At 58.7% G+C, this 56335-nt stretch carries 53 protein-coding genes (1 of these 53 only partly in view); 26 read left to right on the plus strand and 27 right to left on the minus strand.

Going from position 1 to position 56335, the window contains the following annotated elements:
• Positions 1-96: 96 nt before the first annotated feature.
• From ABID16_RS16235 to ABID16_RS16245, 3 genes are all read left to right on the plus strand, one after another.
• Positions 97-1488 (plus strand): sigma-54-dependent transcriptional regulator, encoded by a 1392-nt coding sequence (locus tag ABID16_RS16235; RefSeq protein WP_354557399.1) that lies wholly within the window; start codon positions 97-99, stop codon positions 1486-1488.
• On the plus strand, positions 1481-3499 hold the full coding sequence (locus ABID16_RS16240; RefSeq protein ID WP_354557400.1) for a sensor histidine kinase: 2019 nt from the start codon (positions 1481-1483) through the stop codon (positions 3497-3499). The genes ABID16_RS16235 and ABID16_RS16240 overlap by 8 nt, the downstream gene beginning before the upstream one ends.
• Before the next feature lie 239 nt (positions 3500-3738).
• A complete protein-coding gene (locus ABID16_RS16245; protein WP_354557401.1) occupies positions 3739-5394 on the plus strand; it encodes an OFA family MFS transporter in 1656 nt (551 codons plus the stop codon).
• A 73-nt stretch (positions 5395-5467) separates the two neighbouring features.
• Here ABID16_RS16245 and phnN read toward each other — a convergent pair whose 3' ends face one another.
• The 11 genes from phnN to ABID16_RS16300 all read right to left on the minus strand — a co-directional run bounded on the left by phnN (position 5468) and on the right by ABID16_RS16300 (position 15380).
• The gene (gene phnN / locus ABID16_RS16250; protein ID WP_354557402.1) at positions 5468-6031 is read right to left on the minus strand and encodes a phosphonate metabolism protein/1,5-bisphosphokinase (PRPP-forming) PhnN; all 564 of its coding nucleotides are present in this window, start codon (positions 6029-6031) and stop codon (positions 5468-5470) included.
• A gap of 1 nt (position 6032) precedes the next feature.
• Positions 6033-7172 (minus strand): alpha-D-ribose 1-methylphosphonate 5-triphosphate diphosphatase, encoded by a 1140-nt coding sequence (locus tag ABID16_RS16255; protein ID WP_354557403.1) that lies wholly within the window; start codon positions 7170-7172, stop codon positions 6033-6035.
• A gap of 14 nt (positions 7173-7186) precedes the next feature.
• On the minus strand, positions 7187-7855 hold the full coding sequence (locus ABID16_RS16260) for a DUF1045 domain-containing protein (RefSeq protein WP_354557404.1): 669 nt from the start codon (positions 7853-7855) through the stop codon (positions 7187-7189).
• A 121-nt stretch (positions 7856-7976) separates the two neighbouring features.
• Positions 7977-9314, minus strand: coding sequence for a phosphonate ABC transporter, permease protein PhnE (gene phnE / locus ABID16_RS16265; protein ID WP_354557405.1), 1338 nt, complete (start codon positions 9312-9314; stop codon positions 7977-7979).
• Between the two features lie 12 nt (positions 9315-9326).
• Positions 9327-10289: a phosphonate ABC transporter, permease protein PhnE gene (gene phnE / locus ABID16_RS16270; RefSeq protein ID WP_354557406.1), complete on the minus strand. Its 963-nt coding sequence runs from the start codon at positions 10287-10289 to the stop codon at positions 9327-9329.
• A gap of 98 nt (positions 10290-10387) precedes the next feature.
• Positions 10388-11293 (minus strand): phosphonate ABC transporter substrate-binding protein, encoded by a 906-nt coding sequence (phnD, locus tag ABID16_RS16275; RefSeq protein WP_354557407.1) that lies wholly within the window; start codon positions 11291-11293, stop codon positions 10388-10390.
• Between the two features lie 86 nt (positions 11294-11379).
• Positions 11380-12207 (minus strand): phosphonate ABC transporter ATP-binding protein, encoded by an 828-nt coding sequence (gene phnC, locus ABID16_RS16280; protein ID WP_354557408.1) that lies wholly within the window; start codon positions 12205-12207, stop codon positions 11380-11382.
• Positions 12208-12334: 127 nt separating this feature from the next.
• Complete coding sequence (locus ABID16_RS16285) at positions 12335-12946, minus strand: DapH/DapD/GlmU-related protein (protein WP_354557409.1); 612 nt, start codon at positions 12944-12946, stop codon at positions 12335-12337.
• A gap of 3 nt (positions 12947-12949) precedes the next feature.
• The gene (gene phnL, locus ABID16_RS16290) at positions 12950-13654 is read right to left on the minus strand and encodes a phosphonate C-P lyase system protein PhnL (RefSeq protein WP_354557410.1); all 705 of its coding nucleotides are present in this window, start codon (positions 13652-13654) and stop codon (positions 12950-12952) included.
• A gap of 71 nt (positions 13655-13725) precedes the next feature.
• Positions 13726-14502, minus strand: a complete 777-nt coding sequence (phnK, locus tag ABID16_RS16295) for a phosphonate C-P lyase system protein PhnK (protein WP_354557411.1) — start codon at positions 14500-14502, stop codon at positions 13726-13728.
• On the minus strand, positions 14499-15380 hold the full coding sequence (locus ABID16_RS16300) for an alpha-D-ribose 1-methylphosphonate 5-phosphate C-P-lyase PhnJ (RefSeq protein WP_354557412.1): 882 nt from the start codon (positions 15378-15380) through the stop codon (positions 14499-14501). The genes phnK and ABID16_RS16300 overlap by 4 nt, the downstream gene beginning before the upstream one ends.
• Before the next feature lie 50 nt (positions 15381-15430).
• On the opposite strand from ABID16_RS16300, the gene ABID16_RS16305 reads away from it, so the two are divergent.
• The gene (locus tag ABID16_RS16305) at positions 15431-15610 is read left to right on the plus strand and encodes a hypothetical protein (RefSeq protein ID WP_354557413.1); all 180 of its coding nucleotides are present in this window, start codon (positions 15431-15433) and stop codon (positions 15608-15610) included.
• A gap of 11 nt (positions 15611-15621) precedes the next feature.
• Here the strand turns inward: ABID16_RS16305 and ABID16_RS16310 are convergent, their stop codons facing one another.
• From ABID16_RS16310 to phnG, 3 genes are read right to left on the minus strand one after another with little or no spacing between them, the layout of a single operon-like run.
• Positions 15622-16728: a carbon-phosphorus lyase complex subunit gene (locus ABID16_RS16310; protein WP_354557414.1), complete on the minus strand. Its 1107-nt coding sequence runs from the start codon at positions 16726-16728 to the stop codon at positions 15622-15624.
• Position 16729: 1 nt separating this feature from the next.
• Positions 16730-17338 (minus strand): phosphonate C-P lyase system protein PhnH, encoded by a 609-nt coding sequence (phnH, locus tag ABID16_RS16315; protein ID WP_354557415.1) that lies wholly within the window; start codon positions 17336-17338, stop codon positions 16730-16732.
• Positions 17338-17820, minus strand: a complete 483-nt coding sequence (phnG, locus tag ABID16_RS16320) for a phosphonate C-P lyase system protein PhnG (RefSeq protein WP_354557416.1) — start codon at positions 17818-17820, stop codon at positions 17338-17340. Before phnG ends, phnH begins: the two co-directional genes overlap by 1 nt.
• Positions 17821-17905: 85 nt before the next feature.
• On the opposite strand from phnG, the gene phnF reads away from it, so the two are divergent.
• From phnF to ABID16_RS16340, 4 genes are all read left to right on the plus strand, one after another.
• On the plus strand, positions 17906-18661 hold the full coding sequence (gene phnF, locus ABID16_RS16325; RefSeq protein WP_354557417.1) for a phosphonate metabolism transcriptional regulator PhnF: 756 nt from the start codon (positions 17906-17908) through the stop codon (positions 18659-18661).
• 218 nt (positions 18662-18879) lie between these two features.
• On the plus strand, positions 18880-19515 hold the full coding sequence (locus ABID16_RS16330) for a nucleoside/nucleotide kinase family protein (RefSeq protein WP_354557418.1): 636 nt from the start codon (positions 18880-18882) through the stop codon (positions 19513-19515).
• Between the two features lie 279 nt (positions 19516-19794).
• A complete protein-coding gene (locus ABID16_RS16335; protein WP_354557419.1) occupies positions 19795-20961 on the plus strand; it encodes a nucleotide sugar dehydrogenase in 1167 nt (388 codons plus the stop codon).
• Between the two features lie 140 nt (positions 20962-21101).
• Positions 21102-21665: a hypothetical protein gene (locus ABID16_RS16340; protein WP_354557420.1), complete on the plus strand. Its 564-nt coding sequence runs from the start codon at positions 21102-21104 to the stop codon at positions 21663-21665.
• Here ABID16_RS16340 and ABID16_RS16345 read toward each other — a convergent pair.
• Positions 21653-22486: a DUF6030 family protein gene (locus ABID16_RS16345; RefSeq protein WP_354557421.1), complete on the minus strand. Its 834-nt coding sequence runs from the start codon at positions 22484-22486 to the stop codon at positions 21653-21655. The genes ABID16_RS16340 and ABID16_RS16345 overlap by 13 nt on opposite strands.
• 290 nt (positions 22487-22776) lie before the next feature.
• Here ABID16_RS16345 and ABID16_RS16350 point away from each other — a divergent pair, with 290 nt between their 5' ends.
• From ABID16_RS16350 to ABID16_RS16410, 13 genes are all read left to right on the plus strand, one after another.
• On the plus strand, positions 22777-23487 hold the full coding sequence (locus ABID16_RS16350) for a transglutaminase-like cysteine peptidase (RefSeq protein ID WP_354557422.1): 711 nt from the start codon (positions 22777-22779) through the stop codon (positions 23485-23487).
• A gap of 632 nt (positions 23488-24119) precedes the next feature.
• Positions 24120-25259 (plus strand): GDP-mannose 4,6-dehydratase, encoded by a 1140-nt coding sequence (gene gmd / locus ABID16_RS16355; RefSeq protein ID WP_354557423.1) that lies wholly within the window; start codon positions 24120-24122, stop codon positions 25257-25259.
• A 1-nt stretch (position 25260) separates the two neighbouring features.
• Positions 25261-26223, plus strand: a complete 963-nt coding sequence (fcl, locus tag ABID16_RS16360) for a GDP-L-fucose synthase (protein ID WP_354557424.1) — start codon at positions 25261-25263, stop codon at positions 26221-26223.
• Positions 26220-27536 carry a WcaI family glycosyltransferase gene (locus tag ABID16_RS16365; RefSeq protein ID WP_354557425.1) on the plus strand — a complete coding sequence of 439 codons (1317 nt, stop codon included), beginning with the start codon at positions 26220-26222 and terminating at the stop codon, positions 27534-27536. The genes fcl and ABID16_RS16365 overlap by 4 nt, the downstream gene beginning before the upstream one ends.
• Positions 27520-28809 carry an MATE family efflux transporter gene (locus tag ABID16_RS16370; protein ID WP_354557426.1) on the plus strand — a complete coding sequence of 430 codons (1290 nt, stop codon included), beginning with the start codon at positions 27520-27522 and terminating at the stop codon, positions 28807-28809. The genes ABID16_RS16365 and ABID16_RS16370 overlap by 17 nt, the downstream gene beginning before the upstream one ends.
• A gap of 46 nt (positions 28810-28855) precedes the next feature.
• Entirely contained in the window at positions 28856-29974 is a 1119-nt protein-coding gene (locus tag ABID16_RS16375) for a glycosyltransferase (RefSeq protein WP_354557427.1), read from the plus strand.
• Between the two features lie 280 nt (positions 29975-30254).
• Complete coding sequence (locus ABID16_RS16380) at positions 30255-31445, plus strand: hypothetical protein (RefSeq protein ID WP_354557428.1); 1191 nt, start codon at positions 30255-30257, stop codon at positions 31443-31445.
• 164 nt (positions 31446-31609) lie between these two features.
• Positions 31610-32689, plus strand: a complete 1080-nt coding sequence (locus ABID16_RS16385; RefSeq protein WP_354557429.1) for a glycosyltransferase family 4 protein — start codon at positions 31610-31612, stop codon at positions 32687-32689.
• Complete coding sequence (locus ABID16_RS16390; protein ID WP_354557430.1) at positions 32686-33843, plus strand: glycosyltransferase; 1158 nt, start codon at positions 32686-32688, stop codon at positions 33841-33843. Before ABID16_RS16385 ends, ABID16_RS16390 begins: the two co-directional genes overlap by 4 nt.
• The gene (locus tag ABID16_RS16395; protein ID WP_354557431.1) at positions 33840-34400 is read left to right on the plus strand and encodes an LbetaH domain-containing protein; all 561 of its coding nucleotides are present in this window, start codon (positions 33840-33842) and stop codon (positions 34398-34400) included. The genes ABID16_RS16390 and ABID16_RS16395 overlap by 4 nt, the downstream gene beginning before the upstream one ends.
• A gap of 234 nt (positions 34401-34634) precedes the next feature.
• A complete protein-coding gene (locus tag ABID16_RS16400; protein ID WP_354557433.1) occupies positions 34635-35354 on the plus strand; it encodes a hypothetical protein in 720 nt (239 codons plus the stop codon).
• Positions 35351-36082 carry an iron-containing redox enzyme family protein gene (locus ABID16_RS16405; RefSeq protein ID WP_354557434.1) on the plus strand — a complete coding sequence of 244 codons (732 nt, stop codon included), beginning with the start codon at positions 35351-35353 and terminating at the stop codon, positions 36080-36082. The genes ABID16_RS16400 and ABID16_RS16405 overlap by 4 nt, the downstream gene beginning before the upstream one ends.
• A gap of 262 nt (positions 36083-36344) precedes the next feature.
• Positions 36345-37430, plus strand: a complete 1086-nt coding sequence (locus tag ABID16_RS16410; RefSeq protein ID WP_354557435.1) for a helix-turn-helix transcriptional regulator — start codon at positions 36345-36347, stop codon at positions 37428-37430.
• A gap of 245 nt (positions 37431-37675) precedes the next feature.
• Here the strand turns inward: ABID16_RS16410 and ABID16_RS16415 are convergent, their stop codons facing one another.
• The 5 genes from ABID16_RS16415 to ABID16_RS16435 form a co-directional block, all read right to left on the minus strand.
• Positions 37676-39259 (minus strand): hypothetical protein, encoded by a 1584-nt coding sequence (locus ABID16_RS16415; RefSeq protein ID WP_354557436.1) that lies wholly within the window; start codon positions 39257-39259, stop codon positions 37676-37678.
• A gap of 328 nt (positions 39260-39587) precedes the next feature.
• Positions 39588-40145 (minus strand): hypothetical protein, encoded by a 558-nt coding sequence (locus tag ABID16_RS16420; protein ID WP_354557437.1) that lies wholly within the window; start codon positions 40143-40145, stop codon positions 39588-39590.
• Between the two features lie 114 nt (positions 40146-40259).
• Positions 40260-42527 (minus strand): polysaccharide biosynthesis tyrosine autokinase, encoded by a 2268-nt coding sequence (locus ABID16_RS16425; protein ID WP_435532438.1) that lies wholly within the window; start codon positions 42525-42527, stop codon positions 40260-40262.
• Positions 42528-42611: 84 nt separating this feature from the next.
• A complete protein-coding gene (locus ABID16_RS16430) occupies positions 42612-43379 on the minus strand; it encodes a hypothetical protein (RefSeq protein WP_354557439.1) in 768 nt (255 codons plus the stop codon).
• 80 nt (positions 43380-43459) lie between these two features.
• Complete coding sequence (locus ABID16_RS16435; RefSeq protein ID WP_354557440.1) at positions 43460-44662, minus strand: polysaccharide biosynthesis/export family protein; 1203 nt, start codon at positions 44660-44662, stop codon at positions 43460-43462.
• A gap of 563 nt (positions 44663-45225) precedes the next feature.
• Here ABID16_RS16435 and ABID16_RS16440 point away from each other — a divergent pair.
• A complete protein-coding gene (locus ABID16_RS16440) occupies positions 45226-46515 on the plus strand; it encodes an O-antigen ligase family protein (protein WP_354557441.1) in 1290 nt (429 codons plus the stop codon).
• Between the two features lie 60 nt (positions 46516-46575).
• Here ABID16_RS16440 and ABID16_RS16445 read toward each other — a convergent pair whose 3' ends face one another.
• Positions 46576-46836, minus strand: coding sequence for a hypothetical protein (locus ABID16_RS16445; protein WP_354557442.1), 261 nt, complete (start codon positions 46834-46836; stop codon positions 46576-46578).
• A gap of 338 nt (positions 46837-47174) precedes the next feature.
• Here ABID16_RS16445 and ABID16_RS16450 point away from each other — a divergent pair, with 338 nt between their 5' ends.
• Positions 47175-47801, plus strand: a complete 627-nt coding sequence (locus ABID16_RS16450; protein WP_354557443.1) for a transglutaminase-like cysteine peptidase — start codon at positions 47175-47177, stop codon at positions 47799-47801.
• A 96-nt stretch (positions 47802-47897) separates the two neighbouring features.
• Here ABID16_RS16450 and ABID16_RS16455 read toward each other — a convergent pair whose 3' ends face one another.
• Positions 47898-48686 carry a metallophosphoesterase family protein gene (locus ABID16_RS16455; RefSeq protein ID WP_354557444.1) on the minus strand — a complete coding sequence of 263 codons (789 nt, stop codon included), beginning with the start codon at positions 48684-48686 and terminating at the stop codon, positions 47898-47900.
• 39 nt (positions 48687-48725) lie between these two features.
• The gene (locus ABID16_RS16460) at positions 48726-49652 is read right to left on the minus strand and encodes an endonuclease/exonuclease/phosphatase family protein (protein WP_354557445.1); all 927 of its coding nucleotides are present in this window, start codon (positions 49650-49652) and stop codon (positions 48726-48728) included.
• Between the two features lie 209 nt (positions 49653-49861).
• On the opposite strand from ABID16_RS16460, the gene ABID16_RS16465 reads away from it, so the two are divergent.
• Positions 49862-50620, plus strand: coding sequence for an SDR family oxidoreductase (locus ABID16_RS16465; protein ID WP_354557446.1), 759 nt, complete (start codon positions 49862-49864; stop codon positions 50618-50620).
• 58 nt (positions 50621-50678) lie between these two features.
• Here ABID16_RS16465 and ABID16_RS16470 read toward each other — a convergent pair whose 3' ends face one another.
• The 4 genes from ABID16_RS16470 to ABID16_RS16485 form a co-directional block, all read right to left on the minus strand.
• The gene (locus tag ABID16_RS16470) at positions 50679-51788 is read right to left on the minus strand and encodes an RHE_PE00001 family protein (RefSeq protein ID WP_354557447.1); all 1110 of its coding nucleotides are present in this window, start codon (positions 51786-51788) and stop codon (positions 50679-50681) included.
• Positions 51789-51834: 46 nt separating this feature from the next.
• Complete coding sequence (gene cysQ / locus ABID16_RS16475) at positions 51835-52638, minus strand: 3'(2'),5'-bisphosphate nucleotidase CysQ (protein WP_354557448.1); 804 nt, start codon at positions 52636-52638, stop codon at positions 51835-51837.
• Between the two features lie 105 nt (positions 52639-52743).
• Positions 52744-53712 (minus strand): NADPH:quinone oxidoreductase family protein, encoded by a 969-nt coding sequence (locus ABID16_RS16480; protein ID WP_354557449.1) that lies wholly within the window; start codon positions 53710-53712, stop codon positions 52744-52746.
• Positions 53712-54950, minus strand: coding sequence for an acyl-CoA dehydrogenase family protein (locus ABID16_RS16485; RefSeq protein WP_435532439.1), 1239 nt, complete (start codon positions 54948-54950; stop codon positions 53712-53714). Before ABID16_RS16485 ends, ABID16_RS16480 begins: the two co-directional genes overlap by 1 nt.
• 185 nt (positions 54951-55135) lie before the next feature.
• On the opposite strand from ABID16_RS16485, the gene ABID16_RS16490 reads away from it, so the two are divergent.
• The gene (locus ABID16_RS16490; RefSeq protein WP_435532434.1) at positions 55136-56209 is read left to right on the plus strand and encodes a phosphotransferase family protein; all 1074 of its coding nucleotides are present in this window, start codon (positions 55136-55138) and stop codon (positions 56207-56209) included.
• Positions 56206-56335: the 5' portion of an SDR family NAD(P)-dependent oxidoreductase gene (locus ABID16_RS16495; RefSeq protein WP_354557451.1), read on the plus strand. 668 nt of this gene lie beyond the right edge of the window; the window shows 130 of its 798 coding nt (coding positions 1-130); it begins with the start codon at positions 56206-56208; its stop codon lies beyond the right edge, outside the window. Before ABID16_RS16490 ends, ABID16_RS16495 begins: the two co-directional genes overlap by 4 nt.

The following is a 56335-nucleotide window of genomic DNA, read 5'->3' on the forward strand; positions in this document are numbered from 1 at the left end:
CCAGGCGGTCTGCCCGAGACGGTCGTCTTGTTTTATCCCGCGCGGCTTTCTAAGGTGTTGCCCGTTGCGAGATGAGCCCATCGGGAGGGGACGCGTTTGGGAAGTGAAGTCCAGCGGCAGGCGCGTGACACGTCGGCCGATCCGGAATTCGGCCCGTGGCTGGCACAGGCCAGCATCCTTGTCGTTGATGACGAACCGGGGATGCGGAATTTCCTGTTGCGCACGCTCGGCCCGCGCTGCAAGCGCCTTGAGGTCGCCGCCGATACGGAAGAGGCGACCGCCCGGCTGGATGAGCACCACTACGATGTCATCATTCTCGACAACATGCTGCCGAGGAAAACCGGCGTCGACTGGCTGGCCGAACAGCGCGCGATCGGCTTCTTCTCCGACGCGATCCTGATGACCGCCTATGCCGATCTCGAAACCGCGATCCAGGCGCTTCGCGCCGGCGCCGTCGATTTCATTCTGAAGCCCTTCCGCTCGAACCAGATCCTCAATGCCGTCGCCCGCTGTCTCGACCGCATCCGGTTGCAGCGGGAAAACTATGTCCTGCGCTATGAACTGACGGCGGCCTCAGACCATATGCTGCTCAGGGACCGGCTGATCGGACAGTCGCGCGCCATTGACCGTGTGCGCGAGACGATTGCGCGGGTTGCGCCGCTTCCGACCTCGGTCTTGCTGACAGGGCAATCCGGTACCGGCAAGGAGGTCGCGGCGCGCTCTCTCCATGCGCTGTCGGACCGTGCCTCGAAACCGTTCGTACCCGTCAATTGCGGCGCGATCCCGCCCGACATGATCGAGAGCGAACTGTTCGGCCATCTGAAGGGGGCGTTTACCGGGGCTGAGCGGGCGCGCGAGGGTCTTTTCGTGCACGCCCAGGGTGGCACGCTATTTCTCGATGAGATCAGCGAGATGCCACTGGCGACGCAAAGCAAGCTGCTGCGCGTGCTGGAAGATCGAAAGCTGCGCCCGGTGGGAGCCGAGCGCGAGGTCCCCGTGGATCTCCGTTTCATCTTCGCCACGAATGCCGAGCTGGAAAAAGAGGTGCAGGCAGGGCGCTTCCGCGCCGATCTGTTCTTCCGCATCAATGTCATGCAGATCCATCTGCCACCACTCAAGGCGCGAGAGAGCGATGCCGTGGAGCTGGCGGGTCTTTTCATGAAGAAGCTGTCGGCGCAGCTCGGCATGCCCGAGGTTGTCATCGACGAGGATGCGCGGCGGGCGCTCACCAGCTATTCCTGGCCGGGCAATGTGCGCGAACTGCGCAATCTCATCGAGCGGACTTTGATCCTTGGTCATTTCCCCGATGGTTTCGGGCCCGGCGAGGCCACGCCGGCGTCGCCCGAGCCCGGCTCGCTGGCCGATGTCGAGCGGCGGCATATCCTTTCGGTGCTCGCCGCCTGCAAGGGCCAGAGGGACGAGGCGGCAGAAAAGCTCGGCATCTCGCGCAAGACTATCGACCGCAAGCTGGCGGCCTGGGATGGCTGACCCCTCCGGCAAGGCTGTTTCGCCTCGTCCAGCGCGTTCGGTGCGCTACCGACTGCTGGCGATCGCACTTCTGCCGACGCTTGTCATCCTGCCGCTGCTGCTCGGTTTTGCGGTATATCGCTGGAATGCGAAGTTCGATGCGGCGCTGACATCGAAGGTGCATGGCGACCTGACGATCGCGCATCAATATCTCGCGCATATCCTTGAAAACTCGGGCGAACATGTCACGGCGCTCGGGGCTTCGGCACGGTTCTCGGCGGTTGTCGGCGACAAGGTAGCGCTGAAGGCGCTGCTGGCGCGGTCTCAGCCGCAACTGGAGCTCGATTTCCTCTATGTTGTCGATCGGCAGGGCCGGGTCGTCGCCTCGACCCACGACCGCATCGCAAGCACGGTGCGGATCGACTGGCCGGTAATTGCTTCGGCGCTAGAGGGCAAGCCGCGCACCGCCATCGATGTCTTCGACAGCGCCGATCTGCAGGCGCTCTCGCCTGATCTCGCAACGCGCGCCCGGCTGCCGCTGGTTTCGACAGCCAATGCGTTGCCGAGCGACCGCACCGAAGAGACGCGCGGCATGGTGATCCAGAGCGCCAGTCCCGTCGATCTCGGGCCCGCCGGAAAAGGAGTGCTGGTCGGTGGCATTCTGCTCAACCAGAACCTCGTTTTCATCGATACGATCAACGATCTGGTCTACCGCGCGGCGAGCCTGCCGGAGGGCAGCAAGGGCACCGCCACGCTCTTCCTCGACGATGTCCGCATCAGCACCAATGTCCGCCTGTTCGAAGGACGCCGGGCGCTTGGCACGCGGGTATCAGCCGCCGTCCGGTCCAATGTTCTCGACAAGGGCGAGACCTGGCTCGACAGCGCCTTTGTCGTCAACGACTGGTACATTTCCGCCTATGAGCCGATTTCCGACGGTTATGGGAAGCGGGTGGGCATGCTTTATGTCGGTTTCCTGCAGGCGCCCTTCACGGCTGCGAAATATCAGACCGCCTTCTTCATCATCGCGGCCTTTGTCGTGATCGCCGCCCTCAGCGTTCCGATCTTCCTGCGCTGGGCACGCGGCATATTCGAACCGCTCGAGAGGGTGGACGCGACCATCGCACGGGTCGAGAGCGGCGATCTCGGCGCCCGCACCGGCAATGTCGATGTCCGCGACGAGATCGGACGCGTTGCCGTCCATCTCGACGATCTGCTCGATCAGCTCGAGCAGAGGGACCAGGCGCTTCGACGCTGGAACGACGAGCTCAATCTGCGCGTCGATGAGCGGACCCAGGAGCTGCAGCTTGCCAACCGCCAGCTGGAGGCCACGACAAAGCAACTCATCATGTCGGAAAAGCTCGCGGCGATCGGCGAGATTACCGCGGGCGTCGCCCATGAGATCAACAATCCGATTGCCGTGATGCAGGGCAATCTCGAAGTGATCCGCGCCGTTGTTGGCGATAAGGCGGAGCTTGCGAAAGTGGAGTTCCGCTTGCTGGACGAACAGATCCAGCGCATCAACCGGATCGTCACCAAGCTGCTGCAATTTGCCAAGCCCGAGGAATTTGCCGGCTTTGTGGAGCGCCACGCGCCCGGTCAGGCGGTTGCCGACTGCATGCCGCTGGTCCAGCATCTTCTGGCGCGGGCGGCAATAGACGTCAAATTTGAAGATGAGGCGGCACGCATGGTCCTGATGAACCGGACCGAGTTGCAGCAGGTTGCCGTCAACCTGATCGTCAATGCCATCCACGCCATGCCGGATGGTGGCACGCTCGCCATCAGGACCTCCGATCAGGACCGGGATGGGCGGCCGGGCGTGGCGATCGACATCAGCGACACCGGGGTCGGTATCGATCCGGATGTTCTGAGCCGCGTGTTCGACCCCTTCTTTACCACCAAGCGACAGGAGGGGACGGGCCTGGGACTGTCGATCAGCCAGACGCTGGTCACGCGGCAGGGTGGCAGCATCTCGGCTGAAAGCGCGCCGGGCAAGGGTGCCAGCTTCACGGTCTGGCTTCCAGAGGCGGACTGAACGGACAATTTGTCCTTTATCAAGGGACAACTTGTCCCTCCGCCTGAAGTCGGAAACGTCAAGCTATTGAATCAATTATGCATTAATATTGGCATGGCCCTTGCAGACTGTTTGTCGGGACGTGTCGGCAGGCAACCATCAGGAGGACATGGTTGCCTTCACGCCGAAAGGCGGCCGGCCCACCCGCAGGCAACAGTCTTCGCATTCTTGAAACGGGAATGCGTCGTGGAGGAGAAATCATGACAGTTACCACCGATACCGGGGCCGGGGTCTATTCCGCCGGAATTCTCGACCGGGAGCGCATCGTTGCGCAGCCCGGTTTCAACCGCTGGCTTGTTCCGCCGGCAGCTCTTGCGATCCATCTTTGCATTGGCATGGCCTACGGCTTCAGCGTGTTCTGGCTGCCGCTGTCGAACGCGCTCGGCGCCAATACGCCAGAGGCCTGCAAGACGATGTCGCTGGCAAGCGCGCTCTTTACGACGAGCTGCAACTGGCGCGTTGCCGATCTCGGCTGGATCTATACGCTGTTTTTCGTCCTGCTCGGCTCATCTGCCGCCATCTGGGGTGGATGGCTGGAGCGTGCCGGCCCCCGCAAGGCCGGCGTCGTGTCCGCCATCTGCTGGTGCGGTGGCATCGCGATTGCCGCTGTCGGCGTCATGACCCATCAGCTCTGGCTGATGTGGATTGGCGCAGGCGTCATCGGTGGCGTCGGTCTTGGTCTCGGCTACATCTCGCCGGTCTCCACACTGATCAAGTGGTTTCCCGACCGCCGTGGCATGGCAACCGGCATGGCCATCATGGGTTTCGGTGGTGGCGCGATGATTGGCGCTCCGCTGGCCGACATGCTGATGAAGACGTTCAAGACACCCGACTCCGTTGGCGTATGGCAGACCTTTTTTGTCCTGGCGGCCATCTATTTCGTCTTCATGATCGGCGGGGCCTTCGGTTACCGCATTCCGCCGCTCGGCTGGCGGCCCGAAGGCTGGACGCCACCGGCGACCAGCACCAGGCCCACGATGATCACCGCGCATCACGTCCATCTGCGCGATGCACACAAGACGGCGCAGTTCTGGCTGATCTGGGCCGTACTCTGCCTCAACGTCTCTGCCGGCATCGGCGTGATCGGCATGGCCTCGCCCATGCTGCAGGAAATCTTCGGCGGCCGTCTGATCGGTCATCCGGAGATCAGCTTCACGGCGCTGAGCCCCGAGCAGAAGACGACCATTGCGGCGATTGCGGCGGGCTTCGCCGGCCTGCTGTCGCTGTTCAACATCGGCGGGCGCTTCTTCTGGGCGTCGCTCTCCGACAAGATCGGCCGCAAGAACACCTATTACACGTTCTTCATTCTCGGCATTGCGCTCTATACGCTCGCCCCGACTGCGGCGCATATGGGCAGCCAGTTGCTCTTTGTCGGCATCTTCTGCATCATCTTGTCCATGTATGGCGGCGGCTTTGCCACCGTCCCGGCTTATCTGGCCGACATTTTCGGTACGCAGTTCGTCGGCGCGATCCATGGCCGGCTGCTGACGGCATGGGCGACGGCGGGCATCATCGGTCCTGTCGTGGTGAACTATATCCGCGAATTCCAGATCTCCGCCGGCATTCCGCGTGACCAGGTTTATGATTTCACCATGTATATCCTGGCAGGCATGCTGGCGCTGGGGTTGGTCGCCAATGCGCTGGTGCGGCCGCTGTCGGACAAATGGTACATGTCGCAGGAAGAGGTTGCCGCAATGCAGGCGAAGACGGCTGCCGCCAATGCGGGCCCAACCGGCTCCTTCGGTATCGGCAAGGGCGGCTTTGACGGCAAGGCGCTGATCGCCTGGGCCGTGGTGGGTATCCCGATCCTGTGGGGCGTGTGGATCACGCTTCAGAAGACCGCGGCCTTGTTCTGATCGCAGCTTCCGCTGTACTCACCGTGAGGCTCCGGCATGGCCGGGGCCTCATTCCTGCCCAGCCTGGTCCAGCTCACGCTGCAGCGAGGCTTGAGCGGACATAGCCGGCGAAGAGATCGCCGGCCGCGGCGAGTTCCTTGTCGTTGACGATGACGAAGTCCGCTATGGTCTCGTCGCCCAGTTCTCCGCTGCGCTCGAGCCGCTGAAGAATGCTGTCTGCGGCTTCGCGCCCGCGTGCGGCAAGACGTTCGGCAAGAACGGTCTGCGGCGCTGTGACCAGAACAACCTTCAGAGCATCGCCATAGACCTCGCGGAAGGCGGGAAGGGCCGCGCGTGAGCCGTTCGCAATCAGAATTCGGCCCGCCTGGAGATCGTCCAGCGTTTCGGCCGGTATGCCATAGAAAAGGCCGTGCGCCTGCCAGTGCAGGGCAAGCCTGCCGGCGGCCGCAAGCTCGCTGAAGGCGGCATGATCGACCGGCTGGTGATCCTCGCCGCCAGCCTCCTTGGGCCGCGTGATGTAGCGCTTGACGATACGATACGTCTTATCGCCGGCAAGCTGCCGGCGGGCATGGTCGATGACGCTGTCCTTGCCGGCGCCGCTCGGGCCGACGACGACGAAGATCGTTCCCCGGCTCATGTCACGCCACCCGACGACCCTGACGCCACACACCGCGCACGACCGGAACGCCGTCGTTGCGGCGGACGCGCACGAGATCGGCGCGCAGGCCCGGCGCGATACGGCCGCGATCGTCAAGACCGACGGTGCGGGCCGGCGTCGAGGTCACCATCGCAAGCGCCTGCGGCAGCGAGATATCCTCATGCGTATCGGCGAGGATGAACGGCGCGTGGATGAGGCTGAGCGGCACGTAGTCGGAAGAGAGAACGTCCAGAACGCCATGTTCGGCGAGGTCGCGGGCGGCGATATTGCCGGAGTGCGACTTGCCGCGCACGATGTTCGGCGCGCCCATGAGCACGCTCATGCCGGCCTCATGCGAGGCTCTGGCGGCTTCCATGCTGGTCGGGAACTCGGCCAGACGCACGCCGAAGCCCTTGGCTTCCTCGACATGATCGAGTGTCGCGTCGTCATGCGAGGCGATGGAAATGCCACGCGCGTGGCAGACCTCCGAGATCGCGATTCGGTGTTTATTCGCATAGATTTCAGAGGCTTCAAGGCGACGCTGCACAAATTCCGCGAACTGCTCGTCGGAGAGGCCGCGCTTGGTTTTGTAATAGAGCGTATACTGGTCCATCGTCTGGAACTGGCGCTGGCCCGGCGCATGGTCCATCAGCGAGGCAAGACGCACGGCGGCGACATCGCTGAAGGCGTTGAAGTGGTCGAGCACGTTATGCGCCGAGACTTCGCAGCGCAGATGGATGAAGTGGTCGGCACGCAACCGATCCTCGTCCGCGGCCTGTTGCAGGGCGTCCGCCATCATGCGCATTTCGCCATCGTCGAACCCGCCATCCTCATCCGCGCCCATGCGCAGACAATCGAAGACGGTGGTGATGCCGGAGGAGGAGATCTGCGCGTCATGCGCCTGGATCGCCGACATCATGTTCCAGCGCACGCCAGGGCGCGGCGAATAATGCGATTCCAGATGGTCGGTGTGGAGTTCGACGAGGCCGGGGATCAGGTAGTCGCCGTCGAAATCCTCGCCGGGCGCGGAAGACGCGTCCGAGATATCGGCGATCAGCCCGTCGCGGACGAGAACCGCGCCATGCCGCACCTCGTCCTCGAGGACGATCCGGGCGTTTCCGATCACAAATTCCGCAGTCATTTTCTTGCCTTTCGTTATGCCGTCTTCAGCGGCCTGATCCGTTCGACATGGAAGGGCGCGCCGCGCTCGGGCTCGACGAAGAGCGCCAGATGCGAGGCGGCAAGCGGCTTTCCGGAAAAACTGCCGAAATGCATCTCGAGCCTGCTTCTGACATCGCTTCGGTCCGCTTCGGTAACAGGCCCGGTCAATGTCATGTGAAATCTGAATTCCTCGAACACGTAGGGGTAACCCCATTCGAGGAGATATTGGCGCTGCCGCTCGGGCAGAGCCTCGGGCTTGCGCCGCGCGATATCCGCTTCATTCAAGGGTGCGCGGAAGGGTTCGAAGGTGCGGACACAGGCTTCCGCGAGCGCATTGATGCCGGCGTGGGCGTTGCTGCCCGGGACGAGCGCGAAGAAGGGACCGAGCTGGCCGATGACGATTTCGGGGATCTCGAAGGCCGGTGTCTCGGCGCAGAATTCGTCGAAGGCATCGAAGAGGCTTGCAGCGTCGATGCCCCTGTGCAGATGGAACGGGGCCTTCAATGTGCCGTGAAAGCCATAGCGCGCGGGGTCCGCAACCAGTTCCTCGCGGCCTGTGGCGGCGGGCACGTCCTCGTCGAAGGCATCGCGGCCCAGCCACCCGGCGGCAGCGCGGGTTAGCGGATGGGTGGCTTCGGTCGAAAAATAGATCGCGTAACGCAAGGGCTTTTCCTTGGTTCAAATGGGAAACGTCAGGACTGGCAACGGGGAATCGGGTGGCACGCACTCAAGGTTTGCAGATAGGCTCCGATTATGACAGCCCTTTGGTCGAAAACCGGCATCGTCAGATCATCTTTTCTCCGACGATCGCGCTGCGCAGCCTGTTGGAGATCATGTCGAAGACATAGACGACGATGAGGAGCAACACGACCATGTAGGCGACGTTCTGCCAGTTGTCGTTGGTGCGCATCGCTTCCCAGATCTTCAGGCCGATCCCGCCGGCGCCGATGGCCCCGATGATGGTCGCGCCACGGATATTGGATTCCCACTGATAGAGCGTCTGGCCGGCAAAGACCGGCATGACCTGTGGCAGTACGCCATAGCGCTGCACCGCGATCGGCGACGCACCGACCGAGCGGATGCCCTCGCGTGGCTTGTTGTCGATGTTTTCCAGCGCTTCCGCATAGAGCTTGCCGAGCGAGCCGACTTCCATAAGGAAGATCGCGCCGCTGCCAGACAGCGGGCCGGGACCGAAGGCGCGGGTGAGGAAAAGGCCCCAGATCAGCATGTCGACCGAGCGCATGAAATCGAAGAAGCGTTTGAGAACCGCGTTCAGCAGCCGGTTCCGCGTGATGTTGCGCGCCGCCAGGAAGGCGAGCGGGAAGCCGACGACGGCGCCGAGCAGGGTGCCGAGGAAGGCCATGACGATGGTCTGGAAGAGTTTCGTCCACACATCGCCATGCTGCCAAGTCGAGTTGTTCCAGAAGTCGTCGAAGGCAAGCGAGAGGTTCGACTGGCTCGGATCGATCCGGTCGCCGGAGACGAGCAGGGACACAACCTCGCCGGTCGATTTGCCGAAGAAATGCGAGGTGGGATCGAAGATGAAATTCGGCCAGCCGAAGAAGCGCTTCACCACTTTCACGCGGTTGGCGTCGATGCTGAGCCAGCCGGAAAGACCGAGATCGACCTGCACATTGTCAGCCGCGGCGCTGACCCAGCCTGGCGGCGTGCCCACCACGGCGGGGGCTGTGCCGGACGTCTTGATGGTGAGGCTTGTGCCATGCGCATTCACCACCGTCGCGTCGCGGCCGATATGGACGCCGCCCGCCATGTCGACGGTGTAGGAGCCATCGGCCTCGGTCTTGATCCAGTCGGGCTGCTTGGGGTCGTCACCCAGAACCGAGAAGCGCGGATAGCGGATATCGATCGTGCCGTTGTCCTTGACGCGGAACTGCGGCTGCACATCGTAGCTCACCCATTGCAGCAGGTAGATGCTGAAGCGTTCCCAATGAGCCTCGTTCACCATCTTCGGCAGGTTGAAGAACCAGACGGCATAGAGAACGTAAAGCAGCGTGCCGACGATCACGAGCGGCGCGCCGAAGCGCTGCCAGCGCGTACGGTGCAGAAGCTCGGGGTAGCGCGTCTCGATATCGCGGCGGTCGAAGGTGTTGATCATCGTCATCGTGGTCATCCCTCAATGCGCCAGCAGGAATTGATGTTCGCCGACGAGCTTCTTGCGCAGCCAGGCAGAGAGCTGGTCGACCGCAATGATCGTCAGGAAGAGGAGCAAGAGGAGCGCCAGCGTCTTGGCGCCGAAGCCGCGGGCAATCGCCAGACGCAGCTCCTCGCCGATGCCGCCGCCGCCGACCGCGCCGATGATGGTCGAGGCCCGGACGTTGATTTCGAGGCGCAGCAGGCCATAGGAAATCAGGTTGGGAAGCACCTGCGGAAGAGCCGCAAAGCGGATGCGCTCCAGCCGCGTGCCGCCGACCGAGCGGACGCCTTCATCCGGCTTCATGTCGATGTTTTCGATGATTTCATAGAACAGCTTGCCGAGCGCGCCGATCGTGTGCAGCAGGATGGCGGCGATGGCCGGCACCGGACCTGCGGAGAGGACGGCGGCGAAGAGGCCGGCAAAGACGAGTTCCGGAAAGGCGCGCAGGAATTCGCAGACCCGCCGGGCACCAAACCGCATCGCCGGCGACGGCGTGATGTTGCGGGCCGACATGAAGGCCAGCGGGACGGCAATGAGAAAGCCGAAAATGGTCGAGAGGATCGCGATATTGAGCGTGGTGATCATCAGCTCGAAATATTCTGGGATGTAGAAAGCGCCCCAGATGTAGACGCGGCCGGAGGCGAAATCATAGGCCTCGCTGCCATTGGCAAGCGGGCTCGGGCGGCCGAACAGCGCGCGCCAGACATCGTTCCAGTCATTGGGGATCAGCCATTGCAGGAAGTCGAAGAGATGCGGCAGCCGCTCGAAGAAATGGCCGGCATTGGCTTCGTCGGCATATTGAACCGAGGCGACAAAACCGATGGCGATGAGAACGAGACCGATGATCGTATAAAGCCTGCGGCTCGATGTCGTCCTGTCCCAGGCATCGACAATCTCGCGCGTTGTCTCTTTGAGAACCGGTTCTGTGTTTGCGACGCTCATCGTTGCTCCGTCAGCCGTTCCAGGGGACAGCCAGATAGTTCTTAAAACAAGAGAATGGGCGGCCCGGATGAGCCGCCCACCTTCAGAATGTCAGACGATCAGCCGCCGATGGCCTGCTTGCGCACTTCGATGATGGCCTTGTAGTTGTCGGCGGTCACAGGAACATAGCCCTTGAAGTCGCCGCCTTCGATGGCGCTGAAGCACTTGGCGTCCTTGGCCGGCAGTTCGGTGAAGAACTTGGCGAGCTTTGCCTGCCATTCCTGGCCGAGTTCGCTGCGAACGACGAGCGGGCCGTTCGGGATGAGCGGCGAGCGCCAGACTTCAACGAGCTTGGACGGATCAACCTTGCCCTTGGCAACCAGCTTGTGGAACGTGCCGGAGGTGTAGCCGTCAGCGAAATCGCCGAGGCCCGAGCTATCGTCGACAGCAACGTCGACCTTGCCGTCATAGGCGGCGAGCAGGTTGTTCTCGTGGCCGCCGTTGAACTGCGTGGCCGAGAAGAACTTGTCGTTCGGGGTGCCGGTGTCCTTCGGAATCTGCGTCAGCGGAACCAGGTAGCCGGAGGTGGAGTCCGGATCTGCATAGCCGAGCTTCTTGCCCTTGGCGTCCTTGATGTTCTTGATGCCCGAGGACTTCAGCGCGAGGCCGATCGAGTAGTAACCCGTCGAGCCGTCCGTCTGCTGCGTTGTCAGGATCGGGGTCACAGCCTTGGCGTTCTTCAGGTAAACGTTGGCGAAACCGGCAGCGCCGAGCTCGGCGAAGTCGAGCGTGCCGCCAAGCAGGCCCTGGATGACGCCGTCATAGTCGGCGGCCGGGAAGAGCGAGACCTTCTCGAAGCCGAAGTCCTTCTTCAGATGGTCCTGAAGGCAGGCGAAGTTGCGCAGACGGTCGGCCTGGTTTTCGCCGCCGAGGATGCCGACGCGGAATTCCTTGAGATCGGCTGCACCGGCATTGACGGCGAGCACGAGAACCGCCGAAGCGGCAAGCAGGGCTTTCTTGAACATGGTTTTCTCCAGTGAAACCGGCGAGATGCCGGAAAGTCTTCAAACTGCGACGGGTGCCTTTGACGCGGGCGGGCGAACGGTTGCCGTCAATTGACGGCAGGCATCAGCGCACCGGCCGCAGCGGGCTTGTAGGCCGGAACGGGATTGATGGATGTCGAAGTCATCGTTTCGTCGATGGCGCCATCGGCGCCGTAGATGCGGTTGACCGCTTCCGTGGTGAGGTCGGCAGGCGTGCCGTCAAACACGACGCGGCCGCCAGCCATGCCGATGATGCGCTGGCAATAGGCGCGGGCGGTATCGAGCGTGTGCAGGTTGGTGATGACCGTGATGCCTTCGCGCTCATTGATGTCGCGCAGCGCGTCCATCACGATCTTGGCGTTCATCGGGTCGAGCGAGGCGATCGGCTCGTCGGCGAGCAGAACCTTCGGCTGCTGCATGAGCGCACGGGCAATCGCCACGCGCTGCTGCTGGCCGCCGGACAGCGTGCCGGCCGGCTGCAGCGCCGTCTGCTCGATGCCGAGGCGCTCAAGCGCTGCGATCGCCATGATCCGCTCTTCGCGGGTGAAGAGCCCAAGCACGCTCATGGTGGTGGAACGGTAGTTCAGGCGACCGAGCATGACATTGGTCAGGACGTCGAGGCGGGGAACAAGATTGAACTGCTGGAAGATCATTGCGCAATCGCGATGCCAGCGGCGCAGCGCGCTGCCTCTGAGAGCCGAGACTTCCAGTCCATCGAACACGATGGAACCGGACGTCGGGTCCGTGAGGCGGTTCAGCATGCGCATCAGCGTTGACTTGCCGGCGCCTGAACGGCCGATCACGCCGACCATCTGGCCGGACGGAACGGCAAAGCTGACAGAATCGACGGCCGCCTTGCGGCCGAACACGCGGCTCACTTCTCTGAGCTCGAACATGAACCAAGTCCCTGTTTCATTATTTGTTAGGAAAAACGCTACTGCCCGAGCTTGAAGCCCCGATGTCAGTTTTGTTGCAGTTTTCTGAATTTGATTTTGCAGTTTTGTGACGGCGTGTGTGACGCCGTCATTCGTACTTGGCAAGGAAGGCTTCTGCGTCCAGCGCACGGAAATCCTCCAGCGCTTCACGCAGTGCGTCATGTTCCCAGTTCCACCAGGCAAGCGCTTCGAAACGCGCGACAATTTCCTTCGGGAAACGTTCGCGGATGGGAGCCGCCGGCACCCCGCCGACGATGGTGTAGGGGGCGACATCCTTGGAGACGACGGCGCCTGCGCCGATGACGGCGCCATTGCCGATTGTGACGCCGGGAAGAAGGATCGCGCCGTGGCCGATCCATGTGTCGTGGCCGATTGTGACACGGTTCTCGCGGCGCCAGGAGAAGAAGTCCTTCTCGTCTTCCGCATCCGGCCAGTAGTCGCCGGCCCGATAGGTGAAGTGATGGAGCGTCGCCCGCCACATCGGGTGCTTGGTGGCATTGACGCGCACATCGGCGGCGATATTGGCGAATTTGCCGATCGTGGCGCACCAGACCATGCTGCCGCGCTCGATATAGGAATAGTCTCCCAGCTCCGTCTCGCTGACGCGGCAGAATTCGGCAATCTCGGTATAACGGCCGAGGGTGCAGTCCTTCACCTTGGCGGTCGGATCGATCAGGGGTTCGATGGAAAGCTTGGTCATCGCTCAGGCCGCCTTTCGTGCGGAGAAGCCGGAAACGTCGATGATGCGATCGGCAACGCGCCCGCGCACATCCTCGTCATGGAAGATGCCGAGAAGAGCCACGCCCGCCTGCTTCTTTTCCTCGATCATCCCGATGACGACCTCGCGGTTTTTCGCGTCGAGCGAAGCGGTCGGTTCGTCGAGGAGCAGGATCGGGTGATCGGTGATGAAACCGCGCGCGATGTTGACGCGCTGCTGTTCGCCGCCGGAGAATGTGGCGGGTGGCAGCGACCAGAGTTCGCGGGGCAGGTTGAGCGCGGAAAGCAGTTCCTCGGCACGCGCGCGGGCGGCTTCAAGGGTTGCGCCGCGCGCGGTCAGCGGTTCGGCAACGATATCGAGCGCGGAGACGCGGGGGACGACGCGCAGGAACTGGCTGACATAGCCGATCGTGTTGCGGCGGACCTGGATGACGGTGCGCGGATCGGCGGTCGCGAGATCGATGACGCGGTCCTCATGCTTGACGAGGATCTGGCCGGTATCGACCGAATAGTTGCCGAACAGCATCTTCAGGATAGAGCTCTTGCCCGCACCCGAGGGGCCGCCGAGCACAGCGCATTCGCCGGCCTTCACCGAAAAGTTGACGTCCTGGATGACGGGAAGCAGCGTTCCGCCACGCAAGTGCATGGTGAAGGATTTCGCGACTTCGGAAACGACAAGCGGCGTTGCCATGATTTGACCTTTCTCTTTGTCTGACGCAATTCCGGACACGAAACCGGCGTCCACTTTCGTTGGAATTGCTCTCAAACCTGAAGGATCGAGGAGACGAGAAGCTGGGTGTAGGGTTCGCGCGGATCGTCGAGGACGCGATCCGTGAGCCCCTGTTCGATGACGAGACCGTCCTTCATCACCATCATGCGATGCGAGAGAAGCCGGGCGACAGCGAGGTCATGCGTGACGACGATGACGGCAAGGCCGAGATCCTGCACGAGCCCGCGAATGAGATCGAGCAGGCGCGCCTGAACCGAAACGTCGAGACCGCCGGTCGGCTCGTCCATGAAGACAAGGCGCGGGGAGGTGACGAGATTGCGGGCGATCTGCAGGCGCTGGCGCATGCCGCCGGAAAAGGCGCGCGGCTGGTCGTCCATGCGGTCGAGACCGATTTCGACGCGGCCGAGCCAGTCGCCGGCGGTCTCGCGGATGCGGCCATAATGCCGCTCGCCGACGGCCATCAGGCGCTCGCCGACATTGGCACCGGCAGACACCGTCATGCTCAACCCGTCGGCCGGGTTCTGGTGGACGAAGCCCCAGTCGGTGCGCATCAGGAAACGGCGTTCGGCCTCCGGCATGGTCGCCAGATTGCGATATTGACCGTCCCGCATATGATATTCGACGCAGCCGACATCGGCGGTCAGACGGGTCGACAGGCAATTGAGCAGCGTCGTCTTACCCGAGCCAGATTCGCCGACAATCGCCAGCACTTCACCCGGCCAGAGATCGAAGGAGACGTCGCGGCAGCCGATGCGGCCGCCATAGAATTTCGACAGTTCGTGAACTTTCAGAAGCGGTTGCTGGCTCATTCCGCAGCCTCCTTGTTGGCCACACCCAGTTCGCCGACATGGCCGGCCTCGCGGCGTTCCTCGCAGAAATCGGTGTCGGAGCAGACATACATGCGCCCGCCCTTGTCATCGAGGATGACTTCATCGAGATAGACGCCATGCGCGCCACAGAGCGCACAGGGCTTTGCGAATTTCTGGATCTCGAAGGGATGATCCTCGAAGTCGAGGCTGACGACCTTCGTATGCGGCGGGATGGCGTAGATGCGCTTCTCGCGGCCCGCGCCGAAGAGCTGCAGCGCCTCCGACATATGCATTTTCGGATTGTCGAATTTCGGGATCGGCGAGGGGTCCATGACATAGCGGCCCTCGACCTTGACCGGATAGGCATAGGTCGTGGCGATATGACCGTTGCGGGCGATATCCTCGTAGAGCTTGACATGCATGAGGCCGTATTCTTCCAGCGCATGCATCTTGCGCGTCTCGGTCTCGCGCGGCTCGAGGAAGCGCAAGGGTTCCGGGATCGGCACCTGATAGACGAGAACCTGACCCTCGGTGAGCTGTTCTTCGGGAATGCGGTGGCGGGTCTGGATGACGGTCGCCTCGCGCGTCTTGGTGGTGACGGCGACATTGGCAACCTTCTGGAAGAAGGCGCGGATGGAGACCGCATTCGTGGTGTCGTCGGCGCCCTGGTCGATGACCTTCAGCGTATCGTCCGGCCCGATGACGGCGGCCGTCACCTGCACGCCGCCCGTGCCCCAGCCGTATGGCATTGGCATTTCGCGCGAGGCGAAGGGGACCTGATAGCCCGGAATGGCAATCGCCTTGAGGATCGCCCGGCGGATCATCCGCTTGGTCTGCTCATCGAGATAGGCAAAATTGTAGGTTGCGAGTTCGCTCATTGGGCCATACCTCTTTCAAGCGTGGGACGGGCGGACATGAGGGGCGTGTCATGGAATGGGTGTTCATCGCCATTTTTGGGGGCGTCGTTCTGGCGTTGGGGCTTCTGCGCAAATCCACCGGAAGTTCCGGCGATGGCGGCGGCGTCTTCGACAGTCATGACGGTCATTGCGATGGGGGGCATGGCGACGGAGGCGGCGACGGCGGGGGCGGCGACGGCGGGGGAGATTGAGGCAGCGATGGTCATTCCGCAGCCTCCTTCATCTCTTCGACGATCTCCTGCGCCGCGTCATATTCCCGGCGCATGCGGCGGACGAGGTCGAGTTCGGCCTGGAAGTCCACGTAATGCGGAAGTTTCAGGTGTTCGACAAAGCCGGTCGCCTGGACGTTATCGGAATGCGAGATGACGAATTCCTCGTCCTGCGCGGGGGCAACGATATCCTCGCCGAATTCGGACGCGCGCAGCGCCCGGTCCACCAGCGACATGGCCATCGCCTTGCGTTCCGACTGGCCAAAGACGAGGCCGTAGCCGCGCGTGAATTGCGGCGGCTGCTTGGCCGAGCCCTTGAACTGGTTGACCATCTGGCACTCGGTGACCTGAACGCGGCCGAGCGACACGGCAAAACCAAGCTCCGGAATGTCGATCTCGACCTCGACCTGACCGATGCGGATTTCGCCGGCGAAGGGATGGGTGCGTGCATAGCCGCGCTGGGTGGAGTAGGCGAGCGCCAGAAGGAAGCCCTCGTCGCCGCGGGCAAGGGCTTGCAGGCGCTCGTCGCGACCCAGCGGGAATTCCAGTGGCTCGCGGGTGATGTCGCCCGGCGCATCGTCATGTTCGCTCGGCTCCTCGATCTCGATCAGGCTTTCGCCGGCGAGAATGTCGGAAACGCGCATGACCGGCTCCGTGCCCGGCTCGCGCTGAATGCCGTCAGTTACTTCATGGTCCTCAAGGAGCGATGGGTCGAGCAGGCGATGCGTGTAATCGAAGGTTGGTCCGAGCAGTTGTCCGCCCGGCAGATCCTTGTAGGTCGCTGAGATGCGGCGCTCGACCAGCATCGCGCCGGTATCGACGGCGCGGGAATAGCCGAAGCGCGGCAGGGTGGTGCGATAGGCGCGCAGGATGAAGATCGCCTCGATCATGTCGCCACGGGCCTGCCGCATGGCCAGCGCTGCCAGCGTGCGGTCATAAAGCGAGGCTTCGGCCATGATGCGGTCGACGCCGAGCGCAAGCTGGGCGACGATCTGGTCGATGGAAAGCGCTGGAAGCGAGCGGTCGCCCCGGCGGCGGTCGGCCAGCAGCCGATGCGCATTGGCAATGGCGGCTTCGCCGCCCTTCACGGCAACATACATGTCAGCCTCCCAAAGCTTGAAGATCGGTGGAGCGCGGCAGGGCCATGAGGTCCGAACCGGCGGTGAAAACGATGTCTAGGCCCAGCGGAAAGAAGGCGCGGTTGGTGGCCCAGCGGCGCAGGAAATCGGCGGGCAGGCCCTGTGCCGTAATGACCGTGCTGTCCTTGATACCGGGTCCGCGTGCGACGAATTCCGGGCCGCCGCTCAGGGCGGGCAGCTCGATCACGAGCGTGGCGGAGCGGTCGGGATAGTCCTGGCTGCCCGGAGCGAAGCCATGGAAATCCGGGATCGGCTCGCCGGCGGCGAGGAAGGCGAAACGCGCATGGGCGGATGAGGCGACGATCTCCGCGCCAGTGTGGAAACCGACCCAACCCTTGACCGTTTCATGGGCAAGTGCCGGCGAAAGCCAGACGGTCGTGTCGTGATCGGCCAGCGTCAGCGCGACCGCGCCTTGCGCGACGCCTACCGGATGCGGTGGGTTTGCATCGCCTCCGATCGTGTGGATCGTGCCGGGACGGGACATGGCGTCCATCAGAGCGCGGAAGGTGGCCTGAGCACCCAGAACGGGATTGGCGAAACCGCCTTCAAGAGCTTCGGTATGCAAGGACATCAGTCGTCTCCCCGGACCATGGTGAAGAAATCAACCCGCGTGGCAGCGGTTTCGGCGGCAAGCCGTGCATCTTCTGTCTCGATGCGCGCGGCGACGTTGGCGCAAAGCGCTTCAACTGCTGCGCAATGCGCGGGCGTTTCGCCAAGCGCGTCGAGAATAGCCGAAAGCCGCGTGGCACCTTTGTCGCCGCCAAGACGCTGGCCATGGCCGACGCCACCGCCGGCAAGGCGCACCGTGGCGCGGGTGACCGTGGCTTCGCCCAGATTGAACAGCGGGCCCGTGCCGCCCATCCGGCCACGGATCATGACGAGGCCCGTTTCGGGGCCGCGCAGGTTCGTGGCCTCCGGCACGCCGCCGATGACATCGAGCGCGCCTTCCATTTCCTCGACGGTGGCGCGGGCGAGGCGCTCGATCCTCAGCTTGCGCGCCGCGTCTGTTGCACTCGGGGCCGTTCCAGGATTTGTCCTTGCTGCGGTCTGCATTTGAACCTCAAATGTATATTTATCTAGACAATTAAACCTATTCCATGTAGGTACCATTGTCGAGTGACATTTGGGTGACATGTTCATGACTGGGACGAAGCAGGCGGGGATCGACAGGACGAGCGGCGTGGCGCTCTGGCGGCAGATTGCAGACGACATTCGCGTCGCGATTGGAGCCGGCGAGTTTCGGGAGGCCGGAAAGCTGCCCGGCGAAATGGCGCTGGCGGAACGCTTCGGCGTCAATCGTCATACTGTACGGGCAGCCATTTCCGCGCTGCAGAACGAAGGGATCGTCAAGGCCAAGGCGGGCAGGGGAACGGAAATCCTCTCCGACTTGCGCCTGAAAATGCCGATTTCGCGCCGGACGCGTTTTTCCACAGGGCTTGGCGGGCAGGCGCGACGACCGGAAACTGCTTACATTGCAGCTGGCGAGGCGGCCGCCAGCGATGAGGTTGCCGCAGCGCTTGCGATCGCTCCCGGATCGCTTTGCGTGACGCTTGAATCGCTCGGGCTGGCGGATGGCATTCCGGTTTCTCTCGCGTTTCACTATTTTCCGGCCGCTCGCTTCGCAGGAATTGCCGAGCACTTCCGCCGCGAGCGATCGGTGACGCGATCTTTCGCCGCGATGGGGCTGGCCGACTATGTCCGTGTTTCCACCGACATCTCGGCCAGACATGCCGATGAGTATGAACGTGACTGGCTGAGGCTGACGCCGGGCGGGATCGTGCTTGAGGCGCTTGCCGTCAATGCCGATCTTGAGGGCGTTCCGGTACAGTATTCGAGGACACGTTTCTCTGCGGGCCGCGTGAGCCTTCATGTCGGGACCGACGGCGAGCTTTGACGCTAAGCAGACTTGCATTGGCAGGCCAACGCTTCGTTTGCTTAGATTTTTGTTTTGACGCAGGTTCTGATCGGAAAACCGTGGGACACTTTTCCGGAACCTGCTTAGGGTCGGCGAGGGCCGGTAGAACCCGAAACCTGTTGCTTGTGCGAGGCGATCCTTGCCTGCCGCCTGAAATTGGTTGAGTTTGCAAGCCTCTTCAAACCGGCAGGAACATCATGACGAGCAAGGCTGCAACGCTTGAAACGCTTATCGCTGCAATCGCGACCAAGGGGGAGGCGGGCAACAGGGTGATCTCGGCCATTGCCGGTCCACCGGGTGCCGGGAAATCAACACTGGCGGAACAGATTGTGGACGCGCTGAACAGCGCCGAGCCTGGTTCTTCGGCCATCCTGCCGATGGATGGATATCATTACGACGACATGCTGCTCGTTCCGCGGGGCCTGCGTCCGCGAAAGGGAGCGCCGGAAACCTTCGATGCCGCAGGCTTTGCTCACATGCTGATGCGTCTTCGGCAGAATGCCGAGCCGGAGATTGCGGTGCCGGTGTTTGACCGTTCGATCGAAATTGCGCGCGCCGGCGCCCGCATGATCTCCCAGTCCGTCCGATACATCATTGCCGAGGGCAACTATCTTCTTCTCGATGAAGGGCGTTGGCGCGAACTTCACCGGCATTACGATGTGACCGTGATGATCCGCGAGCCGGACGCAGTTCTGCGCGCGCGGCTGGAAGACCGCTGGAAGAACCTGACTGCGGAAGAGCGGGCCTGGAAGCTCGATGGAAATGACTTGCCCAACGGGCGACGTGTGATGGAGGGCAGTATCGCAGCCGATTTCGTTTATGGTGCGGATTGAACGAAAAGCGTCGAAGACCGGTGCCATCCGGCGCGCTGTGACATGCTCTTCACAATCGTGAGGCATATGTCTCGAAGATAGCAGGCGAAGCGATTTCGAGCGGTTGCAGCCCCGAAGCGTTTCTGGCGCAGGTTCGTAGTCTCGCTCTTCTTCGTTGTTCCCCGAACCGGCGGGCGGTGAATGCGCGCGGTCGGTGCAGCTTGGGCTATCTACACATCGGGGTCTGCCGCATGACGGCGTGTGGCAGGCCGGTCCAAGAGCCGCAAACGGTGGTCAGACATGAAAATTGCTGTCGCGGGGACGGGTTACGTTGGGCTCTCCAACGCCGTGTTGATGTCCCAGCAGCACGATCTGGTGGCATTGGATATCGTTCCGGACCGCGTCGATGCCATCAACGGGCGCAAGAGCCCTTTTGCCGATCCTGAACTTGAGACTTTTCTGACGATGAAACCTCTCAGGCTCAAGGCAACCCTGTCCAGGGAAGAAGCGTATGTCGGGGCCGATTTTGTCGTCATAGCCACGCCGACAAACTACGATCCGGTGACCAATCATTTTGATACGAGCTCTATCGAGAGCGTCATCCGGGACGTCGTCGCGATCAATCCCCATGCAGTCATGGTGATCAAGTCCACGGTGCCTGTCGGCTATACCAGCCGTATCAGAAACGAAATGGGGTGCGAGAACCTGATCTTCTCGCCGGAGTTCCTGCGCGAGGGCAGGGCGCTTCACGACAACCTTCATCCGTCCCGGATCGTTGTGGGCGAACGTTCGGAACGTGCCCGCACCTTTGCCCATATCCTTCGCGATTGTGCGCAGAAGACCGATGTGCCGGTTCTTCTCACAGACTCGACGGAGGCAGAGGCCATCAAGCTCTTTGCCAACACGTATCTTGCAATGCGGGTTGCCTATTTCAACGAACTCGACACGTTTGCAGCAACCCATGGGCTGAACACCCGGCAGATCATCGACGGGGTCGGGCTCGATCCGAGAATCGGAACGCATTACAACAATCCCTCCTTCGGCTATGGCGGATATTGCCTTCCCAAGGATACGCGGCAGCTTCTGGCCAACTATCAGGACGTTCCCCAGAATCTGATCAACGCCATCGTGACGTCCAACACAACGCGCAAGGACTTCGTGGCGGAGGATATTCTTCGGCGCAAACCGTCAACAGTCGGGGTGTTTCGGCTGATCATGAAGGCGGGATCGGACAACTTCCGCTCCTCCAGCATCCAGGGGATCATGAAGCGCATCAAGGCGCGGGGCGTCCCGGTGATCATCTACGAACCGGCTCTCAGGGAAGAGAGCTTCTTCGGATCCAGGGTGTACACGGATCTGGAGGCCTTCAAGGCTGAGGCCGATGTCATTCTGACCAATCGAATGTCGCCCAGCCTGACCGACATATCCGAGAAGATATACACGCGCGATCTCTTCGGCAGCGATTGATGGTTGACGGTCCGAGCGATCGGGCCAGAAAACAAACTGGCCAGACGGGGCGTAATGTGCGTGCAGACTTTATGTCCGGCTGCTTTTAGCTACATTTTGATCGCGCTACATAGGATTCGAACGTCAAAGGCCTTACGGAAATGATGCGACTGATCGTGTCGGCTGCGCTGTGGCTATTTGTTCTGACGAGTAGCGCCCTGGCACAAGATGCGGTCTGGACGAGCAAGCCGGTTCGTGTCGAGCCGTCGAGGCAGAATTTCGAGCGTCTGCCCACTCTCATGCTCGGCGTGGAGGGCGGAGTGAGCATTTCATTCCCGCTGCGCATCGACATGCAGGACAGCACAAGTTTTGCAGCCAATGGCGTGAATTATCAGATCAAGGACCTCATACCCGTCGCCTCAAGCCGGCTTTGCCAAACCCAGGCGGGTGTCCGCTGGTCCTGTGGCAAGCAGGCGTCGATCTTCGTTGGCAATCTGTTTCGCGGGAAAACGCTGGCGTGCAAGGTCGAGCGCAAGGCTGACCACATTGCGCTTTCCGGCTGCCGCGATCTCCGAATGGAGATATCGAAGGAGATCGTCGCACAAGGGTTTGCCTTTCCTGACGGTGGCAATGGCGATCTGCAAACGACGGCAATGAGCGCGAGAGAGCGGCGGGCGGGCGTCTGGAATGACGCTGACTGCCTCAACGCCCTTCATTCCTGCTGATTTGGCTGCGCATCGGTTTGAGCCTGCAGGGGCGTTCGTTCCGGAAGGGGCTGATTGAGCTTGTAGTGCGGGTTTGCCGTCTGGCAACGATATTTCCCGCATCGTGCCTCGATCATCAGATTGAATGCGCCGGGGGACGATTGCTCCTCAAAGAACTTCATGCCGATGGCCCGGATTTCGGTGCTGAATGGGGTGTATCGGCGAATCTGGTTCATCGGATCGACGGACTCGTTACCCAGGAGATGGCTTAGGACCAGCTCTGCCGCTCTCTCGAAATCCGGCTTGAAATCCTGTTCCATCCGTTCCGGCGCGTTGACAAGCTTAAGCCTCACCGAGATCGTGCCGCCAGCCAGATTGCGCCGGGTTTGCAGGAAAAGCGAGTTGTGCACCTGCGTGTCTTTTGCCACCGACACATTCAGCACGCCCGCACAATCGTATGTATCGGCAAGAAGGGCATTGGAAGACCACTCCAGATGAAGGCCGGGAAATGCCCTTCCCAGAAGCGTGCAGAAATCGGTCGCGCTAAAGGCATCTGCCTGCGTGAAGGCGTTGTCACGGAAAACCACGCCAGCGCTGGCCAAACTGCTTGTGAGCACCAGCGGCTTTTCTCTCTTGCTTTTGTTGATGCTTCTGGGCGGCGGCAGAGGTGTCGCCGGAGCGGGCCTCCTCAACGAACTCAGCATATGCAGAAACCTGTCGATCGGTTTCCTCTGATATGCAGCAAGGATCGCGCTGGCGAAGGCACATAAAGCAAAAACCGTGAGCGCCAGGACGATAGTCTTGCCGGTTTGAGGAGAATGCCGCTTTTCGTCTATGCCCATGCAGCGTGTTCAAATCCAGCAATCGTCGTGAAAGCCAATGGCCACGATCGAGAACTTCGAGACTACCGACCGTCCATCGCGTTTATGCCGGTGGCCTGCGTGCGGGCGAGGTCATCGCCGTCAGACTTCTTGTACAATAAAGCGAGTGTATTTGCGCTGGCAACAATTTCAAGGAGAAATTTGGAAGCCACGGAGCCGCGGTTTGGGGTTTGTTGTCGCTTGTCTTGTCTGGATCCGATTCCAATTATCCCTATCAAACTCCAGCCGGTCAGCCTTTTCTGTGGCCTGGAGTGGAAATCGATGTGTCGAAAAAGTTGCAATCGTTAAAATGCGATGCACTTCCAAAATCCGATAGCAAGACCATCACGCTAATCTCAAAGCGTTACCAACGAGGTCGTGTTGAGATGTCTCGGATTACGAGAGCGATAAATTTTGCCGGTCTTGCATTTGCCGTAGCTATCGTCGGAACGCCCGCTCTGGCGGGACCAGGCGGGCTCGTGCGCCCCCTGAAAAATGCGACCAATGCGTCGTTCATGCCGCAGGGAAAGCAGACAATCGCACCCTTTGCGCATGTCCGTTTCTGTCTGGCCTCGCCCGAAGAGTGTTCCGACGGATCCGGGCCTTCCATCGTCGACATGACACCGGCAAAGCTTCGGATGCTGCGAAGCGTGAACAGCCGGGTGAACAATTCAATCGAACCCTATATGCCCGATGGTCCCGAGACGTGGGTCATCAACCCCGAGCGCGGCAATTGTCATGATTATGCGGTGACAAAGCGGCACGAACTCATCCGTCAGGGTTGGCCCGCCGCAAGCCTCCGCCTTGCCGTCGCCTACACACCTTCCGGCATCGGCCATCTGGTGGTTGTCGTCCGCACGTCAGAGGGCGATCTCGTCCTGGACAACCTCACGGAAAAAATCGTCGCATGGAATAAATCCGGCTTGCGTTTCATCGCTGTCGAAGCAGGCGACAAGCCGCGCGTGTGGTTCGCGATGCGCTAGATCCACGCCTCCCCAGGGGAGCGCGACCGCTTTGGGGGAAAGCAGCAGCGTCAACCAGCTACCGGGTACTGCTGTCAGGGAATGATCGCGCTACTTGCGAATTCGGCTGCTTTGCGCATGCGATGCTTGATGTGGAGATTTGGAACCACTCCGACACGCTGACCAACCTGATAGCCGGTTTCAACGGCCCGGTAGGAACCTCCCCACGCGAGGAGGCTGACCAGCGTGCAGATAATGATAACCTGGATCCTCATTGGCTTGTGTTATCACAATTATTTATCTTGACCGAGTGGTGACGCATGTTGGCCACCCATTTTTAGGCGGCGAAGAAGGTCAAATCGGTTCAGCCAAAACGCCGTCAACGGTCTTGTTAGTTTTCGCTGCAAGCCTGAGCGTCGTCTGGACGAGGACCCTTCCACATCTATTTTCCAGTTGTAGTCTGGTTCGACTAAATGTTTTGCGTGCGCAGGGCTCGCTTGCGCACGATTCTGATTGCGTCTCAAAATTGCGGAAGACGGCGGATATTCTTGCACTGCAGCAGAGTCTGCTGTACACCCACAGGTGGAATTGAGCATTACCTTGCGGAAGCGTTTCAGAGCGACCGCGACCTATTTTTTCGATGGTTCATAATAATGCACGATATTTCCAGAAAGCGTAAGACGGCGCTTATTACCGGCGTCACTGGACAGGATGGTTCGTATCTTGCCGAGTTCCTTCTGGCCAAGGGCTATCAGGTCCACGGCATCAAGCGTCGAGCCTCACTTTTCAACACATCGCGCGTGGATCACATCTACGAAGATCAGCATGTTGAGAACGCGCGGTTCAAGTTGCACTACGGTGATCTCAGCGATACCTCGAACCTGACGCGGCTGATCCGGGACATCGAGCCGGACGAGGTGTACAACCTCGGTGCGCAGTCCCATGTCGCTGTCAGTTTCGAGGCTCCTGAATATACTGCGGATGTTGATGGAATTGGAACGCTGAGGCTACTTGAAGCGATCCGCTTCCTCGGGCTGGAGCAGAAGACACGCTTCTATCAGGCATCGACGTCGGAGCTCTATGGTCTGGTAAAGGAAGCTCCTCAACGGGAAACGACCCCGTTTCACCCCCGTTCGCCTTATGCTGTCGCCAAGCTGTATGCTTACTGGATTACCGTCAATTACCGGGAAGCGTACGGGATATATGCTTGTAACGGCATACTCTTCAATCATGAGTCACCGCGGCGCGGCGAGACCTTTGTGACCCGCAAGATCACGCGTGGCCTGACCAACATTGCGCTTGGCCTTGAGCCCTGCCTCTACATGGGGAATATCGACTCCTTGCGCGATTGGGGCCATGCGAAAGATTACGTTCGCATGCAGTGGATGATGCTTCAGCAGGACGAGCCCGAGGATTTTGTCATTGCTACCGGCGTGCAGTATTCGGTCCGTCAGTTCATCTTGTGGGCGGCTGAACAGCTGGGCATAACGATCGAGTTCTCGGGCAAGGGCGTCGATGAAATCGGCCGGGTGGCGGCGATCAAAGGCAAGCTCGCGCCCGCTCTCAAGATCGGCGACGTGGTGGTCCGGATCGATCCGCGCTATTTCCGTCCGGCCGAGGTGGACACGCTGCTTGGTGATCCGACCAGGGCGAAGGAACGGCTCGGGTGGGTCCCCGAGATTGCGGTTCAGGATATGTGTGCGGAGATGGTTGCGGAGGACTATAAGGCCGCGCGTCGGGTTGTGCTGCTGCGCCAGCACGGGCTTGAAATGCCGGTGAGCGTGGAAGGCTGACATGCATTTTGAGCTCGGCGGCAAGCGAGTATGGGTGGCTGGTCACAGTGGAATGGTGGGCTCGGCGGTCGTCCGCCGTCTGGCCAGGGAGAACTGCGATATCTTGACCGCGGGACGGGATACTGTCGATCTGAAACGGCAGACCGAGGTGGAGACCTTCATCAGAGACGCTCGTCCCGATGTGGTTGTCATGGCCGCTGCGAAGGTTGGCGGGATTCTTGCCAACGATACCTATCCGGCAGACTTCCTCTACGACAACCTGATGATCGAGGCGAATATCGTGGAAGCCTCTCATCAGGTCGGCGTGGAGAAATTTCTGTTCCTGGGGTCGTCGTGCATCTATCCCAAGTTTGCTGACCAGCCAATCCGGGAGGATTCGCTTCTGACAGGGGCGCTCGAGCCCACGAACGAATGGTATGCGATCGCCAAGATCGCCGGCATCAAATTGGCGCAGGCCTACCGCAAGCAGTTCGGCCACGACTATATCTCAGCGATGCCCACCAACCTTTACGGGCCGGGCGACAATTTCGACCTGAATTCCAGCCACGTCATGCCTGCAATCATCCGCAAGGCGCACGAGGCGAAAATCAGAGGAGATAGCGAAATCGTGATGTGGGGGACAGGTCAGCCCCGTCGCGAGTTCCTGCATGCCGACGATTGCGCCGACGCCCTTGTATTCCTTCTCAAGAATTATTCCGACCTGGAGCATGTCAATGTCGGGTCCGGCGAAGATATCACCATCCTGGAACTCACCGAGCTTGTCTGCGATGTCGTCGGCTTTGAGGGGCGCATTGTCCACGATCTGACGAAGCCCGATGGCACGCCTCGCAAACTCATGAGTGCAGACAAATTGCGGAGCATGGGGTGGCGCCCCCAGATCGGCCTCCGCGAGGGCATCACGGCGACCTACAGCGCGTTTCTTGCGGGCGAATACAGCGAGCGGCAGGGAAGGCGAGCGGTATGACTGCAATCGGGCAGGGTGTATCGGCTGACGAGCAGGCGTCCGTCACGGGATTCGGACTGTCCAGGCGCGTAATTGTCTATTGCATGAACTACGCGCCGGAAGTCGCCGGCGTGGGGCGCTACACGGGTGAAATTGCCGAGCATTTCGCTTCCATCGGGATGGACGTCCTGGTCGTGACGACACCGCCGCATTACCCCGGATGGACCGTGCAAAGCGGCTTTGAAAATGCCTATTCGTTGGGTTCGGAGCAGATGATCAAGGTTATACGTTGCCCGCTGCTCCTCCACCGCAAGATGGGCGGCATCTGGCGTTTGATCGCCCCGCTGTCATTCGCGATGTCTTCTGCGCCGGTGATCTTCTGGCAGATATTGCGCCGGAGACCTGATGTCGTCTTCTGCGTGGAGCCCACTCTCCTTGCGGCCCCTGCTGCGCAGTTCGCTGCCCGGTTGGCAGGTGCATCGACTGTGCTTCATGTGCAGGATCTCGAGGTCGATGCGGCCTTTGCTGTCGGTCACCTCGGATCACGGACCTGGCTGAAGAAAATCGGCCATGCCTTTGAACGCATGACACTTCGGCGCTTTGATAAGGTGATTACCATATCGAGCCGCATGGCCGAGAAGCTGCGTCAGAAGGGTATCCAAGACGAGCGGCTGGAGGTTGTGCGCAATTGGGTCGATCTTTCTCATATCTACCCTCTGGCCGAAAGGAGCCCTTATCGGGATCAGCTCGGCTTCAAGGATGACGATTTTGTCACCCTCTATTCAGGGAATATCGGCGCCAAACAGGGGCTGGGCGTGCTTCTGGATGCCGCTGAAAGACTGAAAGACGAACCGCGCGTGCATTTCGTGATCGCGGGAGAAGGGCCTTTGAAGGCTGAGCTGCAAGCGCGATACGCTCACCTGAAGAATGTCCGCTTCCTGCCATTCCAGCCCTATGCGCGGCTCAACGAGTTTCTGAACATGGCCGACCTGCATGCACTGCCGCAGGATAAGGGTGCGGCCGATCTGGTTCTACCATCCAAGCTCGGCGGAATGCTGGCCTCCGGCAGACCGTTGATTGTCACCGCGGACGAGGGGACAGAGCTCACGGAGTTCCTCCGCGGTACCGCGACGATCACCCCGCCCGGAGACGTGGAAGCTCTAGCCGCCGGGATTGAGGCCGTCCTGGCAGGAAGAACGCACGAACGCGACCCGGTGATCCTTCGGGAGCTATGTTTGGCGCTGGCACGCGATAGCGGCCTTGCAAGTTTGGCGAGGCTCACGATCGGACAAGCTCAACCAATGCGAAGGGTGTTGAATGAGCATAGCGCGTAGGATAGCGACTGGCAGCGTAGCCAATTTGGCTGGTGTCGGTATCAGCGCGTTGCTACAGCTCCTGACTGTGCCTGTCCTGGCGTCGGCGTGGGGACCGGAACGTTTCGGCCTTTGGATGATGCTGACAACCATACCGACCTATTTCGCGCTGACCGATCTTGGGTTTGCGCAGGCTGCCACAACCGACATGACAATCAAGGCGGCCCGCCAGGAACATGAATCGGTGCTTGCCACGTTTCAAAGCGTCGGGTTGCTTTTCGTTGCCTCTTCGGCAACCGTCTTTGCTCTGTCGACGCTGTTGCTAATGCCCGGCATTCTCAGTGACGCACAGAGCGAATACTGGATGATTCAGAATGCGGGAATCATTGTCCTCCTCACCGGATATTCGGCGTTGGCGCTCGTTTCGCAGGTAACGCTCGCCGGCTTCCGAGCGACTGGGAACTATGCCGTTGGAACCTTGGTCTATGACAGCCTCGTCCTTGTCGAGGGATTGGCGGCACTTCTCATCGCATTCCTGGGCGGGGATTTCCGGGCGGTGGCGATTACATTCATTGTGATGCGACTGTTCGGCCTGGCGATCCACTACAGCTACCTGCGGGTGAGGGTGCCCTGGCTATATCTGGGCTTCGGCCACGCCAATTTTGAAGAGCTCAAACGACTGCTAGCGCCTGCTCTGGCGGCGATGATGATCCCGGTTGCGCTTGCCATCAACCTGCAGGGTGTCGTGCTGCTCGTCGGAATTGTTCTTTCCCCGGCAAGTGTTGCTCTCCTTGCGCCAGTCAGAACCGCGAGCCGCGTGATCATACAGGTGATCGGCGTTGTTAACCGAGCAACAATGCCCGAATTGGGAAGAGCCTTCGGCGCCAACGCGGAAGTGGCAATCTCGAAGCTCCTGAAACTGAATCTCTTGATGGTTTTGGTGATGCTGGTTCCGGGCGGAATCGCTTTTGCCGTCTTTGGTGCTCAATTCGTCACATGGTGGAGTGGTGGTCACATTGTACCGCCGAAGTCGTTCGTGGAGATCATGGCCCTTTCCATGGTAATCCACGGTTGCTGGTATTTCGGATCCAATGTTCTCCTAGCCACCAACTCGCACACGGCCTTGGCGAAATACATTCTCGGTTCATCGATTGTGTCCCTTATTCTTCTCGTTGTTTTCGCTCAGAGATTTGGCCTGGTCGGATCAGCAATTGCCTTGGCTCTATCGGAATTGATTAATGTGATAGCCGTCTTTCAAGTAATACTCAGAAGGCGGAATATAAAAATCGCCTGAAAATGCATAGTTTGAACATTAAGACCTACTATCCTGGGAGACCCATTTGAGCACGATCATACTCCTGTGGGAAAATTTCGGTCCCATGCATGACGACCGGGTGCGCGCGCTTGTGCGAGCCTGTGGAGGCAAAGCGCGTATCGTCGGACTCGAGCTCTTCGGCAAGAGTGATACTTACGCCTGGGACAACGAGGCAGGTGATGATTTTGAGAAGATCACACTGTTTCCAGGTCAAAGCCATTCTTTGAGCCGAACACTGAAAATTGCTGCCGTTATTGTTAGGCACTGCCGTGCGCTGAATGCAGATCAGGTGTTTCTCTGTCACTATGAACTGCCAGCAATTCTCCTTGCGGCATGTATGCTGCGCCTTCTTGGCATGAAGGTTTACGCAATGGGAGATGCGAAGTTCGACGCTTACAAGCGCCATCTTTGGCGCGAAGTTGGCAAGAGCTTCTTTTTTCTACCCTATGTGGGCGCACTATCCAACGAGGTGCGCTCAAAAGATTATCTCCGCTTTCTCGGTATCAAAGCTGGGAGAATTGCAGCACCTTATAACACCATTTCCATCGATCGGCTGAGGAGGCTATCTGGTACAGTGCCTGCACCGAATGGTGCTGCGTTTGCGGATCGGCATTTCACCATAGTTGCTCGCTTTGTGCGCGAGAAAAACCTTGAAATGGCGCTCGAGGCTTACGCAATATACTGCCGAGCTGCAGATGCTCCCCGTCAACTTCACCTGTGCGGCTCCGGAGAGCTCGAACCTCTGCTCAGACAAAAAGTGGAGGAGCTTGGATTGAGAGATCTTGTGGAGTTTCGAGGCTTTCTGCAGAGCGACGGTATTGCGCAGGCGCTCGGAACGACCCTCGCCCTGATATTGCCAAGCGTTCAGGAGACATTCGGCTTTGTTGTCATTGAGGCGCAGGCTATGGGTTTACCGGTACTGGTCTCGGAAAATTGTGGGTCACGCGATACCCTCGTCAGAACCGGCGTGAACGGGTTTGTTATCGAGCCGGATAACCCCAATGGTCTCGCATTTTTCATGAGTCTCCTCGGCCGCGACGAAGCACTTTGGCAACGCATGTGTGTGTCGGCCTCAAGCTTCGCTGAAAAAGGCGATGTGGATCGTTTTGCCGAGGCGGTCATGACGCTTGTGGCGGACTTTTAGATATCTGTGGGCGTGTCAACTATTTTTTGCCGTCGCGCTTCGAATGTTCGGCCCTTTTGGGATGTTTCAAATGGTCGTGCTATCGAGTAAATTCATAAAATATGTAAATGTGTCGCCACAATTATATGTATATAAATAGGAAACTTGGTCAAGAAATCTATATATTCTGGATTTAATTATGAATCTCGAGGCGTATGTATTTATAGTCTGTCTCTTCATGATCTCCTGTATTTGGATCAAGATCCTGTCCCCTAACGGGGTACAGAGGACGGGGGTCCAAATGATGATTTTCACTTTGTTGTCAACATTAGTGTTCTTTTTCTATTCGAAAGGAATATTGGAGGACGGAGGAAATCCGTGCCCAAAGGGATCTGAGTACCTTATGCCGTTTGGCGTCATAAATCTTTTTATGCTTGTTTTTGTCGTATTTCTCATTTCGGACGCATTTTCGTACAAGGGGGAAAATCAAAAAATATACTTTGATAATTTCTTTAAAAATATAAATAAAAATCTTGGAGGCATGCAATACGCGTCGGCGTTTGTTTTTATTGTTTATTGTTTTTTACATTATCTGACAAGAGATCCCGACCCATTGTGGAGCAGCAATTCTTATCTTCTCATGTTGTCACTTGATTCCGGATATTCTGACACGATTTCTCGGTTTCTCGCATCGATAATCGTCCCGGTATACTTCCTTTGCTGCATCATGGTTGCGGTGTCCTATTCGTCAGGGCGGCTGTTTCCCCTGTTTGGAAACGGGGTTTCTGCTCTTTGGCTTGCAATCTTGCAGATTTCTGCGGCCTCTCGAGCAGCCGGCGTGGGTTTGCTGCTTTTTGCTATCTACCGGGCTGCGTCGGTAGGCGCCTTGCGGCCTAGCGTTTTGGTCGCGGCTACCTTGGGCATGTATGTCATCGTGGCTGCCTTGGCCGGTCGTGGGTCGGGAATGTTCGGTTTAGAAAATTTCTTCATTCAACTTGCTTCACCTCTTAAAGGTCAATTAGGTGTGTCAAATATTGTAGCGAACTTGTTTCAAGGCGCGTTGTCGACCGGAGATGGTCTCGTCGTTGGGGGTGGTTTTTCGGAACAATATAAGTTGCTCTCGTTTTCCCCTCTGCCGTCTTTCATCGATGGCTTCGACAGAATCCGGGAGGCGTCGGAAATCCGGCTTGGGCCGGTATGCCCCATGAGCGCAGTTGCCGAGTTGGCGAATTTTGGTCCGGCTTATTGGCTTGCTTATTCAGTGGGTTACATATCTATGGTCGCCTTCATTAACTCCCGTTTTGTCGTCATGAGAACTTCGCCCGTGATGGTGATGGCGGCCAATGGCTTGTTCACGATATTCTCGATAGTCGGCTTTACATATCCGCTCCGAAATGTATCGCGAATGTTTGTGTATATTTCCATACTTTTGTTGTTTTTCGCTTTAGTGGGTAGAAGTAATCATGATGAGAAAGAGCAAGTTCGAAGTTAACCCATTGGCAATGAGCGTATTTCCCTTGAGACCAAGGGGCCGCAGTTTTGCGTGCATATTGACTTGGTGAGCCACTGCACGATGTGCTTATATAAGTCGCATTTAATCCGGAGCGTGATCAGAAGTTGAGTGCAATTCTACTCGTTTGGGAAAACTTTGGTCCGATGCACGATGACAGGGTGCGAGCTGTTGTTCGTAGCTACAGGGAAAGAGTGCGTGTTGTAGGCGTTGAGCTTTTCGGGAAGAGCTCCACCTATGACTGGGTGGTCACCGAAGATGCCGGTTTTGAAAAGATAACTCTGTTTCCGGAGCAGGATTTTACCAGCAATTCGATTTTGAAGACGGCTTCCGCGATCCTTAAGCTTTGTCGGCAAGTTGGTGCCCAGCATATATTTTTCTGTAACTATGAAAAACCGGAGATCTTTCTCGCCGCCTTGTTGCTTCGCCTGTCGGGCAAGAAGACTTACATGATGGCAAATTCGAAGTACGATGACAAAACGCGCAGCCTTTTCAAGGAAGTTGCAAAAAGCTTGTTTCTCACGCCCTACTTGGGCGGAATTTCGAATGAAGCGCGTTCAGCCGACTATATGCGGTTTCTTGGCATCGACCCTCGGAAGATTGCAAGTCCCTACAATACGCTGTCGCTTTCGGAGATCAGGCGTCTCTCGGCCGTGGAACCGGCTCCTGCGGGACCATTGTTTACAGACCGACACTTTACCATCGTTGCCCGCTTCGTGCCCGAGAAGAACTTGCCGATGGCGATCGAAGCTTACGCACGCTACTGTCAAACGACATCGACGCCTCGAAAGCTTCAGATCTGTGGATCGGGAAACCTGGAGCCTATGCTCAGAGCCTGCGTGAGCGAGCTGGGCCTGGATGACAAGGTCGTCTTCCGTGGCTTTCTTCAGCGCGACGGCGTTGCGCAGGCACTTGGCCAATCGCTTGCTCTTATCCTCCCCAGCATCGATGAGACATTTGGCAACGTCGTCATCGAGGCGCAGGCAATGGGTCTTCCGGTTCTGCTTTCAGAGACTTGCGGTGCTCGTGACACCTTGGTCAGAAGCGGGGTGAACGGCTTCGTCTTTGAACCCGACAATCCCGAGGGGCTCGCGTTTTTCATGGGTCTGCTCGACCGCGACGAAGCACTCTGGCGGCGCATGTGCGGTTCCGCCTCGGCCTATGCTGAAAAAGGCGATGTGGATCGCTTTGCCGAGGCAATCATGACGCTGGTGCCGGTTTCATGAAGGTATCGCGCCAGGTTCTCTTTTGCCTGCCGTCGATCTCGCGCGCTGGTGGCGGCGTTGCCGAGTCCGCAAGGCTGCAGGCATTGGCGCTTGCTTCGGGGCCGGATATCGATGTCTCGGTCATGGCCTTCAATGATGAGCACTTCAATCTGGATATCGGCGGCTGGCAGAATATCCGGGTGCGTTCATTCAGAACCTACGGACCAAAAAGCTATTCCTTTTCCCCGTGCCTCCTTCTCGCGCTTCTGCGGGAGCGGCCGGATGTCGTCCATGTGCATGGAGTGTGGCAGTTTCACTGCCTTGCCGTCTATATTTGGTCTCTTTTGACGGGCGGCATTTACGTGGTCACGCCTCACGGCATGCTTGAGACCTGGATCAGGGCGCGTTCGCCTCGGCTCAAGGCTCTGGTTTCCTCACTCTACCAGAACAGGTTTCTGCGCCGCGCGGCCGCATTCCAGGTGCTCACGGACCGCGAAGTCAACGATGTGGCGGACTTCGCTCACGGGCAGCCGGTGGAGATCATTCCGAACTACGTCGCGCCGTTCAGCCGTGACAATACGCCACCCATATGGTGGCGGCGGGAATACGAGGGTAAGGACGTCTATCTGTTCCTCGGACGCATCCACGAGAAAAAGGGGTGCCTTGAGCTTTGCCAGGCGTGGGGCGATATTTGCGGTCGCAGGAGCGTATTTCGGGATCGGTCATTGCTCGTCTATTGCGGCTGGAATGACGGGCTCACAGGGTTTGAGGATGCAGTCAGCGCCTTGAACGCGCAGTTCGGCAACGCTGTGTTTGCCGGTCCCCAATATGGCGCGGAGAAGCAGCGGAGCCTTTCGCGGGCCACGTTCTTTGTCCTGCCCTCCAAGAGCGAAGGACTTCCCATGTCCATCCTGGAGGCATGGTCGGCGCGTATCCCGGTCGTGATGACCGAGGAATGCAATTTGCCGATAGGCTTCGACCGAAAGGCTGCGATCCGGACCGGCTCAGACAGGCAATCGATAGGCTCATCTTTGGAAGATGCCTGCGCCTTGACGGAAGGAGACCGAAAGACGCTGGCGGAAAATGGATATCTGCTTTTGCAGGAACGGTTTTCGCAGGGCGGCGTTCGCGAAGCGCTCGTCCGGCTTTATGATCAGGCGAGGCAGACGTCATGACGCTTCTTGATGCAAGGCAGTCCAACCCGCGCGAAGGTGGCCCGAGCTTTTCGTTGCGTCACCGGCTGCTCCGCCTCGCCTGGGGCGTCGTTTGGGGCATCTTGGGCCGTCTTTCGCCGGTTCCGTTTCATGGATGGCGCAGATGTCTCCTGCGTCTCTTCGGGGCGCGTCTGGGTGGCACGGCCCGCATTTATCCCACTGCAGAGATATGGTACCCGCCCAATCTCACGATGGGCGAGCACGCCGTGCTTGGGCCGGGCGTCATCTGCTATTGCATGGATCGCATTACGATAGGGGATTACGCTATCGTCTCCCAGCGCTCCCACCTCTGTGGGGGCACACATGACCCCGATGATCCGCATTTTCAGCTTTTGCCGAAGCCTATCGCGATCGGGGCGAAGGCATGGATTGCCGCGGAAGCATTTGTGGGGCCGGGCGTTTCCGTCGGGGAGGGGGCGATTTTGGGTGCCCGCGGGGTCGTGGTCAAAGATGTGCCCGGTTGGGAGATATGGGCGGGGAACCCCGCCCGCAAGTTTAGAGACCGGAAGCGTTTCTAGAGCACGTCCGAGCCAAAAATGCATCAGCGGTTTTGCGTCCGGACTGCGAAAAAACAAAGAGATAGAGTATTTCAGGTGATCTGGTTTTCATCGGAAATCCTCTAGGCTTTATGCGCACTCTATCTTTGTCCTGACGCTCTCCTGACGCGAAAATTGTTCCGATATATGCTCGGGCTCCATTAATTTTATCTGCCTTCATCCAAATGGATGAAGACAATGAGGCGACCGCGAAGGATGTTTCTGTCCGATGGATTGCGGATTGCCTCACCGATGTTCTCACTGGAAAATTACGGACAAATCACGAAATCTCGCAGCGAGCTGGCCGATCGGCAACAGGCTGAAAGGCGATATCTGAGCGACGATCTCGGCACGCTTCGCGCGATCGGCCGCCTGCGCTACGAACTTTTCATCGAACGCGACGGCAAGAAATATGAACATGCCGACCACAGAAACCGGCTGTTCCTGGAGCCGGTCGATTTCGTGAGCCTGAATTTCTCGGTTGGTACGAAAGACAGTCGATCGCTCTCGGTCAGGATGACGCATGCGCACGATGCGCGGGCCGACACCCATCTGAAACTAATTCCTCAGCATTCTGGCCTCAGTGACGAGGAGCTTGCTCATACTGTAGTTCTATCAAGGTTAGCGGTTCGCGACGATATTCAGTCTAAAATGCAAATCCCCAATGTAATAAGGACAGTCTATGAAGCGGGTCTGTCTCTTGGTGCCAAGAATGCTCTCCTGGCTGCCAGGCAACAAATGCTGGCGTTGTTCGACCGCTTTGGATTTATCCGCACACGCGAATGCTTCGAGGACGCGGTTGCAGGCTCGATGCACATAATGCGGCTGGACATGACCGATCGCGAGAATCTGATCGCCTGCCGTTCGCCACTTCTCAAAACCCACGATCAATTCTTTCAACATCAAGAGTTCGTCCCGCAGGAGGAAATCGCATGACACTTTCCGAGCGCAAACACGCAACGGAATATACAGAAGAAGCATATCTGGTCTTCGAGGAACTGGATACGCGTGTCACCCGCATATTCGAGGATGTGAAGGCATGGCGGGGCTGGCGGCTGATTTCCGCGGGCAATACGCCCAAGCAGGAGATCATGGCGCTCGTCCGTGAAATATTCCGGTCCGTCGTCTGGTATCAGGCGCATACGACAGAGGCAGGTTTCCACATGTTCGGCCGGCTTCCGAAGAAGGACGTCCGCCTCATTCAGCAACTGAGTTCGCATAAGGCCGAAGAGGCCGAGCACGGGGTCTGGGCACAAGAAGACCACGCCAAGTCCGGCGGCAGCGCGACGGATAGAAGCATTCCCCCGTCGCCCGCGACCTTCGCCGTCGCTGCCGTCTGGTGGCGGATGGCGCAGGTTGAAGAGCCGCTTGGCTATCTCGGTGCCGAATATCTGTTTGAGCAATTGACGGCTCTGGTAACGCAGGCGGCACTCCCCATCATTGAGGGGCGCGACCTCCCAAGGGAAAGCCTGCGATTTGTCATCGAACATGCAACGGAAGACGCAAAGCACGCCGTGTTTCTGAAGCACCTCATTCTGGATGTCGTCACCCGTTATCCCGGTAGCGGAGACGCGATGCTGCGCTGCTTCGATTATTTCCACGCCGTCTATCCCTTGCCGGTTTGGGACGAGGCCTACGAACGCGCCGTAGGAGGCCTCGGCTGAGCGCAGCTCGGGCAACTGTCCGCGAACTGTCATCTGACGACAGTGGCGAAGCCCCGGCTCGCAAAGCGCGCGACCTCCGGACTTCAAGAGACAGGTCCAGAGATCGCGCTGCACAGGGTTCATGTGTTTGTTGAAAATTGCAGCCGAAAGATGCAATATCGAACAAATACAGCATTGGGTCCGCGGCGACATTCCGACCGCAAATGGTGGGCTGGAAAAGCATTATTAGAATCGAATTCATAAGCAGAAGCGTCAAAGCGCGATGGATAGCATCATTGATCGCATCTATGAATCAGCGTTCATACCCGAAATATGGCCGCGTGTTTTGTCCGATATCGCCAGGTTCGGTGATGCGGAGGCCGGGATACTTTTTGCCTTGCACGGCATGGAGAGCGGGTGCTGGACTTCTTCCACGAATGCCAGGGAACCCATGGAAAAATACCTCTCCGGAGGCTTCGCCCAGTACAATGTGAGGCCGGCAAGGGGTCTGGCAAAGCGATATACGGGCTTTATGGCAGACACGGAAGTCATGACACTGGAGGAGATCAATTCGAATCCGATTTATGAGGAAATTCTCCGCCCCGCCGGCTTTGGCTGGTCTGCCGGGTCCGTCGCCAGCGTTCCGACCGGAGATTTGCTAGTTTTCAGCTTTGAGCGGCGTCAGGACCGGGGCCCGTTCGATCGCCCGGCCCTTTCAAAGCTCGACACGCTCCGGCCGCATCTCGCAAGATCAGCCTTGTTCGCCGGCCGCCTGCACTTGCAGCGCATAGCAGCCTTAACACAGGCCATGAGTTCACTCGGACTTCCGGCAGCCGCGCTGGATTCAAGAGGCAAAGTCTTGCTGGCCAATGACGAGTTTCATGACCTGAAAGAGCAGGTTTCCATTCATATCGACGACCGGCTGCTCATCGCCAGCAAAACTGCCAACCAGCTGCTTCGCGAGTCGCTGGAGGCGCTCGCCTCCGGCACAGGCGATGGCGGCTCGATCCCGATACCCGCGGGAGCCGATGGTGGCGTGCCCATGGTGGCCCATATCGTTCCCATCAGGCGCGGCGCGCATGATGTGTTTGCGCGGGCGGTCGCCCTGCTGATCGTGACGCGCGTGGAGCGGCCGGGTCCACCGCAAGCCGATCTCCTGGGGACCCTGTTCGATTTGACTCCCGCTGAAGATCGTGTCGCCCGACATCTGGCTGACGGCCTGACGATAGACGAATGTGCACGAACGTTGGGAGTGACGATTGCGACGGTGAAAACTCAAATCCGCAGCATCTTCAACAAGACCGGAACCGCAAGACAGTCGGAGCTTCTGCAATTGATCGCAAGTACAGCTTTTATCAGAAGGCCATGATCACAGATAGCTTTTTGCATTCAAATCGATGCAGCAGGTATCTCAGCTCCACTCTGGATTGTTTCCGGTGAAACGGGATCACCGGAAACAATAGGCCCATTTGCCTGGAGCATTTCCGATGAAAACCGGATCACCTGAAATGCTCTATCTCTTTGTTTTTTCGCAGTCCGCACCCGAAACCGCCGCCGCACCTTTGGAGCGGACACGCGGTTTGCGCCCGCGTCGGAGCAGCGTATTTGTGCGGCTTACCACCCCTTGGCGTCCAGGAATGCTTTCAGCCCCTGTGCGGCCTCTGACATGCCGGTCGCGTTGAGGTGGGCTCCGTCAGATTGAAAGCGGGAGCTGTCGATAACACCTGCGGAGTTCAAGATGTATGGGCGCCAGTCATAGGTGTTGCCTGGCCAGCGTCGAGCCATCTCGTCGCGGATCTGTGTCTTGAGCGTGTTGTCCCCGATGGCCGGGGGAATAACGAAAAAGCGGCCATGGCCGAGAGCCGAGATGCAATCCTGCAACTGGTCGCAATAGCCTGAAACCGTCGTCAGCCCATTCGGCGAGCCATCCCAAAAAACGGTGATTGCGGGCAGGAGTTCACGGTTATTCGGGTCAAGGATACGGCTCCGGATGGCTGTCATGTCGGAGCCGCCAACTCCGGTCGCGGTCACGATCCGGTCGGAAAGGGCGCAATAGGCGATCGGCATCCCGACTCCGCTCGCCCCGCCGATATAGCTGTCGCCCTCGAAGCGCACCGCAGTCATGCCCAGACACCAGACGGCGGTGCTGGTGATCGCGCCGGTCCATGCCTCTCCGATACCGGAGGAGGCCAGGTGAAGTCGTGCAACACCCGGTGCCCCTTGGCTGAACCAACTATGAGTATAGGCATTCCCGTTGAGCTTGGCGGAAACCGTCGTGAGACCGACGCGAAACTCCGCGGTGAACTCTGCGTCGGGTGCGACGGTCCCGAGGTTCAGGTCCGCCTGTTGTATCGACGCCGACGTCACAATGAGATGTAAGGATGTATCCGGCCGGTATTCCAAACGTACCCGGCTTTGCACTGAATTCCCGCTTGCCGAAGTCAGCGTCAGGTCGTCGCTCAATTCCATGACAACCTGTGTCGTATCAAGGGAAGCGGGAGTTTTGGCGGTCACCCGCTGGCGATATCCGCCGACATTCCAGCCCTTGAACGGAACGGCTTCCTTGACGGTAATTTCGTCGACGATCACCGAATTTGCATTTGCAATAGTGTCTGCGCGAAACATGACTATGGCACAGTCAGGCGCCGCAGACGCAGTGCCTGTCCATGTCCCGACAGGTGTATAGGGCGGGATGACCGACTTTCGGAAAGCTGCGGTCGTTGCGCCAAAAAATGCCAACCTGCTGCTGAACGCGCCCGCGACAAGCTTGTATCCGCCCTGATATGCTCTCTTCGGGTCCATCGGAATGGACTGGTAGGCAGCAACTGCCGAAAGCGCTCCGGTATTGTTCGTCAGGACCAGGCGACCGCTGTCCCAAGAGAGAGACACATTGACCGCGTTCGAGGTCCAACCCGCAACATCGCTGTCGAAATTGCCGTTTCCAACAAGCTCGGGACCTCGAACATATGCTCCGATGGTCCGGACAAGACCGGAGCGTTGGCCACCCGCGGCCTCAAGCAGAGCGGCTTCAGTCCCGTATTGCTTGCCATTCAACCATCCGCGATTGTTCGCCGCGTCCAGCACAAAACTCGCCGGCACGTTGGTGGGATCGCGTGCAACCCAGGTTGGAGCATGCAAATGATCGGATGGATAACCAGCGGAAGCGGCGAGATCAAAGGCAAATGTCAGGCCCAGCATCAGGAATGTCCTTCTGTCAAATTCGGAAGAGACCGAGTTTAACATCGCGGGCATCTGAGTTAGTCGGGGGAGGTATCCTTCCCCTGATGACGCATACAAGGAGCATCAGACGCGTTCAGAAAAAGGTCTTTAATTTCGAGTGGTTATGCGTTTGGGCACGCCGCTTGTGGCGTGCAGCTCGGGCAATATTTGAAAGAAAACCGAATGCGGACTTCCCCGCTTCCGTGTCTGCCGCAGCACTTCGCTGCAAGCCTTGCCTTTTGATCTGCGGTGACAAAGAACAGGCCGCCGCCTGTATCGGCACCTCTGAACGCCTTCCTGAAATCTATTACTTCTCTCGTCCCGGCGCATCCGAGCGGCCCGGTTCCATGAGCAGATCTCGGTAGGTAGTTTTCAGTCTAGGTGAAACGCTCTGAAGAATCTGAGCGCGTATCCTCACTGCGTTTGCGTTTCCGGGCGAGTAGAATCTCGACAGGGCGAGATATTGCATGGTGACGTCGGCATCATTGTTCATGGTGTTCATCACCATGGCGGCCGCCAACCAGGCTGTTCCGTCGCTGGGGCTACACCTCAAGAAGTTCAGCAGGAAGGCGTGGGCTTCGGCGAGTTTCAGCTGCGTTTCGGGCAGGGGCGCATATCCGTAGATAAGATCCAGCTGATTCAGATGCAGTTCCTTGCGAACACCAAGGATCTCCGTCAGGCAAGCCGTTGCCCATCGCGTGGCATCCCCGCCCGCAATCGACTTGTACATATCTTGCGTAAGGTCGGCCTCCCGAAGAGCCGATCGCGCGGACTGTTCATAACCGACGACCGCGACGTTCCCAAATGTGATGAGGAGCGAAAACCCCGCTGCCAAGCCCCAAATCAGCGCTCCAACTAGCCGCATCGCTTACACCAACTAACCTCATCGCTTGCACAGCGTCTTGCGAAAGAAATTCCATTGACAGTGGAAACCGGTTTCGCGTCCGGAGTTACGTCAAAACAACGAGATAGACCGCAGTTAGCCCTCTTGGTAGTACGACTTGTATCGATAGGAATAATATTCCGACGAACCGTAGGATTCATAAAGCCTGGACTTGGCGGAATCCACTTTGTTCAAGATCGCGCCGGCACATTTGTCGAATACGGGTCCATTCTTCGCCAGTTCGTTGCGAACTGACTTTCTTGAAGTTACCCCCCATTCGATCACCAGGAGGAAACAATCCAGCTTGCTCGCGATCGCCCGGGCGTCGACCACCGGTCCAAGAGGCGGAAGATCGACGATGATATAGTCAAAATTTTCCGCCGCCTTGTTAAGGAGATTATCCATCTCCGGCGAACTTAAGAGGTCGGCAGAGTAGGGGATCTTATGTTTTATCACCGCCGGCAGAAACGCCAGTTTGGTCTCCGGATTGAAAAGTAGAGCATCTGGCAGATACGCTCTGTTTTGCAGTACTTCTATGATGCCGTCCCTGGCATTTTTGCCCAGCTTGCGGGTTGCGCCCGGATTTCGTAGGTCCCCGTCGATCAGGAGCGTCCTCGCACCCTGATTTGCGAGCAATTCCGCAAGGTTGATGGACAGTGTAGACTTGCCCTCTCCCGGCAGGATCGAGACCAATCCAACAACCTTTGGCCTCTTGCTACCCGTTTGAAGATCGACGGCAATCTTCGCGCTCCTGAGCGTTTCAGCAAATGACGAGAGAGGATTCTTCACGACGTAGCTTGTTACCGAGGAGGTGCTTACGATTGCTCTCGGGTGCACACTTTCGTTCTCCATGTCTGAAGCAACCGTGACCGACTTGATGGTCGGAACCATCCCGAGCGGGTCGAGGTTCAATTCCTCCCGGATATGTTCGGGCACTCGGAAAAACCGATCTCGGTATTCCCGGAAGGCAGCGAGACCAGCCCCAGTCAACAGCCCCAGGACAAGGCTCAAAAAGAGTGAGATTCCTTTCTTGGGGCTGGAAGGTGCCTCGGGCACTATTGCCGGGCTGATAACCCGCGCCTCGGTGACCGGAAAGGATTGCTGCTGAACGGACTCCTGATATTTTTGCAGGAAATTCTGGTAAAGGTTTTTATATGTTTCGGATTCTCGCTCCAGTTCCCGCAACTGTACTTGCGCGTCATTTGCGGTAATGGAAACATGTGTTGCAGCGGCAAGCTGCTGATTCAGCCCGGTCACACGCTCACGGGCGATCTGAGCTTCTACCTGATAGGTTTGTGCAATGCGCCCGAGCTCAGCAAAAATCAGTTTCTGATATTCCTTCATGTCCGAGCGGAGTTGTTGTGCTCTGATATGATCAGGGCCCAGACGTCGGGAGATGTCTGACTCAAGTTTCGACGCTTCGACAAACTTGCTGCGCAACGAATTGATCACCTGATTTTCGAGCGACTCTGTGACAGCGGAGTTAATGTCGCCGGAATCGATGATCGTCTTGATGCTCGAGTATTTCGCGTTGGCAGTCGCCAAATTGGACTGGGCGATAATGAGTTGGGCATTTGTTTGAGTAAGCTGCTGGTCGCTCAGAAGCGTCCCGTCAGTGGATATCAGCTGGTTTTCCTGCTTGAATTTCTGTACCGCAAGATCGGTGTCGAGGGACTTCTGCTTCAGCTCGGCTATGCGCTGCTGCAGCCAATCACCTGCGCGGCGGGTTGCTTCATATTTCGAGTTCAGCTGGTCGTCGAGATAGGCTTCTCCATATTGCCTCACGATCCTTGCTGCCAGTTCGGCGTTCGGAGACGTGTAAGAGACGCTCAAGACATAGGTTCGCCCCTTTCGCGCGACCTCGATGTGATCTGAAAGCCGGTTGACCGCCTCGCGCATCAACTTTTCACGGTCAACCGCAGGAGACCCGCCTTCAAACCAGCTCCTGAAGTTCAGCAACGACCGTAGTCCCCCGACAGCGAGCGCCAGGGGACTTGCTTTCACGTCCATAAAGCTCTTGTTGTCGATCAGCTCAAGCTTCTCGGCCACTGCTTGGGCTATACGATCAGACTTTAGAAGCTCAACCTGGCTAAGGATGGAAACGTCATCGTCTGCCACGCCCGAAATCAGCGACAGCTGATCAACGATCTTCTTATTGTTTGTATCGATGAGGAGTTCAATGGAAGACGTGTATAGCGGAACTGCGGTGAGGACATACGCAAATCCCAATAGAATTGCGGCCGCCACCGCAATCGAAACAACCTTCCATTGGCGCCTTGCAATGGCAAGCAGCCTGTCGATATTCGCGGATGTTTCATCTTTTTTAGAAAGCTCATCCCCAGTTTGCTGAGAATGCGTACTCAAGGAATTCAACACAGCGTTCCTCAGCCTTCAGGCAAAGCCAAAACGAAAGGCGAAATGGGCGGCTTCCATCCCCCCAAAAATGTCTCAGGACGGACTTGCAGGGACCGAAGCTGATCCAGTGCCGCTGAACGAAGTGCCGCTGCTGGCATTGCTCGACGCAGCCTGACTGTTCGCGCTTGTGTTGCTGCTGCCCGCAAAGCTGTTGGCCGCGCCGGTGGTGCCCCCGCCGTTCGTGCCATTTCCACCGGCTCCTGTTCCGGCCGCGCCTGTTCCGGAAGCGCTCGCGGACGTGTTGCCACCAGCACCGGTGTCGCTACCAGTCCCCGATGCGTTCGTACCTGTGCCGAGGGCAGCCGTTGCGACGGCACTCTGACCGACCGCGAACGTGGAGTTCATTGCACTTGCAATTTCCGCAGGCGCAGACGCGGCAATTGATGCAACGGAAGCCTGGATACTGGACGCGAGTGCGACATTGCCGGCCTGGGTCAAACGCGCCACGGCTTCGCCCATACCCTTCGACGCGGCCTGCGCCAACTCCTTGTTACCCGAATTGGCTGCCAATTGAAGAACGTTCGACGCAGCGTTCGCTCCCGCTGTCCCGCTGGAAGCCAACTGGCTTATTGCGCTGGACAGTCCTTCCGGGTTGCTTGCGAAATCGGCCAGCATCTTGCCGGGATCGCTTGTGTATTCTGCGATCTTCTCAGGTGTCAGAGCTGCGGCGGGCGCAGCCTGTTGGGTCTGCTGCGTCGTCGCCTGTTGGGTCTGTTGCGCGAATGCATATCCCGATGCAAGCGTCATGAGCACACTGCTCAGCAGAGCCATGGAATGCTTATTGCGGGTTCCAAAAGACATCTGAACAATTCCCTTTTTAAATATGTTTTAACTCTAGCTCATTGCACAATTTGCGGCAAGAAGATCACAAAGAGGCAGACTTATCGCGCAAGCGAGCGAACGGCATTGCGTGTGGTCAGAATGTCCGATGTGACATTCGAATGGGTGTCGGAAACGCCATTCACGAGGTTCATGAACTTTGTAATCTCGACAGAGTCGGAATTGGTGACGTAAATGATGTCGCCATCGCGCATCTTGAACTTCTGCACGGCGAAAAGCATCGACGGGTCGCGAAGGTTGGCCTTCATGACTGTCGGAATTGTTTCGCCTCTGAAACGTGACACATCGATACCCGCGTCGACAAGAGTCTTCCGAGCAACGTCACGATAGAGGAATACCTGCGAGGGATCGGCTCGACCGTCGAGGAGGCCCCCGGCCTTGGCAAGCGCTTCCCCCAAAGTCAGATCGGCTTCTTCGAAATTATACTGGCCACTGGCTCCCGTTGCGCCGAAAGCAAGATAAGTTCTGCGTTCCCGTTCGACATAGACGGTGTCATTCGGGTGAACGAAGATGTTTTCCTTGGGATTGGAAACGATCGTCTTGAACAGTGCGGTTGCCTTTTTGCCTCCGCGTTCCATTGTGACGTAAGATTCAACGCTGGGTGCGGCAAGACCGCCAGCCTTCGAAATCACATCCAGAACCCTGTCGCCGGTCGATACGGCCATCTGGGCAGGCTGATTGACATCACCCAAAATAGACAAATTCTGTGAAGCGCTGGAAACTGTGGTGATCACCACTTGCGGTTCGATGGCCCGACTGGCGAGCTTTTGAGCAATTTCGGTCTGTGCGGAAGCAACCGACCTGTTGGTGACCTTTACCGGGCCGGCGTAGGGAACGATAACTTCGCCCTTGCCATCAATCGTCTGCTTGGGCAGCGTCACATAATTGCCCTGCGTCGTTGTTGCACCGGCAGGAATGAAGAGGCCACCGGCCTGAGCCTCGAAAATGGTGATCTGGATGACGTCTCCCGGCCCCAGGTCGGTTGATGGCTTGGAATTCCCCATTCCGAAACCATCATAGAGCGAGTCATGGCGAGAATAATCGAAGTAAGGCAGCATCCTGCTGTTGATGTCGAGAAGCGCATACTGGAAGCGCGATTTCGACTCGTCGAGGTTGTTTGTGACGGTCGCGTTCCCGACGACATCCTGACGCGAGGGACCAGAACTCGGTAAAGCTGTACAACCTGTTGAAGTCACAAGCAAAACTGCTGCGAGTGTGCCTTTCAACCCATTGATGTTAAACATGAGTCCCTCGAAAAAAATTCTGAAATATGCATAGGAGGTAAATCAGATTTGGCCGCATTGCAACGCAAGATAGCTTCTTTGCCGTCGTTACCCGCGCTCTTTGATGCGGCTGTTGCTGCAGGGCAACATGCCATTAAATTCTGCCTGTTCGTAAGGCGTTCTCATCTAAGCGGATGAAATTATGTGCAGAAATCTTCCGCAAAAAATCAAATACCGAAGGAAACGATCTTTGAAGATCTCCACACGCCTTGCGAGCGCCGATCGAAAATGGGCGTGACCTTCAACAATGCTTTTGCATAAGATGAGTGCGCTGAGAGGCGAGGCACTCCGAAAGGACACGTTGGAAGACATTCAGCATGGATAATGTGGCACCGGTCGACGTTCATGGACGACTTTCGCTTGTTACGTGCCTCCTGCAAGGGATGTACGGTATCCTGGTTGTTCTCATACTCCTGCCCGAGGGGTCGGTAAGATCCGCGCCGCTCTATCTCCTGGCCATTCCGGTCTTTGTCCTTGCGGCAATTACTTTCGCTGCGACCTCGCCGGCCCGACAGCATCGGTTCATGCTGAAAGCGACTGTTGTCTTGGCGGCATTGCTGGCGCTGTGGGCATGCAGCCAGGCCCTTCGCTTTGAGGGTAATCCTTTTGCCAATCCGGTCTGGAAATCTGCCTCCGAGGTGCTGGGAGCGCTTCCGGGCTCCATTTCGATCGTCCCTGCGGATACGCTGGCCACGATAATCCCGGTTCTGTTGCCTTTTGCGGTCTTCACGACCGGAGTGCTTCTATTCCAGTCGGATGCATCCGCGACACGGCTGCTGCGGTTTCTTGCGATTTCAGGCGGTCTGGTTGCCCTTTACGGTCTCATTCAGTTTGAATTCTTTCCAGACTATCTGATGTTCCGAAAAAAGGACTATTATCTGGACGATCTGACTTCGGTCCTGGTCAATCGCAATTCCATTGCGACCTATCTGGGTGCAGCGTTGTTGATCAATGCCGGTTTTCTCTTCGACTCGCTTATTCCCGTGTCACCGCGCCGAGGGCGTGCAGGTGCAGCGTTTCATGCTCAGCGGCTCATTCAGGTGGACACCTATTCTGTCTTGCATGGCTTTCTGGCATTCGTGACTTTGCTCGCGCTGCTTCTGACGCGATCTCGGGGAGGCATTGCTGCAACCTTCGTTGCTCTCTCCGCGCTTTCTGTCTTTCTCGTCATCGACGGCTATTGGCGTATCGGCCAACGTACGAGGCGGCCGTCCAACGGCATGGCTCGCCCAAGCAAATGGGCTTCCGTGTCTGTCGCAGCGGCATTCATTGTCCTGATCTTCTTCCTTCTTGGTGGGCGGGTTCTCATGCGCGCCGATATGCAGGGAGCGGAGGATGCCCGCTTCTGCGCCTATCCTTCTATTGTGCAGTTGCTGAAGGACAACTGGCTTTTCGGAACCGGGCTGGGAAGCTTTCGTGAGGCCTATGAGCGCTACCAGGATCCGCTTTGCGCTCACAACCGGCTTTGGGACAGGGCGCATTCTTTTTATCTCGAGGGCTGGATTGATCTTGGCGTCATCTTCGTCCCCCTCCTGTTGGTCGCCGTCGGTGGCTTGATCCTGATTTTCATATCCGGGATCAAGAACCGCAAGTCTCGCCGCTGGGCGTCTGCCTCGGGTGCATCAGTGCTTCTTCTGTTTCTGCTACACAGCATCGTGGACTTTTCGATCCAGATTCCGGGTGTTGCGGTCTTCTTCGCCGCCATTATGGCGGCAGCATCCGTTTTGTCGTTGAACCGTGTTCGCAGAAACGGGGTCCGTCAGAAACGTGGACCTGATGGTCCGAATTTTACCGGGCTTCACCAGACATCATGAGCGCCTCGCGGGCTGAATTCGCGCGGAACTCCGGCCTGTCAGGCCGGGTGGCATGTTGGCTCAATCGTCTACCCGCATCCGGGTCACTTCGTTTCGATTGTGACCTTTCTTGAACTCAATCGTCACATGCTGACCTTCCTTCGGCTCGGGGAGATTTGAGCCTTCGGGCAATTTATAGCGCGTGCCATCGCCCAGGATCACTGTTCCGTCGCCCACATAGCGAACCTTTCCGCGTGCATCGCCGGCGACCGCCATCCCCGCGGCAAACGTGTAAATAGCCAGTACCAACACGGAAGCGGCAAGGCCTGAAATCCTGCGCATCCTGCAACCCCTCTCGAGTCCAGATATCGTGACGTCTCTTCTACATGAGAGATAATGCGGGATTCTGCCCATTCAATGGAATTCCGGGTCTCAAAGTATGACAGGGCCAATCGACTTACATTTTCGTTCATGCACGTTGCGACGGCACCTTTCGACAGTCAACAGGCCGGTGACCTATTCCAGTTTGGTACAGAAAAGACCAGTTCGGTAAAATTTTAAGTTCCGATTTAAATGGCGTCAAAGACCTCTCCTGTAAAAATGTTTTCAAGAGGAAGCGATAAGGCCCTCATCAAAAACAACGGGTACAAAAAGTACTCGGGCGGAAGCAGGGTTGTGCCATGCGTAAATTCCAGCGGATTCTTGCCGGCTTTGTACTTGCAGCGGCCATGATGAATTCCATTCCCGCCTCGGCATTTTCGCTGGGCTCGCTGACCAGAAACCTTGGGGATGAGGCCAAAAGGGAGTTTATCACCGTTTCCCATCGCACCGTTGGTCCGTATGCGGGTGTCGTGTTCTGCCAGGCCAATCCGGGAGAGTGCTCTGCCAAGCGGACGCGGTGGTCCCGTCTTGAAGTCAGCCTTGATGAAAAGCGGTTTGCGCAGCTGCAGTCGGTGAACCTGAAGATCAATCAGGCAATCCGGCCGCAAAACGATGCCAATGGCCCCGGAGGCGATGTCTGGTCGCTGGCGCCGGAGGCCGGCGACTGCGAAGATTATGCAATCACCAAGCGTCATGAACTTGTCTCGCATGGCTGGCCGACTAACGCGCTGCGGCTTGCTGTCGTCTATACCGCATTCGGCGAGGGCCACATGGTGTTGGTGGTCAAGACAAATTCCGGAGATCTCGTGCTCGACAACCGTGTCGATGCCATTCGTCGCTGGGACAGGACGGGTTTGAAGTGGCTGATGATACAATCCGCATCGAATCCCAAAAAGTGGATGTCGGTGGCGCAGGCCAAGGTGTGAACTCCGCTTCAAGTCGAGCCGAAAGGCACTGGTCAAGCGCCAGCCATTGCTCGCCAACGTCGTAGAGCTCTTGTCGGCCGAGCGAGGCGATGTGCCTCAGAGTTCCTGTACGGAGCCCTCGGCGATCCTCAATATGCTGAGCCGACCCGTCGCGTATGCGCCGGTATCTATCCCGATGCGATTGCGACCATAGGTGACCGTGGTTTGGGGTGTGTGGCCGTGTACGACAGTGAGCGGCAGGGACGGTCCTTCTGTGAGGAAAGGCTCTCTGATCCACATGAAATCCATCGGATCCTGTTCCTCAATCGGGACGCCGGGCTTGATGCCGGCGTGGACGAAGAGCAGGTCGTCTCGCTGCGCCCAGAGTGGGGTCTGGGCGATAAAGTCGCGGTGTGACTGCGGCACATGTGTTCTGAGCAGGTCGAGCAGGACTTCGTCGCCCAGACGGCGATCCCGCGCGGGATCTAGAGCCAGGCCATAGGAACGCAAGGTTTCCCTTCCGCCCATGTCCAGCCAGCCCCATTCGTCAAGCGGACGATCGAGAAAGCTCAGAAAAACGTCGTCGTGATTTCCACGCAGGCACAGCCTCTCGAAGCGGGGAGCTTGGCGCTCGCGCAGACGATCGAGCACGCCGGCAGAATCGGGGCCGCGGTCTACATAGTCTCCGAGATAGACGGCAAGCGCGCGCTCGTGCTCAGCGATGTCTGCTTCAATCTTCAGCTCTGCTTCCAGCAACAGGTCCAGGCGGCCGTGGATATCGCCGATGGCGTAGATCTTGTCGAAGGAGCCAGCCGGAATTTCAATGCCTGCTGCATCGCGCCTGGGCTCCCGTGCCGAAGCCTTCGAGAGAAATTTCTTCACCCACCGCAGCATTTCTATTCCCATTCCGGGCTATCGGAGCCGATCGAACCGCACGCAACATATTTAGTGAGCCAGTTGGAGATTGCAAATCAGCGGTCTGTGATCTGAACCTTGATTGGGGCCCGTTCGGCAGTTCGACAGAACGTTTCCACGATTGGTCAGAATATGGTCGATCGGTGATCCGAAGAAGGGGACACCTTTGCGCACAGCCATGCGGGTGGGGGGTGCGATCAGTGCGGGTTGCTCGTGCAAGTCGCCGTCCGAGACGATTGCCTGGAAATTGGGATCCCAGCGGGTGGCGTTGAAATCGCCCAGCATCAGCACTGGCTCCGTCTCCAGGCGGACATAGTGGGCGACATCCCAGAGGTAATTGTCGCGTGCCCTCAGTTCGGCCCGTTCCTTCAGGGTTGCCGGGTGAATGCCCCACACGACCAGCCGTCTATTTTCCACATTCAATTCTGCGCGAACCATCGAATTGTTTTCAACCATCTTGTTCGCCTGCTTCAGGATGGGAAATTTCGTGAGAATCAAGACATCGCCGGCGAGTTGCGTGCGGTAGGGGAACAAACCGTAGAGTTCCGTGACCACACCCTGTTCCCGTCCGTCTGTTTCCTGGATTGCGACGATATCCGGTGCTTCCTGCTTCAGCCACTGATAGATGTCGCTGCGGTTGCGATCGTCGGCGAGCCAATTGAAGGTGATCACCTTCAACGTGGGACCCGTTGCGGGCCCGGCATTTCGGTACCAGTCTAACACGGTTGGGGAAACGAAATCCGCGGCCACGACAAGCGCCGCAAGTCCTGCAGCCAGCCGGAGGTGACGACGGAACAGGGCAATCCCCAGAAGGAAGACGATACTGGCTGCGAGAAAATAATCCCAGAACAAATAGGCCATCGACAGGATATGGTCCAGTTGAAGCTCATAACGGCGAGCCAGCAGCAGGAGGCCTATGATAACGGCGGGAGCCGTCTGAAGAAGTCTCTTTCGCATGCGGCCTTCCGTTTGGGCTTCTGTCGAGATTTGGCTTTGGTATCATCGCAATACGTCGGTTTCTTAGCGTGTCATAACAAAATCTGGGATATTTTCAGGCCTTGGAAGAGAAATTGTGGGGCGCTTCTCAGCATGCCCGCATGTTTGACATCGGCTGCCTGCAAGGTAACAAAGGCGATGAAGTTTGAGTTCGCGTTCGGGAGAGGGACATGGCTGGTCAAGGGATAGCACTCGTCACTGGTGGGGGCACGGGGGTCGGAAAAGCCATCGCCAAGGGGCTTTCCGAAGCGGGATGGACCCTGATGATTGCAGGGCGGCGGCCTGATGTTCTGCAAGAGGCATCCCAAGAGATCGCCTCCGGACGTTCCGCTGAAGTCCACACCGGCGTTGCCGATGTGGGTGATCCCGCCTCTGTCCGGTCGCTATTCGAAGACATCGAGCGCCGCTTTGGACGGCTTGATCTTCTTGTCAACAATGCCGGGCTTTCGGCCCCCGCTGTTCCTCTGGACGAGCTTGGGTTTGAAGACTGGAGCCGCGTGGTGTCAGCCAACCTGACGGGCGCCTTCCTGTGTACCCAGCAGGCCTTCCGCATCATGAAGGCGCAGAATCCCGGAGGTGGCCGCATCATCAATAACGGTTCGATTTCCGCCACGACACCGCGGCCGAATTCCGCCCCTTATACGGCCACCAAGCACGCGATCACGGGGCTGACCAAATCCTGTGCGCTCGACGGCCGCGCTTTCGACATTGCCTGTGGCCAGATCGACATCGGCAATGCCGCGACCGACATGACGGACCGGATGCGCGCAGGCATCGTGCAGCCAAACGGTCAAACCATGGTCGAACCAACGATCGATCCAAAGCTCGTGGCGGATGCTGTCGTCTACATGGCCGGCCTACCGCTCGACGCCAATGTTCTGACAATGACGGTCATGGCGACCAAAATGCCGTTTGTCGGGCGTGGCTAAGGGCGGTTGACTAAGTTCAAAACTCGTTGGAAATGGATCTGCCGGTCGAGAACGAACATCAAAGGACACCCCAGGCGCGGTAACGTCCACGGCCCGTCATTTCGCGCAGGTTCAGCTCCTTGGTGAGCACCAGCGCGCCTTGCGGCGTGATATCCAGCTCTTGCGCAATGAGACTGGCAGAAACCACCGGTCTGGCGATGACCAGATCGACGAGTTGCGGAAGCCGGGAATGACCACGCCGGTTGGCTGTGCGGCGCTCGAGCTGTGCGCGGGCAGCCAGGAGACGGTCGTGTTCCTTCAGGCCTGTGGCGGCCGTCTCCTCAAAGCTCTCCAGGATCGCCAGAAGTCGCGTCATCCGGCTTGGCGCGCGTCGGCGATCGATCTTGATCGCCTTGAGACCGACATTCAGAGGCGGCAGATGCGCCTTCGCGAGGCCTTCCTGTCTCAGCAACGAAGCGGCCAGTTGTCGTCCCAGTTCCGTGCGGTGCTGGAGGACCTGAAGCTGGTTCCACGCGTCGAGCGCAATGGCGGCTTTCAGGACGGGCGGCAGTTCGGCCACGGCGCGCAGGACATCAAACCATTCGTCCAGCCGTGCGTCCTCATCCCAATCGGCGTCGTAAACCAACGGGTCGCGGTCGCGCGAGGGCTTTTGAACGTGCCCCTTGTTGAGTGCGTCGTCGATCAGGGCGCTGCTGCGGCTAAGCAAGGCGTCGATTTCTGCAAATTCGTTGGAAACTTCGTCCGCTTCCGTCTCTTCCTCTGCCTCTCCTTGCGAGGCGACGGCCGGCGCTGGTTGCGCGGCTAGAGCTGCTTCGCCCTCGCGCGCCTCGCCTCGCAATCGCGTGAGGCCGGCGCTGCTGAGCGCCCATTCCGGATCGTGGCCGGCGATCTGGCGGCGGCTGCGCAGGACGGAATGTGCAATGGTCAGCTCGTGGGTCGGCGTGCGGGCGTCGCGTCGTGCATCGTGCAGCACCAGGTCTTCGACATGCACCAGTTCGCCATCGACCCACATGGAAGAGATCGCGTCCGCGAAATCCTGTCTCTCCAGAAATCCGCCCCGAATGTCCGACCGCGAAATGCATTCATCAAGCCGGGCAAGCGCTTCGGTCGCCCGACATGTGGGGCCGAACAGAGCCGGAAAATCGATTCGCTTCAGGTCATAGGACATTCACGAACGATAGGCCATTTGGCGTCGGCTGACTATCGCCGCCCGATTACGCCGGACGGCGTCCCCAGCAAATGAAATCCGCATTGGCGAAATCGCTGTCCGAGGACTGGTTTCGCTTGCCGTAAAATAGCGGATTGCCGTCAGGTCCGACGGTTGAGCCGCCTGCCGCGCGAACGACGGCGTCGCCGGCAGCGGTGTCCCATTCCATCGTGCGGCCAAAGCGCGGATAGATATCGGCTTCGCCTTCGGCAATCAGACAGAATTTCAGCGAGGAGCCCACGGAGCGATAATCGCGCACGCCTTCCTTTTCCAGGAACGCAACGGTTTCGGGACTGTTGTGCGACCGGCTCGCCACGGCGACAGGCTTATTGGGGCAGGGGCGCACGCCAATCGAATGACGGGACACGAGGCGTCCCCCTTCGCCAATGACGAGTTTTTCCGCTCCCGTCGCGTCCCCTCGATAGAGCACGCCCTTGGCGGGCGCATAAACCACGCCTGCTACGGGTCGACCGTCCACGATAAGAGCGATGTTGACGGTGAAGTCCTCGCTCTTGTTGATGAATTCCTTCGTGCCGTCCAGCGGATCGACAAGGAAGAAACGACCGGACCCGGTCGCAGGCATATGACCGGCGGCGCAGGCCTCTTCGGCGATCAGCGGGATATCGGGATACGCTCTCGTCAAGATGTCGGAGATGATGGCTTCGGCCTTCTCGTCCGCAATGGTGACGGGCGACTGGTCGCATTTGATGCGAACTTCCGGTCCGGCGCGAAACACAGTCATGATCACGGCGCCTGCCTCAATGGCGGCAGCCGTGAAAATCTCAAGCATGGGGTCTTTGGTTGTCATCATGGTTCTCGCGCCGGCAAGGCGCTGCCGACGCTTGTGCATATATTATCGACGGACTTTCGCCGCAAGCCGCCGTCCCCAGGGTTCGCGATCACGACAAGCGTCCAATCAGGGATCAAGCACTATTTTGCCTGAAACGCCGCGTTCCATCAACCGGGTCAGTACTTTTGGCGCTGCCGAAAGCGGTTGGCGTGCGCCAATCAGCGGTTTGACCTTGCCCTCGAGATACCAGCCAAAGAGTTCGCGAACATTCTCGGCATAGGTGGCCGGCTCGTGCTGCGTGAATGCGCCCCAGAACACGCCCACGAGGGAGAATTCCTTGACCAGCGCGAGGTTGACCGGCAATTGCGGAATGCGCCCGGCGGCAAAGCCGACCACCAGGTAGCGGCCATTGCGCCCCATGGTTCGGACCAGCGTGTCGAACGTGTCGCCGCCGACGGGGTCGAACACGACATCCACGCCTTTTTTGCCTGCAAGCTCGCGCAACTGATCCTTAAGGTTGTCGTAGCCGATGACATGGTCAGCCCCGGCCTGGCGCGCCGCATTCCGCTTCTCCTCCGAGGAGGCGATGGCGATGACTTTCGCGCCCATCGCCTTGCCGATCTGCACCGCGGCAAGCCCGGTCGCGCCGGCGGCGCCTGCAACGACCAGCGTCTCGCCCGGCTTGAGCAATCCGCGTTGCTTCAGGGCGTGATGCGATGTGCCGAAGCCGCACATCAGCGCGCAGGCATCCTGGTCTGTGACCTGATCGGGCAGGGGGATGCATTGCGCCTCGGCGAAAACGCCCTTTTGGGCGAAGGCGCCGGTGCCTGCGGTCGCGACAACGCGAATGCCCGGTTTCAGACGCGTCACCTCCGGACCGACGCTTTCGATGACGCCTGCCATTTCCATGCCGGGGATGAAGGGAAGCTCGGGTGTCGCCTGATACAGGCCCTGCACCAGAAGACCATCGGGATAATTGACGCCGATGGCGGCGGCCTTGATGACAACCTGCGAGCCTGTCGCCTCGGGCTCCGGTAAATCAACGAAGGTCAGCCCATCGATCGGGCCATAGGCGCTGCAGAGGATCGCCTTCATCAGACTTTCTCCTGCGTATGGCGCTTCAGTTCCTCGCGCGCGATCTGCCGGCGGTGAACGGCGTCCGGTCCGTCGGCGAAACGCAATGTGCGGACGTTGGTCCATGAGCGGGCGAGCGGCGTGTCCTGGCTGATGCCCATGCCGCCATGCATCTGCATGGACTCATCGATGATCTTCAGCGCCATGCGCGGTGCGGCAACCTTGATCTGGCTGATCCAGACGGCCGCCTCCTTCGGATTGCCCCGATCGATCATCCAGGCGGCCTTCAGGCAGAGGAGACGAGTCATCTCGATCTCTATGCGGGCTTCGGCAATGATGTCGAAGTTTGCGCCGAGTTCGGCCAGCTTCTTGCCGAAGGCCTCGCGGCGCAGCGCCCTCTGGCAGAGCCGCTCCAGCGCCATTTCGGCATGACCGATGGCGCGCATCGTATGGTGAATGCGCCCGCCGCCAAGGCGCCCTTGCGCAATTTCGAAGCCGCGGCCTTCGCTGAGTAGCAGGTTGGAAGCCGGCACACGAACATTCTCAAGCTTCAGATGCATGTGCCCGTGCGGCGCGTCGTCGTCGCCGAAGACTTCCATGGCCCGCAGTTTCGTGATGCCGGGTGTGTCGGCGGGCACGAGGATCATGGAGTGCTGCTCGTGCTTGCGCCGATCCGCGCTCGGCGTGTGCACCATGACGATATAGATCTTGCAGCGTGGGTCGCCGGCGCCGGACGACCACCATTTTTCGCCGTTCAACACATAATGATCGCCATCGTGTTCACAGCGCATGGAGATATTGGTCGCGTCCGAGGAGGCGACATCCGGTTCCGTCATCAGGAAGGCAGAGCGGATTTCACCGTTCAGCAGCGGCTTCAGCCACTTTTCCTTGTGCTCGGGCGCGCCATAGCGCTCCAGCACTTCCATATTGCCGGTGTCAGGCGCAGAGCAGTTGAAAACCTCGGCCGCGAGAAAGGACTTTCCCATTTCCTCGGCCAGATAGGCATATTCAACCGTCGTCAGTCCGTAGCCGTTCTTCGAATTTGTCAGCCAGAAGTTCCAGAGACCGCGCTCCCTGGCTTTCTTCTTCAGGCTTTCGAGAATTTCCGTCTGCCGCGGTGTGAATGCGAAACGGTTGCCACCCTCGGCCTTCCCTACCTCGGATAGATACTTCTCGTCGAGCGGCATGATCTCGTTGCGGATCATGTCGCGAACGGCGGCGTGAAGGGGCTTCAGGCGTTCGCTCATACCCAGCGGCATATTGTCTGCGCCTGCGACGATCTCGGACATGAATTCCTCCCGTGACGCCCGATCGGAGCCTCAAGCCTCCGCATCCATCGGACGAATAATCCTGATTGTGACGTTGATGCAGGTGAACATACTACCGAGTATGTTGTCAATCGCTCGCGAATGCGGCATTGATATTTCATCAGGGAGGAATTGAGATGGCAGACCAGCATCAGGAACCGCGCGCGCCCGGGAACGGAGCGGCAAACCCGACAATGCTTGATCTCGACGCACTCGGGCGCGAGCTCGCAGTTTCGATTCCGGGATTTGGCGCCCTGCAATCGGCGACGAAGTTTTCCGACGGCCAGTCCAATCCGACCTACCTTCTGCTGGCTGAGGGCAAACGCTATGTCTTGCGCGCCAAACCGCCCGGCCAATTGCTCGCCTCGGCCCACCAGGTGGACCGGGAGTTCCGCGTGCTGAAGGCGCTCCACGGCAGCGCCGTTCCCGTGCCGGAAGGGCTATATCTCTCGCCTGAACAGTCCTCTATCGGTCGGATGTTCTATGTCATGAGCCATGTCGATGGCCGCATCCTCTGGGACCCGGCATTGCCGGACGAGACAGTCGAAGGCAGGCGTGCCATCTATGACTCGATGAACCGAACTCTCGCCGCGCTTCATAATGTCGATGTGAATGCTGTCGGCCTGGCCGATTTCGGCAAGCCGGGCAGCTATTTCGAGCGCCAGATTGCACGCTGGGCCAAGCAATACCGCGCGAGCGAGACTGAAAAGCTCGAAGATATGGACTGGCTGATCGATTGGCTGGAAAAGCATGATGCGTGCGACGACGGGCAGGTGGCGCTGGTTCACGGGGACTACCGGATCGACAACATGATCTTTGCGCATCACGGCGCGGAGGTTCTTGCCCTGCTCGACTGGGAACTCTCCACGCTCGGCCATCCGCTCGCCGATCTCGCCTATCAATGCATGCAGTGGCGGTTACCCAACAGGGGTAATTTCCGTGGCATTGGCGGTCTTGACCGCGAGGCTCTGGGCCTTCCGCGAGAAGCTGATTATGTTCGCACCTACTGCGAACGGCGAGGGATCGATATCCCGCAAGACTGGATCTTTGCGCTGGCCTTCTCGTTCTTCCGGATCGGCGCGATCATCCAGGGCGTCGTGAAGCGCGCGCAGGACGGCAATGCTTCCAACCCGGAAAAGGCGCGCCAGCTTGCCGCAGCAGTGCCGCTTGTGGCGCGCATGGCGCGCGATCTCGTGAACAAGGGAGAATGAGGGTGAAGCAGTTCGAGGGATTGACCGTGCTGGTGACCGGCGCAACGGGCGGATTTGGCGAGGCAGCAGCGGAACGTTTCTACCAGGAGGGCGCCAATCTTGTGCTGTCCGATCTCACGGAAGAGG

The organism is Limnomicrobium aquaticum (genome assembly GCF_040545545.1).
GTDB lineage: Bacteria > Pseudomonadota > Alphaproteobacteria > Rhizobiales > Rhizobiaceae > Ensifer_A > Ensifer_A aquaticum.

What these genes read in the sequence shown, in the direction of transcription:
- ABID16_RS16240 (WP_354557400.1), top strand. Translation starts at nt 1,481, where the DNA reads ATGGCTGACCCCTCCGGCAAGGCTGTTTCGCCTCGTCCAGCGCGTTCG.
- ABID16_RS16245 (WP_354557401.1), top strand. Translation starts at nt 3,739, where the DNA reads ATGACAGTTACCACCGATACCGGGGCCGGGGTCTATTCCGCCGGAATT.
- phnN (WP_354557402.1), bottom strand. Translation starts at nt 6,031, where the DNA reads ATGAGCCGGGGAACGATCTTCGTCGTCGTCGGCCCGAGCGGCGCCGGC.
- ABID16_RS16255 (WP_354557403.1), bottom strand. Translation starts at nt 7,172, where the DNA reads ATGACTGCGGAATTTGTGATCGGAAACGCCCGGATCGTCCTCGAGGAC.
- phnE (WP_354557405.1), bottom strand. Translation starts at nt 9,314, where the DNA reads ATGACGATGATCAACACCTTCGACCGCCGCGATATCGAGACGCGCTAC.
- phnE (WP_354557406.1), bottom strand. Translation starts at nt 10,289, where the DNA reads ATGAGCGTCGCAAACACAGAACCGGTTCTCAAAGAGACAACGCGCGAG.
- phnD (WP_354557407.1), bottom strand. Translation starts at nt 11,293, where the DNA reads ATGTTCAAGAAAGCCCTGCTTGCCGCTTCGGCGGTTCTCGTGCTCGCC.
- phnC (WP_354557408.1), bottom strand. Translation starts at nt 12,207, where the DNA reads ATGTTCGAGCTCAGAGAAGTGAGCCGCGTGTTCGGCCGCAAGGCGGCC.
- ABID16_RS16285 (WP_354557409.1), bottom strand. Translation starts at nt 12,946, where the DNA reads ATGACCAAGCTTTCCATCGAACCCCTGATCGATCCGACCGCCAAGGTG.
- phnL (WP_354557410.1), bottom strand. Translation starts at nt 13,654, where the DNA reads ATGGCAACGCCGCTTGTCGTTTCCGAAGTCGCGAAATCCTTCACCATG.
- phnK (WP_354557411.1), bottom strand. Translation starts at nt 14,502, where the DNA reads ATGAGCCAGCAACCGCTTCTGAAAGTTCACGAACTGTCGAAATTCTAT.
- ABID16_RS16300 (WP_354557412.1), bottom strand. Translation starts at nt 15,380, where the DNA reads ATGAGCGAACTCGCAACCTACAATTTTGCCTATCTCGATGAGCAGACC.
- ABID16_RS16305 (WP_354557413.1), top strand. Translation starts at nt 15,431, where the DNA reads ATGGAATGGGTGTTCATCGCCATTTTTGGGGGCGTCGTTCTGGCGTTG.
- ABID16_RS16310 (WP_354557414.1), bottom strand. Translation starts at nt 16,728, where the DNA reads ATGTATGTTGCCGTGAAGGGCGGCGAAGCCGCCATTGCCAATGCGCAT.
- phnH (WP_354557415.1), bottom strand. Translation starts at nt 17,338, where the DNA reads ATGTCCTTGCATACCGAAGCTCTTGAAGGCGGTTTCGCCAATCCCGTT.
- phnG (WP_354557416.1), bottom strand. Translation starts at nt 17,820, where the DNA reads ATGCAGACCGCAGCAAGGACAAATCCTGGAACGGCCCCGAGTGCAACA.
- phnF (WP_354557417.1), top strand. Translation starts at nt 17,906, where the DNA reads ATGACTGGGACGAAGCAGGCGGGGATCGACAGGACGAGCGGCGTGGCG.
- ABID16_RS16330 (WP_354557418.1), top strand. Translation starts at nt 18,880, where the DNA reads ATGACGAGCAAGGCTGCAACGCTTGAAACGCTTATCGCTGCAATCGCG.
- ABID16_RS16335 (WP_354557419.1), top strand. Translation starts at nt 19,795, where the DNA reads ATGAAAATTGCTGTCGCGGGGACGGGTTACGTTGGGCTCTCCAACGCC.
- ABID16_RS16340 (WP_354557420.1), top strand. Translation starts at nt 21,102, where the DNA reads ATGATGCGACTGATCGTGTCGGCTGCGCTGTGGCTATTTGTTCTGACG.
- ABID16_RS16345 (WP_354557421.1), bottom strand. Translation starts at nt 22,486, where the DNA reads ATGGGCATAGACGAAAAGCGGCATTCTCCTCAAACCGGCAAGACTATC.
- gmd (WP_354557423.1), top strand. Translation starts at nt 24,120, where the DNA reads ATGCACGATATTTCCAGAAAGCGTAAGACGGCGCTTATTACCGGCGTC.
- fcl (WP_354557424.1), top strand. Translation starts at nt 25,261, where the DNA reads ATGCATTTTGAGCTCGGCGGCAAGCGAGTATGGGTGGCTGGTCACAGT.
- ABID16_RS16365 (WP_354557425.1), top strand. Translation starts at nt 26,220, where the DNA reads ATGACTGCAATCGGGCAGGGTGTATCGGCTGACGAGCAGGCGTCCGTC.
- ABID16_RS16370 (WP_354557426.1), top strand. Translation starts at nt 27,520, where the DNA reads ATGAGCATAGCGCGTAGGATAGCGACTGGCAGCGTAGCCAATTTGGCT.
- ABID16_RS16380 (WP_354557428.1), top strand. Translation starts at nt 30,255, where the DNA reads ATGATGATTTTCACTTTGTTGTCAACATTAGTGTTCTTTTTCTATTCG.
- ABID16_RS16385 (WP_354557429.1), top strand. Translation starts at nt 31,610, where the DNA reads ATGCACGATGACAGGGTGCGAGCTGTTGTTCGTAGCTACAGGGAAAGA.
- ABID16_RS16390 (WP_354557430.1), top strand. Translation starts at nt 32,686, where the DNA reads ATGAAGGTATCGCGCCAGGTTCTCTTTTGCCTGCCGTCGATCTCGCGC.
- ABID16_RS16395 (WP_354557431.1), top strand. Translation starts at nt 33,840, where the DNA reads ATGACGCTTCTTGATGCAAGGCAGTCCAACCCGCGCGAAGGTGGCCCG.
- ABID16_RS16400 (WP_354557433.1), top strand. Translation starts at nt 34,635, where the DNA reads ATGTTTCTGTCCGATGGATTGCGGATTGCCTCACCGATGTTCTCACTG.
- ABID16_RS16405 (WP_354557434.1), top strand. Translation starts at nt 35,351, where the DNA reads ATGACACTTTCCGAGCGCAAACACGCAACGGAATATACAGAAGAAGCA.
- ABID16_RS16410 (WP_354557435.1), top strand. Translation starts at nt 36,345, where the DNA reads ATGGATAGCATCATTGATCGCATCTATGAATCAGCGTTCATACCCGAA.
- ABID16_RS16415 (WP_354557436.1), bottom strand. Translation starts at nt 39,259, where the DNA reads ATGCTGGGCCTGACATTTGCCTTTGATCTCGCCGCTTCCGCTGGTTAT.
- ABID16_RS16420 (WP_354557437.1), bottom strand. Translation starts at nt 40,145, where the DNA reads ATGCGGCTAGTTGGAGCGCTGATTTGGGGCTTGGCAGCGGGGTTTTCG.
- ABID16_RS16430 (WP_354557439.1), bottom strand. Translation starts at nt 43,379, where the DNA reads ATGTCTTTTGGAACCCGCAATAAGCATTCCATGGCTCTGCTGAGCAGT.
- ABID16_RS16435 (WP_354557440.1), bottom strand. Translation starts at nt 44,662, where the DNA reads ATGTTTAACATCAATGGGTTGAAAGGCACACTCGCAGCAGTTTTGCTT.
- ABID16_RS16440 (WP_354557441.1), top strand. Translation starts at nt 45,226, where the DNA reads ATGCTGAAAGCGACTGTTGTCTTGGCGGCATTGCTGGCGCTGTGGGCA.
- ABID16_RS16445 (WP_354557442.1), bottom strand. Translation starts at nt 46,836, where the DNA reads ATGCGCAGGATTTCAGGCCTTGCCGCTTCCGTGTTGGTACTGGCTATT.
- ABID16_RS16450 (WP_354557443.1), top strand. Translation starts at nt 47,175, where the DNA reads ATGCGTAAATTCCAGCGGATTCTTGCCGGCTTTGTACTTGCAGCGGCC.
- ABID16_RS16455 (WP_354557444.1), bottom strand. Translation starts at nt 48,686, where the DNA reads ATGGGAATAGAAATGCTGCGGTGGGTGAAGAAATTTCTCTCGAAGGCT.
- ABID16_RS16460 (WP_354557445.1), bottom strand. Translation starts at nt 49,652, where the DNA reads ATGCGAAAGAGACTTCTTCAGACGGCTCCCGCCGTTATCATAGGCCTC.
- ABID16_RS16465 (WP_354557446.1), top strand. Translation starts at nt 49,862, where the DNA reads ATGGCTGGTCAAGGGATAGCACTCGTCACTGGTGGGGGCACGGGGGTC.
- ABID16_RS16470 (WP_354557447.1), bottom strand. Translation starts at nt 51,788, where the DNA reads ATGTCCTATGACCTGAAGCGAATCGATTTTCCGGCTCTGTTCGGCCCC.
- cysQ (WP_354557448.1), bottom strand. Translation starts at nt 52,638, where the DNA reads ATGATGACAACCAAAGACCCCATGCTTGAGATTTTCACGGCTGCCGCC.
- ABID16_RS16480 (WP_354557449.1), bottom strand. Translation starts at nt 53,712, where the DNA reads ATGAAGGCGATCCTCTGCAGCGCCTATGGCCCGATCGATGGGCTGACC.
- ABID16_RS16485 (WP_435532439.1), bottom strand. Translation starts at nt 54,950, where the DNA reads ATGCCGCTGGGTATGAGCGAACGCCTGAAGCCCCTTCACGCCGCCGTT.
- ABID16_RS16490 (WP_435532434.1), top strand. Translation starts at nt 55,136, where the DNA reads ATGGCAGACCAGCATCAGGAACCGCGCGCGCCCGGGAACGGAGCGGCA.